Annotated in this window: 66 protein-coding genes, 2 tRNA genes and 4 rRNA genes (2 of these 72 running past the window's edge); 21 read left to right on the plus strand and 51 right to left on the minus strand. The window is 52.0% G+C overall.

From position 1 onward, the window contains the following. The 7 genes from yhdP to csrD form a co-directional block, all read right to left on the minus strand. A protein-coding gene (gene yhdP, locus IYV58_RS24755; protein WP_004125823.1) for an AsmA2 domain-containing protein YhdP crosses the window boundary here: on the minus strand, positions 1-800 show its start. The gene continues 2,998 nt to the left of window position 1, outside the view; 800 of the gene's 3,798 nt are visible here — the first part of the coding sequence; it begins with the start codon at positions 798-800; its stop codon lies beyond the left edge, outside the window. A gap of 78 nt (positions 801-878) precedes the next feature. Then, entirely contained in the window at positions 879-2,348 is a 1,470-nt protein-coding gene (rng, locus tag IYV58_RS24760) for a ribonuclease G (RefSeq protein ID WP_004125826.1), read from the minus strand. Positions 2,349-2,350: 2 nt separating this feature from the next. Beyond that, on the minus strand, positions 2,351-2,932 hold the full coding sequence (locus IYV58_RS24765; RefSeq protein WP_004125828.1) for a Maf family protein: 582 nt from the start codon (positions 2,930-2,932) through the stop codon (positions 2,351-2,353). Positions 2,933-2,939: 7 nt separating this feature from the next. Next, positions 2,940-3,428 (minus strand): rod shape-determining protein MreD, encoded by a 489-nt coding sequence (mreD, locus tag IYV58_RS24770; RefSeq protein WP_004125830.1) that lies wholly within the window; start codon positions 3,426-3,428, stop codon positions 2,940-2,942. Continuing rightward, positions 3,428-4,414: a rod shape-determining protein MreC gene (mreC, locus tag IYV58_RS24775; protein ID WP_004125831.1), complete on the minus strand. Its 987-nt coding sequence runs from the start codon at positions 4,412-4,414 to the stop codon at positions 3,428-3,430. The genes mreD and mreC overlap by 1 nt, the downstream gene beginning before the upstream one ends. Before the next feature lie 70 nt (positions 4,415-4,484). Continuing rightward, the gene (gene mreB / locus IYV58_RS24780) at positions 4,485-5,528 is read right to left on the minus strand and encodes a rod shape-determining protein MreB (protein ID WP_002918653.1); all 1,044 of its coding nucleotides are present in this window, start codon (positions 5,526-5,528) and stop codon (positions 4,485-4,487) included. Between the two features lie 305 nt (positions 5,529-5,833). Next, positions 5,834-7,774 (minus strand): RNase E specificity factor CsrD, encoded by a 1,941-nt coding sequence (gene csrD / locus IYV58_RS24785; RefSeq protein WP_004125832.1) that lies wholly within the window; start codon positions 7,772-7,774, stop codon positions 5,834-5,836. Between the two features lie 219 nt (positions 7,775-7,993). Between csrD and IYV58_RS24790 the strand changes: the two genes are divergently transcribed. The 11 genes from IYV58_RS24790 to fis all read left to right on the plus strand — a co-directional run bounded on the left by IYV58_RS24790 (position 7,994) and on the right by fis (position 18,054). Then, the gene (locus tag IYV58_RS24790) at positions 7,994-8,968 is read left to right on the plus strand and encodes an acrylyl-CoA reductase (NADPH) (RefSeq protein WP_004125839.1); all 975 of its coding nucleotides are present in this window, start codon (positions 7,994-7,996) and stop codon (positions 8,966-8,968) included. Between the two features lie 77 nt (positions 8,969-9,045). Beyond that, positions 9,046-10,047, plus strand: a complete 1,002-nt coding sequence (gene msrP / locus IYV58_RS24795; protein WP_004125841.1) for a protein-methionine-sulfoxide reductase catalytic subunit MsrP — start codon at positions 9,046-9,048, stop codon at positions 10,045-10,047. Then, positions 10,047-10,646: a protein-methionine-sulfoxide reductase heme-binding subunit MsrQ gene (gene msrQ, locus IYV58_RS24800; protein ID WP_004125842.1), complete on the plus strand. Its 600-nt coding sequence runs from the start codon at positions 10,047-10,049 to the stop codon at positions 10,644-10,646. The genes msrP and msrQ overlap by 1 nt, the downstream gene beginning before the upstream one ends. 393 nt (positions 10,647-11,039) lie before the next feature. Beyond that, positions 11,040-11,513, plus strand: a complete 474-nt coding sequence (accB, locus tag IYV58_RS24805; protein WP_004125844.1) for an acetyl-CoA carboxylase biotin carboxyl carrier protein — start codon at positions 11,040-11,042, stop codon at positions 11,511-11,513. Between the two features lie 10 nt (positions 11,514-11,523). Next, positions 11,524-12,873, plus strand: a complete 1,350-nt coding sequence (gene accC, locus IYV58_RS24810; protein WP_004125846.1) for an acetyl-CoA carboxylase biotin carboxylase subunit — start codon at positions 11,524-11,526, stop codon at positions 12,871-12,873. 110 nt (positions 12,874-12,983) lie between these two features. Continuing rightward, positions 12,984-13,226, plus strand: coding sequence for a YhdT family protein (locus IYV58_RS24815; RefSeq protein ID WP_004125848.1), 243 nt, complete (start codon positions 12,984-12,986; stop codon positions 13,224-13,226). Beyond that, positions 13,216-14,667, plus strand: coding sequence for a sodium/pantothenate symporter (panF, locus tag IYV58_RS24820; RefSeq protein ID WP_004125850.1), 1,452 nt, complete (start codon positions 13,216-13,218; stop codon positions 14,665-14,667). The genes IYV58_RS24815 and panF overlap by 11 nt, the downstream gene beginning before the upstream one ends. Before the next feature lie 11 nt (positions 14,668-14,678). Next, a complete protein-coding gene (prmA, locus tag IYV58_RS24825; RefSeq protein WP_049114902.1) occupies positions 14,679-15,560 on the plus strand; it encodes a 50S ribosomal protein L11 methyltransferase in 882 nt (293 codons plus the stop codon). Positions 15,561-15,698: 138 nt separating this feature from the next. Then, positions 15,699-16,439 carry a carbonic anhydrase gene (locus IYV58_RS24830; protein WP_004125853.1) on the plus strand — a complete coding sequence of 247 codons (741 nt, stop codon included), beginning with the start codon at positions 15,699-15,701 and terminating at the stop codon, positions 16,437-16,439. Between the two features lie 328 nt (positions 16,440-16,767). Next, positions 16,768-17,733, plus strand: coding sequence for a tRNA dihydrouridine synthase DusB (gene dusB, locus IYV58_RS24835; RefSeq protein ID WP_024360647.1), 966 nt, complete (start codon positions 16,768-16,770; stop codon positions 17,731-17,733). A 24-nt stretch (positions 17,734-17,757) separates the two neighbouring features. Continuing rightward, a complete protein-coding gene (gene fis, locus IYV58_RS24840) occupies positions 17,758-18,054 on the plus strand; it encodes a DNA-binding transcriptional regulator Fis (RefSeq protein ID WP_000462905.1) in 297 nt (98 codons plus the stop codon). 64 nt (positions 18,055-18,118) lie between these two features. On the opposite strand, the gene envR is transcribed toward fis, so the two are convergent. Then, entirely contained in the window at positions 18,119-18,769 is a 651-nt protein-coding gene (gene envR / locus IYV58_RS24845) for an acrEF/envCD operon transcriptional regulator (RefSeq protein ID WP_004125855.1), read from the minus strand. Between the two features lie 378 nt (positions 18,770-19,147). On the opposite strand from envR, the gene IYV58_RS24850 reads away from it, so the two are divergent. From IYV58_RS24850 to IYV58_RS24860, 3 genes are all read left to right on the plus strand, one after another. After that, positions 19,148-20,287, plus strand: coding sequence for an efflux RND transporter periplasmic adaptor subunit (locus IYV58_RS24850; RefSeq protein ID WP_087829066.1), 1,140 nt, complete (start codon positions 19,148-19,150; stop codon positions 20,285-20,287). Positions 20,288-20,300: 13 nt separating this feature from the next. Further along, a complete protein-coding gene (locus IYV58_RS24855; protein WP_195729310.1) occupies positions 20,301-23,411 on the plus strand; it encodes an efflux RND transporter permease subunit in 3,111 nt (1,036 codons plus the stop codon). Between the two features lie 282 nt (positions 23,412-23,693). Next, positions 23,694-23,915, plus strand: a complete 222-nt coding sequence (locus tag IYV58_RS24860) for a putative periplasmic lipoprotein (protein WP_004125860.1) — start codon at positions 23,694-23,696, stop codon at positions 23,913-23,915. A 226-nt stretch (positions 23,916-24,141) separates the two neighbouring features. Here IYV58_RS24860 and rrf (IYV58_RS24865) read toward each other — a convergent pair. The 6 genes from rrf (IYV58_RS24865) to IYV58_RS24890 form a co-directional block, all read right to left on the minus strand. Beyond that, positions 24,142-24,257: ribosomal RNA gene (gene rrf / locus IYV58_RS24865) — 5S ribosomal RNA — on the minus strand. A gap of 38 nt (positions 24,258-24,295) precedes the next feature. After that, a tRNA-Thr gene (locus IYV58_RS24870) sits at positions 24,296-24,371 on the minus strand. Between the two features lie 14 nt (positions 24,372-24,385). Next, a 5S ribosomal RNA gene (rrf, locus tag IYV58_RS24875) occupies positions 24,386-24,501 on the minus strand. 201 nt (positions 24,502-24,702) lie between these two features. Beyond that, positions 24,703-27,609 (minus strand): 23S ribosomal RNA (locus IYV58_RS24880). 190 nt (positions 27,610-27,799) lie between these two features. Beyond that, positions 27,800-27,875: transfer RNA gene (locus IYV58_RS24885), tRNA-Glu, on the minus strand. 85 nt (positions 27,876-27,960) lie between these two features. Next, a 16S ribosomal RNA gene (locus IYV58_RS24890) occupies positions 27,961-29,500 on the minus strand. Together the 16S, 23S and 5S rRNA genes with 2 tRNA genes alongside form the textbook arrangement of a ribosomal RNA operon. Before the next feature lie 471 nt (positions 29,501-29,971). Here IYV58_RS24890 and IYV58_RS24895 point away from each other — a divergent pair. Beyond that, positions 29,972-30,526 (plus strand): gamma carbonic anhydrase family protein, encoded by a 555-nt coding sequence (locus IYV58_RS24895; RefSeq protein WP_172880503.1) that lies wholly within the window; start codon positions 29,972-29,974, stop codon positions 30,524-30,526. Here IYV58_RS24895 and IYV58_RS24900 read toward each other — a convergent pair. Genes IYV58_RS24900 through dprA form a run of 6 tightly spaced genes read right to left on the minus strand, consistent with a single transcriptional unit; the run spans position 30,502 to position 34,294 of the window. Further along, positions 30,502-30,759, minus strand: coding sequence for a DUF1488 family protein (locus IYV58_RS24900; protein WP_004125863.1), 258 nt, complete (start codon positions 30,757-30,759; stop codon positions 30,502-30,504). The two genes, IYV58_RS24895 and IYV58_RS24900, sit on opposite strands and share 25 nt — an antisense overlap. Next, positions 30,756-31,574, minus strand: a complete 819-nt coding sequence (gene aroE, locus IYV58_RS24905) for a shikimate dehydrogenase (protein ID WP_004125865.1) — start codon at positions 31,572-31,574, stop codon at positions 30,756-30,758. The genes IYV58_RS24900 and aroE overlap by 4 nt, the downstream gene beginning before the upstream one ends. A gap of 3 nt (positions 31,575-31,577) precedes the next feature. Beyond that, positions 31,578-32,150 carry an L-threonylcarbamoyladenylate synthase type 1 TsaC gene (gene tsaC / locus IYV58_RS24910; protein WP_004125868.1) on the minus strand — a complete coding sequence of 191 codons (573 nt, stop codon included), beginning with the start codon at positions 32,148-32,150 and terminating at the stop codon, positions 31,578-31,580. Positions 32,151-32,154: 4 nt separating this feature from the next. Beyond that, positions 32,155-32,697, minus strand: coding sequence for a DNA topoisomerase family protein (locus tag IYV58_RS24915; RefSeq protein ID WP_004125871.1), 543 nt, complete (start codon positions 32,695-32,697; stop codon positions 32,155-32,157). A 27-nt stretch (positions 32,698-32,724) separates the two neighbouring features. Then, positions 32,725-33,198 carry a DUF494 family protein Smg gene (gene smg / locus IYV58_RS24920; protein ID WP_004125874.1) on the minus strand — a complete coding sequence of 158 codons (474 nt, stop codon included), beginning with the start codon at positions 33,196-33,198 and terminating at the stop codon, positions 32,725-32,727. Next, positions 33,170-34,294 carry a DNA-protecting protein DprA gene (gene dprA / locus IYV58_RS24925; RefSeq protein ID WP_049113987.1) on the minus strand — a complete coding sequence of 375 codons (1,125 nt, stop codon included), beginning with the start codon at positions 34,292-34,294 and terminating at the stop codon, positions 33,170-33,172. The genes smg and dprA overlap by 29 nt, the downstream gene beginning before the upstream one ends. Before the next feature lie 129 nt (positions 34,295-34,423). Between dprA and def the strand changes: the two genes are divergently transcribed. From def to mscL, 5 genes are all read left to right on the plus strand, one after another. Then, positions 34,424-34,933 (plus strand): peptide deformylase, encoded by a 510-nt coding sequence (gene def, locus IYV58_RS24930; RefSeq protein ID WP_049113989.1) that lies wholly within the window; start codon positions 34,424-34,426, stop codon positions 34,931-34,933. Positions 34,934-34,947: 14 nt separating this feature from the next. Continuing rightward, positions 34,948-35,895 carry a methionyl-tRNA formyltransferase gene (gene fmt, locus IYV58_RS24935; RefSeq protein WP_049113991.1) on the plus strand — a complete coding sequence of 316 codons (948 nt, stop codon included), beginning with the start codon at positions 34,948-34,950 and terminating at the stop codon, positions 35,893-35,895. Between the two features lie 52 nt (positions 35,896-35,947). After that, the gene (gene rsmB, locus IYV58_RS24940) at positions 35,948-37,237 is read left to right on the plus strand and encodes a 16S rRNA (cytosine(967)-C(5))-methyltransferase RsmB (protein WP_142467990.1); all 1,290 of its coding nucleotides are present in this window, start codon (positions 35,948-35,950) and stop codon (positions 37,235-37,237) included. A gap of 21 nt (positions 37,238-37,258) precedes the next feature. After that, positions 37,259-38,635, plus strand: coding sequence for a Trk system potassium transporter TrkA (trkA, locus tag IYV58_RS24945; RefSeq protein WP_004125888.1), 1,377 nt, complete (start codon positions 37,259-37,261; stop codon positions 38,633-38,635). 140 nt (positions 38,636-38,775) lie between these two features. Further along, entirely contained in the window at positions 38,776-39,189 is a 414-nt protein-coding gene (gene mscL, locus IYV58_RS24950; protein ID WP_004125889.1) for a large-conductance mechanosensitive channel protein MscL, read from the plus strand. On the opposite strand, the gene IYV58_RS24955 is transcribed toward mscL, so the two are convergent. The 31 genes from IYV58_RS24955 to rpsJ all read right to left on the minus strand — a co-directional run bounded on the left by IYV58_RS24955 (position 39,143) and on the right by rpsJ (position 54,021). After that, positions 39,143-39,403 carry an alternative ribosome-rescue factor A gene (locus tag IYV58_RS24955; protein ID WP_004125891.1) on the minus strand — a complete coding sequence of 87 codons (261 nt, stop codon included), beginning with the start codon at positions 39,401-39,403 and terminating at the stop codon, positions 39,143-39,145. The two genes, mscL and IYV58_RS24955, sit on opposite strands and share 47 nt — an antisense overlap. 58 nt (positions 39,404-39,461) lie before the next feature. After that, positions 39,462-39,887, minus strand: a complete 426-nt coding sequence (gene zntR, locus IYV58_RS24960) for a Zn(2+)-responsive transcriptional regulator (protein WP_004125893.1) — start codon at positions 39,885-39,887, stop codon at positions 39,462-39,464. Between the two features lie 2 nt (positions 39,888-39,889). Then, on the minus strand, positions 39,890-40,258 hold the full coding sequence (locus IYV58_RS24965) for a DnaJ family domain-containing protein (RefSeq protein WP_004125895.1): 369 nt from the start codon (positions 40,256-40,258) through the stop codon (positions 39,890-39,892). A gap of 107 nt (positions 40,259-40,365) precedes the next feature. Continuing rightward, positions 40,366-40,752, minus strand: a complete 387-nt coding sequence (gene rplQ, locus IYV58_RS24970) for a 50S ribosomal protein L17 (RefSeq protein WP_001216372.1) — start codon at positions 40,750-40,752, stop codon at positions 40,366-40,368. 40 nt (positions 40,753-40,792) lie between these two features. Next, positions 40,793-41,782 (minus strand): DNA-directed RNA polymerase subunit alpha, encoded by a 990-nt coding sequence (locus tag IYV58_RS24975; RefSeq protein WP_002919219.1) that lies wholly within the window; start codon positions 41,780-41,782, stop codon positions 40,793-40,795. A gap of 25 nt (positions 41,783-41,807) precedes the next feature. Beyond that, complete coding sequence (rpsD, locus tag IYV58_RS24980; protein ID WP_004125897.1) at positions 41,808-42,428, minus strand: 30S ribosomal protein S4; 621 nt, start codon at positions 42,426-42,428, stop codon at positions 41,808-41,810. Between the two features lie 33 nt (positions 42,429-42,461). Continuing rightward, entirely contained in the window at positions 42,462-42,851 is a 390-nt protein-coding gene (gene rpsK, locus IYV58_RS24985) for a 30S ribosomal protein S11 (RefSeq protein ID WP_004138423.1), read from the minus strand. A gap of 16 nt (positions 42,852-42,867) precedes the next feature. Next, on the minus strand, positions 42,868-43,224 hold the full coding sequence (gene rpsM, locus IYV58_RS24990) for a 30S ribosomal protein S13 (RefSeq protein WP_004106333.1): 357 nt from the start codon (positions 43,222-43,224) through the stop codon (positions 42,868-42,870). 146 nt (positions 43,225-43,370) lie between these two features. After that, on the minus strand, positions 43,371-43,487 hold the full coding sequence (gene rpmJ, locus IYV58_RS24995; RefSeq protein WP_000868187.1) for a 50S ribosomal protein L36: 117 nt from the start codon (positions 43,485-43,487) through the stop codon (positions 43,371-43,373). 31 nt (positions 43,488-43,518) lie between these two features. After that, entirely contained in the window at positions 43,519-44,850 is a 1,332-nt protein-coding gene (secY, locus tag IYV58_RS25000; protein ID WP_004106334.1) for a preprotein translocase subunit SecY, read from the minus strand. A 7-nt stretch (positions 44,851-44,857) separates the two neighbouring features. Then, positions 44,858-45,292: a 50S ribosomal protein L15 gene (rplO, locus tag IYV58_RS25005; RefSeq protein WP_004106336.1), complete on the minus strand. Its 435-nt coding sequence runs from the start codon at positions 45,290-45,292 to the stop codon at positions 44,858-44,860. 3 nt (positions 45,293-45,295) lie between these two features. Continuing rightward, complete coding sequence (gene rpmD, locus IYV58_RS25010; RefSeq protein WP_001140434.1) at positions 45,296-45,475, minus strand: 50S ribosomal protein L30; 180 nt, start codon at positions 45,473-45,475, stop codon at positions 45,296-45,298. A gap of 3 nt (positions 45,476-45,478) precedes the next feature. After that, complete coding sequence (gene rpsE, locus IYV58_RS25015; protein ID WP_004106339.1) at positions 45,479-45,982, minus strand: 30S ribosomal protein S5; 504 nt, start codon at positions 45,980-45,982, stop codon at positions 45,479-45,481. Positions 45,983-45,996: 14 nt separating this feature from the next. Beyond that, positions 45,997-46,350: a 50S ribosomal protein L18 gene (gene rplR, locus IYV58_RS25020; protein ID WP_000358960.1), complete on the minus strand. Its 354-nt coding sequence runs from the start codon at positions 46,348-46,350 to the stop codon at positions 45,997-45,999. A 9-nt stretch (positions 46,351-46,359) separates the two neighbouring features. After that, positions 46,360-46,893, minus strand: coding sequence for a 50S ribosomal protein L6 (gene rplF, locus IYV58_RS25025; protein ID WP_004106341.1), 534 nt, complete (start codon positions 46,891-46,893; stop codon positions 46,360-46,362). Positions 46,894-46,905: 12 nt separating this feature from the next. Then, a complete protein-coding gene (gene rpsH / locus IYV58_RS25030; RefSeq protein ID WP_004106343.1) occupies positions 46,906-47,298 on the minus strand; it encodes a 30S ribosomal protein S8 in 393 nt (130 codons plus the stop codon). A 33-nt stretch (positions 47,299-47,331) separates the two neighbouring features. Further along, positions 47,332-47,637: a 30S ribosomal protein S14 gene (gene rpsN / locus IYV58_RS25035; protein WP_002919667.1), complete on the minus strand. Its 306-nt coding sequence runs from the start codon at positions 47,635-47,637 to the stop codon at positions 47,332-47,334. A gap of 14 nt (positions 47,638-47,651) precedes the next feature. Then, a complete protein-coding gene (gene rplE / locus IYV58_RS25040) occupies positions 47,652-48,191 on the minus strand; it encodes a 50S ribosomal protein L5 (RefSeq protein WP_001096202.1) in 540 nt (179 codons plus the stop codon). Positions 48,192-48,205: 14 nt separating this feature from the next. Further along, complete coding sequence (rplX, locus tag IYV58_RS25045; RefSeq protein WP_004106345.1) at positions 48,206-48,520, minus strand: 50S ribosomal protein L24; 315 nt, start codon at positions 48,518-48,520, stop codon at positions 48,206-48,208. Positions 48,521-48,530: 10 nt separating this feature from the next. Continuing rightward, a complete protein-coding gene (rplN, locus tag IYV58_RS25050; RefSeq protein ID WP_000613954.1) occupies positions 48,531-48,902 on the minus strand; it encodes a 50S ribosomal protein L14 in 372 nt (123 codons plus the stop codon). 165 nt (positions 48,903-49,067) lie between these two features. After that, entirely contained in the window at positions 49,068-49,322 is a 255-nt protein-coding gene (gene rpsQ / locus IYV58_RS25055) for a 30S ribosomal protein S17 (protein WP_004106347.1), read from the minus strand. Further along, positions 49,322-49,513: a 50S ribosomal protein L29 gene (rpmC, locus tag IYV58_RS25060; protein WP_002919754.1), complete on the minus strand. Its 192-nt coding sequence runs from the start codon at positions 49,511-49,513 to the stop codon at positions 49,322-49,324. The genes rpsQ and rpmC overlap by 1 nt, the downstream gene beginning before the upstream one ends. Next, on the minus strand, positions 49,513-49,923 hold the full coding sequence (rplP, locus tag IYV58_RS25065) for a 50S ribosomal protein L16 (RefSeq protein WP_002919759.1): 411 nt from the start codon (positions 49,921-49,923) through the stop codon (positions 49,513-49,515). The genes rpmC and rplP overlap by 1 nt, the downstream gene beginning before the upstream one ends. A gap of 12 nt (positions 49,924-49,935) precedes the next feature. Then, positions 49,936-50,634, minus strand: coding sequence for a 30S ribosomal protein S3 (gene rpsC, locus IYV58_RS25070; protein WP_004106350.1), 699 nt, complete (start codon positions 50,632-50,634; stop codon positions 49,936-49,938). Positions 50,635-50,651: 17 nt separating this feature from the next. Next, positions 50,652-50,984, minus strand: a complete 333-nt coding sequence (gene rplV, locus IYV58_RS25075) for a 50S ribosomal protein L22 (protein WP_002919773.1) — start codon at positions 50,982-50,984, stop codon at positions 50,652-50,654. A gap of 14 nt (positions 50,985-50,998) precedes the next feature. Then, entirely contained in the window at positions 50,999-51,277 is a 279-nt protein-coding gene (rpsS, locus tag IYV58_RS25080; protein WP_001138115.1) for a 30S ribosomal protein S19, read from the minus strand. Between the two features lie 16 nt (positions 51,278-51,293). Next, complete coding sequence (rplB, locus tag IYV58_RS25085) at positions 51,294-52,115, minus strand: 50S ribosomal protein L2 (RefSeq protein ID WP_000301869.1); 822 nt, start codon at positions 52,113-52,115, stop codon at positions 51,294-51,296. A 17-nt stretch (positions 52,116-52,132) separates the two neighbouring features. After that, on the minus strand, positions 52,133-52,435 hold the full coding sequence (gene rplW / locus IYV58_RS25090) for a 50S ribosomal protein L23 (protein ID WP_000617546.1): 303 nt from the start codon (positions 52,433-52,435) through the stop codon (positions 52,133-52,135). Continuing rightward, positions 52,432-53,037 carry a 50S ribosomal protein L4 gene (rplD, locus tag IYV58_RS25095; RefSeq protein ID WP_003031119.1) on the minus strand — a complete coding sequence of 202 codons (606 nt, stop codon included), beginning with the start codon at positions 53,035-53,037 and terminating at the stop codon, positions 52,432-52,434. Before rplD ends, rplW begins: the two co-directional genes overlap by 4 nt. Positions 53,038-53,047: 10 nt before the next feature. Next, positions 53,048-53,677 carry a 50S ribosomal protein L3 gene (gene rplC, locus IYV58_RS25100; protein ID WP_004106354.1) on the minus strand — a complete coding sequence of 210 codons (630 nt, stop codon included), beginning with the start codon at positions 53,675-53,677 and terminating at the stop codon, positions 53,048-53,050. Positions 53,678-53,709: 32 nt separating this feature from the next. After that, positions 53,710-54,021, minus strand: a complete 312-nt coding sequence (gene rpsJ / locus IYV58_RS25105; protein ID WP_001181005.1) for a 30S ribosomal protein S10 — start codon at positions 54,019-54,021, stop codon at positions 53,710-53,712. A 380-nt stretch (positions 54,022-54,401) separates the two neighbouring features. On the opposite strand from rpsJ, the gene IYV58_RS25110 reads away from it, so the two are divergent. After that, positions 54,402-54,426 carry the 5' end (the start) of a prepilin peptidase gene (locus IYV58_RS25110; protein WP_087829092.1) on the plus strand. The gene runs 452 nt beyond the window's last position, so the window shows 25 of its 477 coding nt (coding positions 1-25); its start codon is at positions 54,402-54,404; its stop codon lies off the right edge, out of view.

The raw sequence follows: 54,426 nt of genomic DNA on the forward strand, positions 1-54,426 counted from the left end.
CCGCCTTTTTTCAGCCATACATCCCCGCTGGCGACGTCGCCTTTGTCGATGGTCATCCAGCCTTCAAGGCTAAACCGCGCGCTCTGCAGGGCGATGTTGTCCTGCATCCAGCGACCAAGCCATGGCTTAACGTCGATATCATCGGCCTGAAGCCAGACGCGCCCCTTATTGAGCAAGCCGTCTTCATCGCGCAGGTCCATGCGCACCTGCATCACGCCATGCTGGCCGGTCAGGCTGCTAAGGCTAAGCTGCCCCTCAGCGCGATGGCGATTTTTACCGTTCAGCCAGGTAAGCTGCGGGATGGAGAGCTCTGCCCGCTGGCCCGAGATCGTCAGGAAGCTCAGATGGCTATCGCGAAGAATAAAGTGGTCGAACTGGCGGAGAAAAAGATCGCTGATACGGTCGGTTTTCAGCCCTTCACCGCCGTTATTGGTTTGAATAGGAGTATTGGTATGAATCTGCAGCTGCCAGAAGGTCAGATCGCGAAACTGCCAGCGCATATGCAGCAGGCTTTGCCAGACGTCGAGCGCCAGAGTGACGCGCTTGACGGAAAGCTCACCGCCGTCATTCAGGCCGGCCTTAACATCGCGGACATCCAACGTTGGGCCAAAAGTCTGCCAGCTGGCGACAATGTTTGAGGCATCGACCGGCACGCCGGCCATCGCGGAGACTTTTTCCAGCACCTGCGGACGCCAGCTGTTCAACTGCGGCAGAACGAGACGCAGACCGCTCACCAGCAGTGCGACGACAACAATCAATGTTGCCGCGGTGAGCAGTAATATCCCGGGCAGTCGCCTCACGCATCTCTCCTTGTCAGCCTGTTACGCGTCATCCTTTCGCCCGCCTCTTTATCCCGACATCAGCAAGCAAACGGATGATTACATCATTACGACATCAAACTGCTCTTGATTATAGAGCGGTTCAATTTGTACTTTGACCTGCTTACCGACAAAGATCTCGACTTCTGCCAGCGCGTGCGACTCTTCCCCTTTCAGCGTTTCCGCTACCGCAGGAGAAGCATAGACCAGGAACCGGTCGGAATCGTAGGCGTGGTGCACGCGCACGATTTCGCGCATGATTTCATAGCACACCGTTTCCACCGTTTTCACCGTACCGCGCCCGTGGCAGGTAGGACACTCATTACATAGCACATGCTCCACGCTTTCACGAGTGCGCTTGCGGGTCATCTCTACTAGTCCAAGCTGGGAGAAGCCATTAATGCTGGTTTTAACCCGGTCTTTGCTCAGCGCCTGCTCAAGAGAGTGCAGCACCCGGCGACGGTGATCTTCATTGTTCATATCAATGAAATCAATGATGATAATCCCACCAAGATTGCGCAGCCGTAGCTGACGAGCAATCGCCTGGGTCGCCTCAATATTGGTATTAAAGATAGTATCGTCAAGATTACGGTGACCGACGAATGCGCCGGTGTTGATATCAACGGTGGTCATCGCTTCCGTTTGATCAATGATTAGATAACCGCCTGATTTCAGCTCAACTTTACGTTCCAGCGCGCGCTGAATTTCGTTTTCCACGTCGAAAAGATCGAAAATCGGCTGGCGGCCGCTGTAATGCTCCAGCTTGCTGGTCATCTCCGGAATATATTCGGCGGTAAACTCCAGCAGCGATTCGTAGGTCAGACGGGAGTCAACGCGAATACGGTCAAGATGCGCATCGGCGAAATCACGCAGCACGCGCTGCGCCAGCGCCAGTTCACCGTACATTTGATAACGCGTCTGCTGGCGCTTTTTGCGCTCCATCACTTTTGTCCAGACGCGCTTTAAATAGGCGGCATCTGCGGCCATCTCCTGCTCATGAACGCCTTCCGCCGCGGTACGGATAATGAATCCGCCCTGTTCATCGCAGTATTCAGACACCACTTTTTTCAGGCGTTCGCGTTCCGCTTCGCTTTCAATACGCTGAGAGACGCCGACATGCGAAGCCCCGGGCATAAAGACCAGATAGCGAGAAGGAATGGTGATATCGGTGGTCAGGCGGGCACCTTTGGTGCCGAGAGGATCTTTCACCACCTGCACCATTAAATCTTGTCCCTGACGCACCAGCTCGGAGATATCGCGGACGGCGAACTGCTTTTGCTCTTCGCCCGCCACGCACTCGGTATGCGGCATAATATCAGAAGCGTGCAGAAACGCGGCCTTATCCAGGCCAATATCTACAAAAGCCGCCTGCATTCCCGGCAGCACCCGACTGACACGACCCTTGTAGATATTGCCTACTATTCCGCGTCGCGCTTCACGCTCAATATGAATTTCCTGGAGAATACCGCCATCAATGTAAGCGACGCGCGTTTCTGATGGCGTTACGTTAACTAATAATTCAGCAGTCATCTTTATCCCTTTTCTTCACGCAGTGAGTTAAAGTTACTTAGCAACTCATACGTTTCCACCAGCGGTAAGCCAACGACGGCGTGATAGCTGCCATTTATCTTCCTGACGAAACAGCCACCCAACCCCTGAATACCGTATGCACCTGCTTTATCTAACGGTTCGCCGCTGGCGACATAATCGGCGATATCCTGTACTGAGAGCACGCGGAAAGTGACCTCCGTGACCACCAGGCAATCCAGCATCTGCTGCTTATCGGCCAGCGCCACGGCGGTCATCACCTGATGAGTTTTCCCGGAAAGCATGCGCAGCATCTCGGCGGCGTGCCCGGCATCGCGCGGTTTTTCCAGCACTTCACCGTTAAGGATGACAATGGTATCCGCGCCCAAAACGGGCAGATCGCGCGGTGCCAGCACGACGCCAGCCTGCGCCTTTTCGCGCGCCAGACGGACCACATACTGCTGTGCGCTCTCCTGTGGGCGGCGCAGTTCCTCAATACCGGGAACCACGCGCTCAAAAGCGAAGCCAAGCTGAGTCAGCAGTTCCTGCCGACGCGGAGAACCTGAAGCAAGATACAGAGTCGTCATATCAACCTTATTGCACCGCAAACTGCTGGCGCACTTTACGCATCAGCAGGAAAATCCATGGCCAGAGCACACCGTTTACTACACTACTCCAGAACACTTCCGGACGGAAAGAGACGTTGATCACTAAAAACTCTGCCCAGAAAACAATGATATCCACGGAGAGGGATAACATGACTACTACCAACGCCTGTTGCCAGAGCGCCAGATTGCGGAACAGCTGATATTTCAGCGCGACCAGATAAGCCACAATACTTAATGATAGTGCGCGAACGCCAAGCGTCGAGCCGCTGATGAGATCGAGGATCGCCCCCATCACAAAGCCTGTACCGACGTTAACCCTGTGGGGTAGCGCGAGGATCCAGTACAACAGGATAAGCAATACCCAGTTTGGCCGGTAAACGCTAATGTCCGCCGGCCAGGGCATTATTTGCAGCAATAGTGCGATAAGAAACGAGAGCCAGATAACCCAGCGTCCCTGGCTACGATAACTTGCCACTATTGCCCCCCCGCTGGCTGAGACTGCTGTGGCATACCGGTTGCCGGAGCCGGCATCTGCGGCCCCATAGCATCCGGAGCAGGCAGAACCTGCGGCATCATCTGCATCAGGCGTTCATTCGCTACGCGATGAACCTCTTCCGGCGTCATCGGATTCGCGCCGTTGCGATCGGCTCCCCATAGCAGCAGCAGGTAACGCAGGCGCTGCAGACCGGCTGTCGGACGCGCCTGAATCACCGTATACGCACGCTGCGTATCCAGCTTAACGGACGAAACCACCCCCACCGGATACCCTTCAGGGAAGCGACCACCGAGGCCCGAAGTCACCAGGACATCGCCAACGCGAATATCGGTATTGGCCGGCAGATGTTCCAGCTGCAAATCATCGGTACAGCCATTGCCTGCGGCAATCACGCGAATATCGTTACGCAGTACCTGAATCGGTAACGCATGCGTGGCATCGCAAATCAGCAGCACGCGGCTGGTCAGTTTCGCCACCGCGACCACCTGACCAACAACGCCTTTATCGCTGATCACCGGCTGGCCTTCATAAACGCCGTTAACGCTGCCTTTATCGATAACGACCTGATCGCTATAGGGGTCATTAACCGTTGAGATGACCTGAGTCACCATTTTTTGCTCGTCCTGACGCAGCGGAGAGCCCAGCAGTTCACGCAGACGCGCGTTCTCCTGCTTGTACTGGCCCAGCATCAGTAGGTCGCTGTTCTTCAACAACAGTTCCTGGCGCAGCGCGCGGTTTTCCAGTTCGAGCTGGTCGCGGGTGGCCAGCGTTTGCGAAACGCTATCCAGCAATTCCCTTGGACCATTTGAGACAAAGTAGAAAGGGCTGACGGCTGTATCCATGTACGTTCGAATTTGGCTGAACGTACCCAGGCGGCTGTCGGCGATTATCACGCCAAGCGCCACCAAAACCGCCAGAATAAGGCGAATCTGTAGCGACGGGCCACGGCTAAAAATTGGCTTCATAGGCTATGCGTATTCTCGTGTCAGTTAAGATCGGGGTAGCCGTAAGCCAGCTACCCGGATCTCAGGCTGACTACTCTTCGCTGAACAAGTCGCCGCCGTGCATATCGATCATTTCCAGTGCCTTACCGCCGCCACGAGCGACGCAGGTCAGTGGATCTTCTGCAACTACGACAGGTATTCCTGTCTCTTCCATTAACAGACGGTCAAGGTTGCGCAACAGTGCGCCACCGCCAGTCAGAACCATTCCGCGTTCGGAGATATCGGAAGCCAGTTCCGGCGGGCACTGCTCCAGCGCGACCATCACCGCGCTGACGATGCCGGTCAACGGCTCCTGCAGCGCTTCGAGGATTTCGTTAGAGTTCAGCGTAAAGCCGCGCGGCACGCCTTCAGCAAGGTTACGCCCGCGAACTTCGATTTCGCGAACTTCATCACCCGGATAAGCGGAACCGATCTCGTGTTTAATACGTTCTGCGGTCGCTTCGCCGATTAGGGAGCCATAGTTACGACGGACATAATTAATGACGGCTTCGTCAAAACGGTCGCCGCCGATACGTACGGAGGAGGAGTAAACCACACCGTTCAGCGAGATGACCGCCACTTCAGTGGTACCGCCGCCGATATCCACAACCATCGAACCCGTTGCTTCGGAGACCGGCAGACCTGCGCCGATCGCAGCCGCCATCGGCTCTTCAATCAGGAAGACTTCACGGGCGCCAGCGCCCTGTGCGGATTCGCGAATCGCGCGACGTTCAACCTGGGTCGCGCCGACCGGTACGCAGACCAGCACGCGCGGGCTCGGACGCATAAAGCTATTGCTGTGCACCTGTTTAATAAAGTGCTGGAGCATTTTTTCGGTAACGAAGAAGTCGGCGATAACGCCGTCTTTCATTGGGCGAATAGCTGCAATGTTGCCCGGTGTACGCCCAAGCATCTGCTTCGCTTCATGACCCACAGCGGCGACGCTTTTCGGCGATCCGGCACGATCCTGACGAATGGCCACAACGGAAGGCTCATTCAATACGATGCCTTGTCCTTTTACATAAATCAGGGTATTCGCGGTACCCAGGTCAATGGACAGGTCATTGGAAAACATGCCACGAAATTTTTTTAACATACTAAGGGATAATCCTGAAAGCTGGGGCGGAAAACAAAATCCGCTTACTTTACCAACCACGCGCAGCAGCGACAAGGCGCAAAAATCATCTGCTGCGGTGAAAATTAGTGCAGTTCGTTACCTTTGTTACAAATTTGACTGAGTCCGTCCGACGCAGAAATCTTCAGCAGCGCTCCGCGCTTGAATCTGCAACCTGTCAAAGGTCATTCACTGGCATTTACATTGCGACAATCCGGCAGGTAGACAAGCACACCCCCATCACTATGGCGCGCATTATTCTACGTGAAATCACGCTAAACGGCAGATCAAACAGAGTATCTTTGCGAATATTTTTTCACATTTGTGTCAAGTGGCTGTGAGGCGGCAAAAAATTCCCCCTGTCCACCGGTAACACCGCATTGAGACAGCACCTGCCACTCGCTTCGGCTGAGCACGCCGGTAGCGAAAACCTGAACCGGCATTCCTTTACAGGCCTCAACCAGGCTCTGGACCAGCAGCTGATTTTCACTGCGTTTTTCTATATTGCGCGATAACCCCGAATGCAGCTTAATCACTTCAACGTCGAGCTGCTTGATCCAGCTGGTTCCAACCAGCGTCAGACCAGCCTGAACCACGGCAATCCGAATACCTAAAGCGTTAACCAACCGCATAACCGGCTGCAGGCGGCCGATATATTGACAAACATCCGCCTCTGCAAGTTCAAAAATAATACGTCGACGGTGTGATTTTTCGCATTGCATCAAAGTATCGCGCAGCCAGCGCTGGAATCGAGGGCGGATTAAGGACTCAACCGTCACCTGCAGCGCGAGGTTTTCTTCCGGCCAGAAGCCTAAAAACGGCAGCAGTCGAGTAATTTGCAGGCGGTCATACTCTTCCGCCAGGCCAAACTGCAGCACCATCGGCATATATTCCGCCGCGATCACCTCTTCCTTACCATCATAAAGACGGCACATAAGTTCGCGATGATGTACGCGACCATCACGAGTCACCGCAGGTTTCTGGTAAAGTCGCGGCCCGCCGCGGCTGAGCATCTGCTCGATAAGCGTACGCCAGCGCACGTTGCCACGCCCTTTCTCCGGCAGAGAGTCATCATAAACAGCCCAGCTATTGCTGCCCTGCAGCACCGCATTGCGCGTCGCCGCTTCCGCATGTTCCATCACCTGAGCCGCCGTTTGCCCGCTACGGAAAGCGCAGATCCCGATATGCATCATATCGTCACGATCGAGAATGCGCGTCGGCGGCAGGGCGTCCATGGCTTTCAATAGCAAGCCGGCAATGCTGTCCGCCTCTTTTAACGTGCGATGCGGAAGCAGGACGGCAAAATCGCTGCGATGGTAGCGAGCCAGCAAAGCGCCAGGGTAGCGCATAATGAAAGTGGAAAGCATGTTGATCAGCGTAAAGTAATGCTCTTCGGTCGCCGCGCGCCCCCAGTTATCACGCAGCAGGTCGAAATCCGGCAGGCGGATCATCATAACGATGCCGTATGACCCCACCTTCTCCTGATCTTCAAGCAGCGTCGACAGCTGATTATCAAAAAATAATCGGTTACTCAGACCGGTTTTTGAATCCTGTGCGACATAGGAACGAATCAGGGTATCCATGCGGCTTCGCTGATCGCTGGCGAACTGAAGTTCGGATAGCAGCATATCCAGTGCGCTACTGGTGTTTGCTGGCCACTCGTGCACCGACCCTCGCACCTGCGGTCCACGTTCGCCATTAAGAATACGCGCAGTGCGAAGCTCCAGAAGTTCCTGGCCCGCCAGCTGGCGACGGATCCAGCGCACGGAGAAAAAGATAATCAGCACCATAAAACCAATGGCGATGGAAAGCGGCGCGGTGACGTGCAGTGAACGGAAGTAATCGGCCATGGGATCCAGGTACACCAGATGGATAGCCATACCTGGGTGCTTGAGCGACGGGACCGTGATGTCGCGAAACTGATTGCTGCTGCCTAAAGGGCGATAATTATCGGTACGAGAATGGCTATAGACCGGCTTGCCATTGAGCTGAAAATCAACGCGCACCGCTTCGACCGGCGTCATCAGCTCATCCATCTGCGGTTCAATCTGGTCAAAGGACATAGAGACCAGACGGTTATCCAGCATCGTCGCCACCGCCTGAACGCGGTTAGTCATTTTTAGCTGAATGCCGTTATAAAAACTCAGCGACGCGCCAATCAGCGTGACAAAGATCGTCAGACCGGTGAGCAACGTGACAAAAGCTGAGAATTTCGTCGTTAATCGCATCCCTGTGTTAACTCCGCGTGTGAATGACTACCCGATAAACATCCGGGCTCCTGTGCTGACGCCTAAGCTAAAGTAAGCACTAACTTTCTAAAGAGCGACGCATACTATCAAAGCTGGCGCATCTGGCAATTTATTGCGTTACGTCGGTGTAATAATGCCGTTAGCGAGTATAGTCTGCAGAAAAAATTTTCCAATCATCCAACCTATGAGGACCGGCGTATGCAGGCTTTAATCTTAGAACAGCAGGATGGCAAAACTCTCTCTTCGGTGCAAACCATTGACGCCAGCCAGCTGCCACAGGGCGATGTGACAGTGGATATCCAATGGTCCAGCCTGAACTATAAAGATGCGCTGGCTATCACCGGTAAAGGAAAAATTATCCGCAACTTTCCGATGATTCCTGGCATCGATTTTGCCGGTTTTGTCCATAGCAGCGAAGATCCTCGCTTCCACGCCGGCCAGCAGGTGCTGCTGACAGGATGGGGCGTGGGTGAAAACCACTGGGGCGGCCTGGCGGAGCGCGCTCGCGTTAAAGGCGACTGGCTGGTGGCGATGCCGCAAGGCCTGGATGGACGTAAAGCCATGGTCATTGGTACTGCAGGTTTCACCGCGATGCTGTGCGTGATGGCGCTGGAAGACGCCGGGATCCGACCTGAAGACGGCGAAGTGGTGGTCACCGGGGCCAGCGGCGGCGTCGGCAGCACCGCGGTCGCTTTGCTGCATCATCTCGGGTACACGGTGGCGGCAGTTTCCGGGCGCGAAAGCACGCATGAATACCTTAAAAACCTCGGCGCGCAGCGCATTCTTAGCCGCGATGAGTTCGCCGAAACCCGGCCGCTGGAAAAACAGCTGTGGGCAGGTGCCGTTGACACCGTTGGCGATAAAGTACTGGCAAAAGTGCTGGCGCAGATGAACTACGGCGGCTGCGTCGCCGCCTGCGGTCTGGCAGGTGGCTTTGCTCTGCCCACTACCGTGATGCCCTTTATTCTGCGTAACGTGCGCCTGCAGGGCGTTGACTCGGTAATGACCCCTCCCGCGCGCCGGGCCGAGGCCTGGCAGCGGCTGGTTCGCGATCTCCCGGAATCTTTCTACGCGCAAAGCGCAACGGAAATCGCCCTCGCGGAGGCCCCTGCGTTTGCCGATAAGATCATGAGCAATAAAATTCAGGGCCGCACGCTGGTCAAAATCGCCTAATCTGCAATTTTTCGTGACATATTCGCAATAACGCTGCGCCTCCGCCATGCTAAGAAAAACGCATGACGGAGGATGCCATGAAACCCAAAAAACTGACGGAAGCCGACGTGACGGCAGAATCCGTTTTTATGCTGCAACGTCGCCAGATCCTGAAAATGCTGGGAATTAGCGCGACCGCCCTTTCCCTCTCGCCCTCCGCGCAAGCTGACCTGCTGGACTGGTTTAAAGGCAACGACCGCCCGCCAGCGCCGGCGGGTAAAGCGCTGACGTTCGATAAACCGGCGCAATGGCAAAACAATCTCACGTTAACGCCGGAAGATAAGGTATCAGGCTACAACAATTTTTATGAGTTCGGCCTGGACAAAGCCGATCCGGCGGCAAATGCCGGAAGCCTGCGCACCGACCCCTGGACGCTAACGATCGGCGGTGAAGTGGCAAAACCCCTCACGCTCGATCATGACGACCTGACCAGCCGCTTCCCGCTGGAGGAGAGAATTTACCGCATGCGCTGCGTCGAAGCCTGGTCGATGGTGATTCCGTGGGTCGGCTTCCCGCTACATAAACTGCTGTCGCTGGTCGAACCCACCAGCAATGCACGCTATGTCGCGTTTAAAACGCTTTATGCGCCTGAGCAGATGCCGGGCCAGAAGGATCGTTTTATCGGCGGCGGGCTGGCGTATCCCTATGTCGAAGGGCTGCGGCTCGATGAAGCCATGCATCCTCTGACGCTGCTCAGCGTCGGCGTGTATGGTAAAGCGCTGCCTCCGCAAAACGGCGCGCCGGTTCGACTCACCGTTCCCTGGAAGTACGGTTTCAAAGGGATAAAGTCGATCGTCAGTATTGAACTGACCCGTGAACGTCCTCCCACCACCTGGAACCTCGCCGGGCCTGAAGAGTATGGTTTCTACGCCAACGTCAACCCGCATGTCGATCATCCCCGCTGGTCGCAGGCAACCGAGCGTTTTATCGGTGCAGGCGGCGTACTCGACGTCAAGCGCCAGCCAACGTTGCTATTCAACGGTTATGCCGAGGAAGTGGCCTCGCTATACCGGGGCCTGAACCTGCGGGAGAATTACTAGTGCGCCTGACTGTAAAACAGATAACCTGGCTGAAAGCGCTTCTCCATCTTGCCGGCTTTTTGCCTTTTGTCTGGCTGTTCTGGGCTGGGCATCAGGGGTATTTCAGCGCCGATCCGGCAAAGGATATCCAGCACTTTACCGGTAGGATGGCTCTTAAATTCCTGCTGGCTACCTTGCTTGTTTCGCCGCTGGCGCGCTACGCTAAACAGCCATTATTGATACGCACCCGGCGCTTACTCGGTTTATGGTGCTTTGCCTGGGCAACGCTGCATTTGACCAGCTATACGCTGCTCGAACTTGGGATTAACAATCTGGCGCTATTGGGTACAGAAGTGCTCACCCGACCCTATCTGACGCTGGGGTTAATCAGTTGGCTGATTCTGCTGGCGCTGGCGGCGACGTCAACGCAAGCGATGCAGCGAAAATGGGGTCGTCGCTGGCAAACATTGCATAACTTCGTCTATGTTGTCGCGATCCTCGCCCCCATCCACTACCTGTGGTCGGTGAAGATTTTATCCCCGCAACCGGTAATTTATGCGCTGTTGGCGGTCCTACTTTTAGCATGGCGATACAAGAAGTTCCGCCAGTGGTGGCGCTAATTCCGGATATGTGCAGTTTCCCGCAGTTCTTTTATCAACCGCCACTCTTTTCACGATAGCGGTTGATAATCTTCCCTGATAAGACCAGTATTTAGCTGCCAATTGCTACGAAATCGTTATAATGTGCGACTTTGGTTTTCCTGACGGGCTTTTTGAGTCCCGAAAAGGTGACAATCGCGCATCGAAGGTATATTTTGTTTTTTACCCGAGAATGGCAGAAGATAGCCGCATATTGGCCGATAAGTTTCGCTTTTTGCTTTCGAGCATCGGAGGCTTAACCTGTCGGCTTCTGAAGAAGCGCGGCGTCTTGCAACAGCAGTAATTCATATGCTTTACAGACGGTGCTAACACGCCTGTCACAATCACACTAAACAAAGAGTACGGAACCCACTCATGGATATTCGTAAGATTAAAAAACTGATCGAGCTGGTTGAAGAATCAGGCATCTCCGAACTGGAAATTTCTGAAGGCGAAGAGTCTGTACGCATCAGCCGTGCCGCGCCAAACGCAGGTTTCCCGGTGATGCAACAGGCTTATGCCGCACCGATGATGCAGCAACAGCCAGCTCTGTCTAACGCAGTCGCCTCTGCGGCAACGCCAGCAATGGAAGCCCCTGCGGCAGCGGAAATCAGTGGCCACATCGTACGTTCCCCAATGGTTGGTACTTTCTACCGCACCCCGAGCCCGGACGCGAAAGCCTTCATCGAAATCGGTCAGAAAGTTAACGCGGGCGATACCCTGTGCATCGTTGAAGCCATGAAAATGATGAACCAGATCGAAGCCGATAAATCTGGCGTGGTGAAAGCCATTCTGGTCGAAAGTGGTCAACCGGTAGAATTTGACGAGCCACTGGTCGTCATCGAATAACGAGGCGAACATGCTGGATAAAATTGTTATCGCCAACCGCGGCGAGATTGCATTGCGTATCCTGCGTGCCTGTAAAGAACTGGGCATCAAGACCGTTGCTGTGCACTCAACGGCGGATCGCGATTTAAAACACGTATTGTTAGCGGATGAGACGGTCTGTATCGGGCCGGCACCGTCCGTAAAAAGCTACCTTAATATCCCGGCGATTATCAGCGCTGCTGAAATCACCGGCGCGGTGGCTATTCACCCGGGTTATGGATTTTTGTCCGAAAACGCAAACTTCGCTGAGCAGGTTGAGCGTTCCGGCTTTATCTTTATCGGTCCGAAAGCTGACACCATCCGCCTGATGGGCGACAAAGTGTCGGCTATCACCGCGATGAAGAAAGCGGGCGTTCCGACCGTACCGGGTTCTGACGGTCCGCTGGGCGAAGATATGGACGTTAACCGCGCTCATGCAAAACGCATTGGCTACCCGGTGATTATCAAAGCCTCCGGCGGCGGCGGCGGTCGCGGTATGCGCGTCGTGCGCAGCGATGCTGAGCTGGCTCAATCCATCTCCATGACCAAAGCGGAAGCGAAAGCCGCTTTCAACAACGACATGGTGTATATGGAGAAATACCTGGAGAATCCTCGTCATATCGAGATCCAGGTACTGGCTGACGGCCAGGGTAACGCTATCTATCTGGCTGAGCGTGACTGCTCCATGCAGCGTCGTCACCAGAAAGTTGTCGAAGAGGCGCCAGCGCCGGGCATTACGCCGGAACTGCGTCGCTATATCGGCGAACGTTGCTCCAAAGCGTGCGTCGATATCGGCTATCGCGGCGCGGGTACTTTTGAGTTTCTGTTCGAAAACGGCGAGTTCTATTTCATCGAAATGAACACCCGTATTCAGGTTGAACATCCGGTAACCGAAATGATCACCGGCGTCGACCTGATTAAAGAACAGCTGCGTATCGCAGCAGGGCAGCCGCTGTCCATCAAGCAGGAAGAAGTTGTGGTTAAAGGCCATGCGGTGGAATGCCGTATCAACGCCGAAGACCCGAATACCTTCCTGCCGAGCCCGGGTAAAATTACCCGCTTCCACGCGCCGGGCGGTTTTGGCGTGCGCTGGGAGTCTCATATCTACGCTGGCTACACCGTGCCTCCGTACTATGACTCAATGATCGGTAAGCTGATCTGCTATGGCGAAAACCGTGATGTCGCGATTGCCCGCATGAAAAATGCGCTGCAGGAGCTGATTATCGACGGCATCAAAACCAACGTTGATCTGCAGATCCGCATCATGAACGACGAGCATTTCCAGAATGGTGGCACCAATATTCACTATCTGGAGAAAAAACTCGGATTGCAGGAGAAGTAGTTCTCCCATCGCTGCAAAAGGCCGGATAATCCGGCCTTTTTTCTTTTTCTCTCCTCTCCTCTTTTCCATGCGGTACAATCCCCGCTTTCTTCATCCTCAGGGGACAAAAAATGGACAAACGCTTTGTTCAGGCCCATAAAGAGGCGCGCTGGGCGCTGTGGCTAACCCTTCTCTACCTTGCGGCCTGGCTGGCTGCCGCCTATCTGCCAGGCGTCGGTATTGGCCTAACCGGCCTGCCGCACTGGTTCGAAATGGCCTGCCTGCTGGTACCGCTGGTGTTTATTCTGCTGTGCTGGGCGATGGTAAAAGTTATCTATCGCGATATTCCTCTGGAGGATGACGATGCAGCTTGAAGTCATACTGCCGCTTATCGCCTACCTGCTGGTGGTGTTTGCTCTCTCCATCTATGCAATGCGTAAGCGCACAACGGGTTCCTTCCTGAACGAATATTTCCTCGGCAGCCGCTCGATGGGCGGCATTGTATTAGCCATGACGCTTACCGCTACCTATATCAGCGCAAGTTCGTTTATAGGCGGCCCCGGCGCAGCCTATAAATATGGCCTCGGCTGGGTGCTACTGGCGATGATCCAACTTCCGGCGATTTGGCTTTCTCTGGGGATTTTGGGTAAGAAATTCGCCATTCTGGCGCGCCGCTATAATGCAGTAACCCTTAACGATATGCTCTTTGCCCGCTACCAAAGCCGCCTGCTGGTCTGGCTCGCGAGCCTGAGCCTTCTGGTGGCGTTTGTCGGGGCAATGACGGTGCAGTTCATCGGCGGAGCGCGATTGCTGGAAACCGCGGCGGGTATTCCCTACGAAACCGGTCTGCTGATTTTTGGCGTTAGTATCGCGCTCTATACCGCGTTCGGCGGTTTTCGTGCCAGCGTCCTCAACGACACGCTCCAGGGAATGGTGATGCTGGTCGGCACTATTGTCCTGCTGGTTGGCGTCGTTCATGCGGCTGGCGGGCTACATAATGCGGTAGAAACCCTGCAAACCATCGATCCTAAACTGGTTTCACCGCAGGGGGCTGATGACATTCTTTCCCCCACCTTTATGACCTCCTTCTGGGTGCTGGTCTGCTTCGGGGTGATTGGCCTCCCGCACACCGCCGTTCGCTGCATCTCCTATAAAGATAGCAAAGCGGTGCACCGGGGAATTATCATTGGCACCGTCGTGGTGGCGATCCTGATGTTTGGGATGCATCTTGCGGGTGCGTTAGGCCGGGCGGTGATCCCGAATCTGACGGTGCCGGATCTGGTTATCCCGACGCTCATGGTGAAAGTATTGCCGCCCTTTGCCGCAGGGATCTTCCTCGCTGCGCCGATGGCCGCCATTATGTCGACGATCAACGCCCAACTGCTGCAAAGTTCCGCTACGATCATTAAAGATCTCTATCTGAATCTGCGCCCCGAGCAGATAACAAATGAAGCCCGGTTGAAGCGGATGTCGGCAACGATCACCTTGTTGCTGGGCGCTTTACTGCTGCTGGCAGCCTGGCGTCCCCCTGAGATGATTATCTGGCTCAACCTGCTGGCATTCGGCGGCCTGGAGGCTGTGTTCTTATGGCCGCTGGTGCTGGGCCTGTACTGGGAACGAGCGAACGCGAAAGGGGCGTTGAGCGCGATGATCGTCGGCGGCTTACTCTATGCCATACTCGCCACTTTTAATCTTCAGTACCTGGGTTTCCATCCGATAGTGCCCTCGTTGCTGTTAAGCTTATTGGCTTTCCTGGTCGGAAACCGGTTCGGTACCTCCGCACCGCAAGCCGCCGTATTGACTACTGATAAATAAAGAGTTTTGCTATGCCATGGATCCAACTGAAACTGAATACTACCGGCGCGAACGCGGAAGAGCTGAGTGATGCGCTGATGGAAGCGGGTTCCGTTTCCATTACTTTCCAGGATACTCACGATACGCCGGTATTCGAGCCTCTACCGGGTGAAACCCGTCTGTGGGGCGATACGGACGTTATCGGTCTGTTTGACGCCGAAACCGATATGGAAGAGGTGGTCGCCATTCTGCAGCAGCATCCGCTGCTGGGCGCCGATTTCGTGCATAAAATCGAACAACTGGAAGATAAAGACTGGGAGCGCGAGTGGATGGATAACTTCCACCCTATGTGCTTTGGTCAACGGCTGTGGATTTGCCCGAGTTGGCGCGATGTTCCGGATGAAAACGCCGTGAACGTGATGCTCGACCCGGGCCTGGCGTTTGGTACCGGAACGCACCCCACTACCGCGATGTGCCTGCAGTGGCTAGATGGACTCGATCTCGCGGGTAAAACGATTATCGATTTTGGCTGCGGCTCCGGCATTCTGGCCATCGCGGCATTGAAGCTGGGCGCGGCGAAAGCTATCGGTATTGATATCGATCCGCAGGCCATTCAGGCCAGCCGCGATAATGCCGAACGTAACGGGGTCTCTGAACGCCTGGAACTCTATCTGCCCAAGGATCAGCCAGAGGCGATGACAGCCGATGTGGTGGTCGCCAACATTCTGGCTGGCCCATTACGCGAGCTGGCCCCTCTTATCAGCGTGCTGCCGGTTACAGGCGGTCTGCTGGGGCTTTCCGGTATCCTTGCCAGCCAGGCGGAAAGCGTTTGTGAAGCCTACGCCGAGCTCTTTGAGCTCGATCCCGTCGTGGAGAAAGAGGAGTGGTGCCGGATTACCGGTTATAAAAAGTAATCTCTCCTTGTGGCCTCATCGCAGGCCACAACTTTTCGCGTTTTCTGTACATAATCTTGCGCTCAATAAGAATAAGATGATGAGGTAACGTATTGTAGTTACCAATAAAATCATCATTCTATTCATCGGACGAATTATATGAAATTATCTTTGGGCAAGGCGGCATTGTTGGCGTTAAGCATGATGCCCGTTACGGTTTTCGCTTCCCACTGGAGCTATGAAGGCGAAGGTTCGCCGGAACACTGGGGGGCGCTCAATGAGGAGTACAAAATCTGCCAGAACGGCATGAACCAATCCCCTATCAACATCGATGCCACGTTCAAAACCCACCTTTCACCGCTGGACACACACTACATCGATGGGCCAATCACGCTTATTAATAATGGCCACACCATACAGGCGGGGCTAAAGACCACGACAGCGGATACCATTACGATTGACGGTACGCCATTTATCCTCCAGCAGTTCCATTTCCATGCCCCGAGCGAAAACACGGTCCACGGCAAGCACTATGCGATGGAGATGCATCTGGTTCATAAAAGCGCTAAAGGCGCCGTTGCCGTAGTGGCGGTGATGTTCGACCAGGGCGCGGAAAATAGCGAGCTGAACAAGCTATGGGCCACTATGCCCGAGCAGGCTGAGCAGACGGCTAAAATTGTCACGCAAATGGATCTCAACGCCCTGCTTCCCGTAGATAACACCTACTGGCGCTTTAGCGGCTCTCTGACCACTCCGCCTTGTTCAGAAGGGGTGACCTGGATTGTGCTTAAGCATCCCCTGACCCTTTCTTCAGCGCAGCTGGCAAAATTCAGCCACGCTATGCATCACGATAACAATCGTCCGGTACAGCCGCTGAACGGTCGCGTGGTCATAGAGTAAACATCAGAGATGCTTCACGATCATGTTCTGAAATGAGAGTTAACTCACATAAAGCTAAGGTAATTTGCTGATTTCTTCAGCAGATTATCTTGCCCGCGCCCGGCTCCGGGAAGAAAAAATGAGAAGTTAGACAAAATTATATGTGTAGATAAATTCATCACATATTTTTAATGCAATGATTTATAAAGCTAATTATTCATTGGCGCTAATCTTCACGGCGATTCTTTGATCCACCGCAGAGGATTGCTCAAAGTTTGGCCTTTCATCTCGTGCAAAAAATGCGTAATATACGCCGCCTTGCAGTCACAGTATGGTCATTTCTTAACTCATGCGCATCGGACACTACCAGCTCAGAAATCGACTCATCGCAGCGCCTATGGCTGGCATTACTGACAGACCATTCCGGACGTTGTGTTACGAGATGGGAGCAGGGTTGACCGTATCCGAGATGATGTCCTCCAACCCGCAGGTTTGGGAGAGCGACAAGTCCCGCTTACGGATGGTGCACGTTGATGAGCCCGGTATTCGTACCGTGCAAATCGCCGGGAGCGTACCGGAAGAGATGGCTGCAGCCGCCCGTATTAACGTGGAAAGCGGCGCCCAGATTATTGATATCAATATGGGGTGTCCGGCTAAAAAAGTGAATCGTAAGCTTGCAGGTTCAGCCCTCTTGCAGTACCCCGACCAGGTGAAGTCCATCCTGACGGCGGTCGTCAAAGCAGTGGACGTTCCCGTAACTCTCAAGATTCGCACCGGTTGGGAACCGGAACACCGTAACTGTGTAGAAATTGCCCAACTGGCTGAAGAATGTGGCATTCAGGCTCTGACTATTCACGGACGCACGCGCGCCTGCTTGTTTAACGGAGATGCTGAGTACGACAGTATTCGGGCAGTTAAGCAGAAAGTTTCCATTCCGGTTATCGCGAATGGCGACATTACTGACCCGCTTAAAGCCAGAGCTGTGCTCGACTATACGGGGGCAGATGCCCTTATGATAGGCCGTGCCGCTCAGGGAAGACCCTGGATCTTTCGGGAAATCCAGCACTATCTGGACACTGGAGAGCTGCTGCCCCCGCTGCCGTTGGCAGAGGTTAAGCGCTTGCTTTGTGCACACGTTCGGGAACTGCATGGCTTTTATGGCCAGGCAAAAGGGTACCGAATCGCACGCAAACACGTATCCTGGTATCTGCAGGAACACGCTCCAGATGACCAGTTTCGGCGCACATTCAACGCCATAGAAGATTCCAGCGAACAGCTGGAGGCGTTGGAGGCATACTTCGAAAATTTTGCGTAATAGAAATAAAGAGCTGACAGAACTATGTTCGAACAACGCGTAAATTCTGACGTACTGACCGTTTCTACCGTTAACTCTCAGGATCAGGTAACTCAAAAGCCCCTGCGTGACTCGGTTAAACAGGCACTGAAGAACTATTTTGCTCAACTGAATGGTCAGGATGTTAATGACCTGTATGAGCTGGTACTGGCTGAAGTAGAACAGCCCCTGTTGGACATGGTGATGCAATACACCCGCGGTAACCAGACCCGTGCTGCCCTGATGATGGGCATCAACCGTGGTACTCTGCGTAAAAAATTGAAAAAATACGGCATGAACTGATACTAATCAGTTAAGTGTTTGATATAAAAGGCGCTCTTCGGCATGGGGAAGCGCCTTTTTTATTTCATTGATTATAATGGCTAACTGTCGCCAGCTGTCGGGTAGCCCCACAAAGGATCGACATAATATTATCAACCAAAGCGGGCGCCTGGCGATACAGATCAAATTGCCCGGGTTCCACCAGCCAGTTTTTAATAATACCCGTAAACGCGCTGTGTAAGACAATTAATGAAATTTCAACATTAGTTTCCGCTGGTAATAAACCGTTACGAATACAGAGCTGCAAAACCCCGCGAATAATCGGGTAACTAAATCCAATTCTCTTACGAATCTCAGCTTCCGGCATCATGTCGCTGGAAAACTCGCATTTCTGATACAGAATTTGCATCAACGCACGTTGACGGGGGTTATTGGCGATATATTGTAAGCCAATAATAAATTTCTCTCGGAGCGTACTGAGCGGATCCTGGCTCTCTTTTTGGGGAAATTCATGCTGAAGCAGGTCACGTAGCGGCAGCTGCTGTTGCCACATTTCATTAAATAGCTCCGCTTTGCTCGCAAAGTGCCAGTACACCGCTCCGCGCGTGACACCAGCAGCATCAGCAATATCGGCCAAGGTGGTGCTGGTCACGCCGCGTAGGGCAAACTGCTGAATGGCAGACTCAATCAGAAGCTGCCGGGTCTTTAGCGCATCTTCTTTCGTTCTTCTAGGCATACGGTGCTCCACTCAACGCCAGATTGAGAGTGTGGGAAATAGCTGAATAGGTATAAACCTAGCATCTGACAATCAATATTGTTTAGCAAAAACACAGATAAGTTAAATCTCAAACCAAAATAAAATAAATACACACAACAAATAATTAATTCTAATTCATTCATGAATTAAATATCAATGTAAGCAAATTTTAATTTCAGATCATTATAAAAACATTACCCCTGATATTTTGTTTTTACGTGCCTTGCTGATGGCTAAAAAATAACTATTTCTTACATCCATCGTTTTTTATTTGTAGGATAACAAACCGCATTTTAATTCATTATTTCTTGCACAGATTCGTGGCCAGGTCAGGCTCATAATCTATAAGGAACAGCAATGACACCTCATGTCAGGGTTACACTTTTATCCAGCCTTATCATCTCGGCTATCTTGCTCAGCGGTTGCGATAATTCAGGCGATGAGCAACCGCATGCGCAGACACCTCAGGTCTCCGTCTATGTGGTACACAGCGCGCCGCTGTCCGTCACCACGGAGCTACCCGGCCGCACATCAGCCTACCGCGTCGCGGAAGTCCGCCCGCAGGTGAACGGAATTATCCTGCAGCGTAACTTTGTCGAGGGTAGCGATGTCAGCGCAGGACAGTCGCTTTATCAAATCGATCCGGCGACCTATCAGGCGGCTTACAACAGTACAAAGGGTGATGAAGCGAAAGCAGAGGCGGCAGCCGCCATCGCCCATTTAACGGTAAAACGCTACGCGCCTCTTCTCGGCACAAAATATATCAGCCAGCAAGAATACGATCAGGCGGTGGCGACAGCACGCCAGGCTGATGCCGATGTTATCGCTGCAAAAGCGGCCGTTGAAAGCGCGCGTATTAATCTGGCCTACACCAAAGTGACCTCTCCCATCAGCGGCCGTATCGGCAAATCCAGCGTGACCGAAGGCGCCCTGGTGACAAACGGTCAGGCCGACGCGATGGCGACGGTACAGCAGCTCGATCCTATTTATGTGGACGTTACCGAATCCAGTAATGATTTCATGCGCCTGAAACAGGAAAGTCTGCAGCACGGCAATGACACCAAAAACGTGCAGCTGATTATGGAAAATGGTGAGCCGTATACGCTTCAGGGCACTTTGCAGTTCTCTGATGTCACCGTGGATGAGAGTACCGGCTCCATTACGCTTCGTGCCATCTTCCCTAACCCACAGCACGCTCTGCTGCCAGGTATGTTTGTTCGCGCCCGCATTGATGAGGGAGTTTCGCCGAATGCCATTCTCGTGCCCCAGCAGGGAGTCACCCGGACGCCGCGCGGCGATGCCAGCGTGATGATCGTTAATGACAAAAACCAGGTGGAAACGCGAGCCGTCACCGCCTCACAGGCGATTGGCGATAAGTGGTTAATCACGAGCGGTCTGAAAGCCGGTGAAAAGGTTATCGTCAGCGGTCTGCAGAAAGTACGTCCCGGCGTCACCGTGAAGGCCGAAGAGGATACCGCGACGTCCGTCGCGCAATAAGGTACGAACCCCTATGTCTAAGTTTTTTATTCATCGACCGGTCTTCGCCTGGGTGCTGGCGATCATCATGATGATTGCCGGTGGCCTCGCAATTATGCAGCTACCGATTGCACAATACCCGACTATCGCGCCGCCAGCGGTGGCCATCTCCGCAACCTATCCAGGTGCGGACGCACAAACCGTTCAGGATACGGTGACTCAGGTTATCGAACAGAACATGAACGGTATCGATAATCTGATGTACATGTCCTCAACCAGCGATTCTGCAGGCGGCGTGACCATCACCCTGACCTTTACGTCGGGTACGGATCCGGATATTGCGCAAGTTCAGGTGCAGAATAAACTCCAACTGGCGACGCCGCTTCTGCCTCAGGAAGTGCAGCAGCAAGGGATTAGCGTCGAGAAATCAAGCAGTAGTTTCTTGATGGTTGCTGGATTCATCTCGGATAACCCCAGTACCACTCAGGATGATATCTCTGACTATGTAGCATCGAACGTCAAAGATACCATTAGCCGCCTTAACGGCGTAGGCGATGTACAGCTCTTCGGCGCGCAGTATGCCATGCGCGTCTGGCTGGACGGTAATCTCCTGAATAAGTACAACCTCACGCCTGTCGACGTCATTAACCAGCTACAGATACAGAACGATCAGATCGCAGCAGGCCAGCTTGGTGGTACGCCGGCTCTTAAAGGCCAGCAGCTAAATGCATCCATTATTGCTCAGACGCGGCTGAAGGATCCGGCAGAGTTTGGCAAAGTGACTTTGCGCGTGAACGCGGATGGCTCAGTGGTGCATCTGAAAGATGTGGCACGTATTGAGCTGGGAGGTGAAAACTACAACGTTGTCGCAAAAATCAATGGAAAACCGGCTTCAGGCCTGGGAATTAAGCTCGCTACCGGCGCCAATGCCCTCGATACCGCCGCCGCGATTAAAGCGAAGCTTGCCGAGCTGCAGCCGTACTTTCCACAGGGGATGAAGGTCGTCTATCCCTACGACACTACGCCGTTTGTGAAAATCTCTATTCATGAGGTTGTGAAGACGCTTTTTGAAGCGATTATCCTCGTCTTCCTGGTGATGTATCTGTTCTTACAGAATATCCGGGCCACGCTGATCCCCACCATTGCGGTTCCGGTCGTCCTGCTCGGCACCTTTGCCGTCCTGGCAACGTTTGGTTACTCCATCAATACGCTAACGATGTTTGGCATGGTGCTGGCAATAGGCCTCCTGGTTGACGATGCTATCGTGGTGGTGGAAAACGTCGAACGCGTCATGGTTGAAGAGAAGCTTCCGCCAAAAGAGGCGACGGAAAAATCGATGGCGCAAATACAGGGGGCGCTGGTTGGCATTGCCATGGTGCTTTCGGCGGTGTTTGTCCCGATGGCCTTCTTTGGTGGTTCTACGGGAGCGATTTATCGGCAATTCTCTATCACCCTCGTCTCCGCCATGGCGCTGTCCGTACTGGTTGCGCTGATCCTGACCCCCGCGCTTTGCGCTACATTATTGAAACCAACATCAGCCGATCATCATGAGAAAAAAGGGTTTTTTGGTTGGTTTAACGCGAAATTCGATCGTAGCGTAAACCACTACACTAACAGCGTTAGCGGGATCCTGCGCTGTACCGGACGCTATCTCATCATCTACTTGCTGATCGTTGTGGGTATGGCCGTGCTCTTTGTGCGTCTGCCCACCTCCTTCTTGCCGGATGAGGATCAAGGGGTATTTATGACCATGATCCAACTGCCTTCAGGCGCAACGCAGGAGCGCACGCAAAAAGTGCTCGATACGGTTACCGATTACTACCTGCATAAAGAGAAGGCGAACGTTGAAAGCGTCTTTACCGTTAACGGCTTTAGCTTTAGCGGTCAGGGTCAAAACTCCGGTATGGCGTTTGTCAGCCTGAAGCCATGGGAAGCACGTAGTGGTTCCGAAAATGGCGTTGAGGCCATCATCAAACGAGCAACCGCCGCCTTCAGCCAGATTAAAGATGCCATGGTCTTCCCTTTCAACCTACCGGCCATCATCGAGCTGGGTACGGCCACGGGTTTTGACTTTGAGCTTATCGATCAGGGTAACCTCGGCCATAGCGCGCTAACCCAGGCTCGTAATCAGCTCCTTGGTATGGTGAGAGAGCATCCGGATCAGCTGGTACGCGTTCGTCCAAACGGGCTTGAAGATACACCACAATTCAAGCTGAATGTCGATCAGGAGAAAGCTCAGGCTCTGGGGATTTCGCTATCCGATATCAATGAGACTATTTCCGCGGCGCTGGGGGGATATTACGTCAACGACTTTATTGACCATGGACGAGTGAAAAAAGTCTACGTTCAGGCCGATGCTAAATTCCGTATGCTGCCGAGCGATATCAATAATATGTACGTCCGCAGCGCGAATGGCGAAATGGTCCCATTCTCCGCTTTTGTGACTTCGCGCTGGGTTTATGGCTCCCCGCGCCTTGAGCGCTACAACGGTCTGCCCTCTATGGAAATGCTTGGCGAAGCGGCGCCCGGAAAAAGTACCGGTGATGCGATGATTTTAATGGAACAGTTGGCCAGCAAGCTTCCTGCTGGGATCGGCTACGACTGGACGGGAATGTCTTATCAAGAACGTTTATCCGGTAATCAGGCGCCAGCCTTATATGCCATTTCTCTTATTGTTGTCTTTTTGTGTCTCGCGGCGCTTTATGAAAGCTGGTCTATTCCCTTCTCCGTCATGCTCGTCGTTCCATTAGGGGTGGTTGGAGCACTACTGGCAGCGTCGTTACGCGGGCTAAATAATGACGTTTATTTCCAGGTGGGTTTATTAACAACTATCGGCCTGTCTGCGAAAAACGCTATTCTTATCGTTGAGTTTGCGAAAGACCTGATGGATAAAGAAGGCAAAGGAATTATTGAAGCCACACTTGAAGCATCGCGTATGCGTTTACGCCCTATCCTGATGACTTCGCTGGCCTTTATCCTGGGGGTTCTGCCTCTGGTAATTAGCCATGGAGCTGGCAGCGGCGCCCAAAACGCGGTTGGTACCGGTGTTATGGGCGGAATGCTGATGGCAACATTGCTGGCTATCTTCTTCGTCCCGGTCTTCTTCGTGGTGGTAAGACGCCGTTTTACGAAACACGCAGAGTAAATATTCTTTTCTAAAGGCACCTTTCTGGTGCCTTTTTTCGTCTGCGTATCGGTAACCTATCCTAATGATATTAAATGTATTTATTACTATTTAATAATTACCGCAGTTTCCCATACACATTATTTACCTATAGTCTTCTGACTTTCTTCACGATATTTACGTTACTCATAAATTGAGATTATTTACTCTAGCGGCGCCCTGTATTGCTGATGATAAAATAAACCGTTCCGTAGGTGTATGGGTTCTCCAATACAGCGAAGCGGATTATTTAGAGGTAACATCATGAATAAATTTATTATAGTGGCATTGCTGGCGACTCTGCTCGCTGGCTGTGCGCACGACTCTCCGTGCGTGCCGGTCTATGATTCTGAAGGTAGATTAGTCCACACTAATACCTGTATGAAAGGAACGACCCAGGATAACTGGGAAACTGCTGGCGCGATTGCCGGTGGCGCAGCCGCGATAGCTGGCCTGACGCTCGGTATTGTGGCATTGACGCGTTAATTCCTTTCTCTTCTCTACCATGGCAGGTACCGGAGTAATATCCGGTACCGCTTTCCCCGAAGGTAAGCCCCACCATGCTTAAACTACATTGCCCGCTGCTGAAGCTCGGGCAAAGCTCCCTCGAATAACATCGAGCGGATGAAACGTCATTGCCGGATATAATTTTTTCGTAGACGCAAAAACGCAAAAAGCCCATCCTGACGGATGGGCTTTTCACTTATTTGATGCCTGGCAATGCCCTACTCTCACATGGGGAGACCCCACACTACCATCGGCGCTACGGCGTTTCACTTCTGAGTTCGGCATGGGGTCAGGTGGGACCACCGCGCTATCGTTGCCAGGCAAATTCTTTTAAAATCGCCGAACTTTAACCTAAAAACTGGTGCTGATACCCAGAGTCGAACTGGGGACCTCACCCTTACCAAGGGTGCGCTCTACCAACTGAGCCATATCAGCACACTTAATTTGATGCCTGGCAGTTCCCTACTCTCACATGGGGAGACCCCACACTACCATCGGCGCTACGGCGTTTCACTTCTGAGTTCGGCATGGGGTCAGGTGGGACCACCGCGCTATCGCCGCCAGGCAAATTCTTTGTGCTCAGTACGCAATTCTTTATCGCATCTGCCGCGTTGCCCGCGCTCGCAAAGTCAGTCACATACCTCAGTATGCTCCTTCCTTTCCTTCGCTTGTCGCCTTGCTGCTGCGCAAATTATTGCGTACTCAACTCTGAATCAATGCTGAAATTGTTGTCTTCTCAAATCCGCCAAAACATCTTCGGCGTTGTAAGGTTAAGCCTCACGGTTCATTAGTACCGGTTAGCTCAACGCATCGCTGCGCTTACACACCCGGCCTATCAACGTCGTCGTCTTCAACGTTCCTTCAGGACTCTCAAGGAGTCAGGGAGAACTCATCTCGGGGCAAGTTTCGTACTTAGATGCTTTCAGCACTTATCTCTTCCGCATTTAGCTACCGGGCAATGCCATTGGCATGACAACCCGAACACCAGTGATGCGTCCACTCCGGTCCTCTCGTACTAGGAGCAGCCCCCCTCAATTCTCCAGCGCCCACGGCAGATAGGGACCGAACTGTCTCACGACGTTCTAAACCCAGCTCGCGTACCACTTTAAATGGCGAACAGCCATACCCTTGGGACCTACTTCAGCCCCAGGATGTGATGAGCCGACATCGAGGTGCCAAACACCGCCGTCGATATGAACTCTTGGGCGGTATCAGCCTGTTATCCCCGGAGTACCTTTTATCCGTTGAGCGATGGCCCTTCCATTCAGAACCACCGGATCACTATGACCTGCTTTCGCACCTGCTCGCGCCGTCACGCTCGCAGTCAAGCCAGCTTATGCCATTGCACTAACCTCCTGATGTCCGACCAGGATTAGCTGACCTTCGTGCTCCTCCGTTACTCTTTAGGAGGAGACCGCCCCAGTCAAACTACCCACCAGACACTGTCCGCAACCCGGATTACGGGCCCACGTTAGAACACCAGCCATTAAAGGGTGGTATTTCAAGGATGGCTCCATGCAGACTGGCGTCCACACTTCAAAGCCTCCCACCTATCCTACACATCAAGGACCAGTGTTCAGTGTCAAGCTATAGTAAAGGTTCACGGGGTCTTTCCGTCTTGCCGCGGGTACACTGCATCTTCACAGCGAGTTCAATTTCACTGAGTCTCGGGTGGAGACAGCCTGGCCATCATTACGCCATTCGTGCAGGTCGGAACTTACCCGACAAGGAATTTCGCTACCTTAGGACCGTTATAGTTACGGCCGCCGTTTACCGGGGCTTCGATCAAGAGCTTCTCCTTACGGATAACCCCATCAATTAACCTTCCGGCACCGGGCAGGCGTCACACCGTATACGTCCACTTTCGTGTTTGCACAGTGCTGTGTTTTTAATAAACAGTTGCAGCCAGCTGGTATCTTCGACTGATTTCAGCTCCATGGGTAAACCACTTCACCTACATATCAGCGTGCCTTCTCCCGAAGTTACGGCACCATTTTGCCTAGTTCCTTCACCCGAGTTCTCTCAAGCGCCTTGGTATTCTCTACCTGACCACCTGTGTCGGTTTGGGGTACGATTTGATGTTACCTGATGCTTAGAGGCTTTTCCTGGAAGCAGGGCATTTGTCACTTCAGCACCGTAGTGCCTCGTCATCACGCCTCAGTGTTAAAGTGAACCGGATTTACCTGGAACACACACCTACACGCTTAAACCGGGACAACCGTCGCCCGGCCAACATAGCCTTCTCCGTCCCCCCTTCGCAGTAACACCAAGTACAGGAATATTAACCTGTTTCCCATCGACTACGCCTTTCGGCCTCGCCTTAGGGGTCGACTCACCCTGCCCCGATTAACGTTGGACAGGAACCCTTGGTCTTCCGGCGTGCGGGTTTTTCACCCGCATTATCGTTACTTATGTCAGCATTCGCACTTCTGATACCTCCAGCAACCCTCACAGGCCACCTTCAACGGCTTACAGAACGCTCCCCTACCCAACAACGCATAAGCGTCGCTGCCGCAGCTTCGGTGCATGGTTTAGCCCCGTTACATCTTCCGCGCAGGCCGACTCGACCAGTGAGCTATTACGCTTTCTTTAAATGATGGCTGCTTCTAAGCCAACATCCTGGCTGTCTGGGCCTTCCCACATCGTTTCCCACTTAACCATGACTTTGGGACCTTAGCTGGCGGTCTGGGTTGTTTCCCTCTTCACGACGGACGTTAGCACCCGCCGTGTGTCTCCCGTGATAACATTCTTCGGTATTCGTAGTTTGCATCGGGTTGGTAAGTCGGGATGACCCCCTAGCCGAAACAGTGCTCTACCCCCGAAGATGAGTTCACGAGGCGCTACCTAAATAGCTTTCGGGGAGAACCAGCTATCTCCCGGTTTGATTGGCCTTTCACCCCCAGCCACAAGTCATCCGCTAATTTTTCAACATTAGTCGGTTCGGTCCTCCAGTTAGTGTTACCCAACCTTCAACCTGCCCATGGCTAGATCACCGGGTTTCGGGTCTATACCCTGCAACTTAACGCCCAGTTAAGACTCGGTTTCCCTGCGGCTCCCCTATACGGTTAACCTTGCTACAGAATATAAGTCGCTGACCCATTATACAAAAGGTACGCAGTCACCCAACAAGTGGGCTCCTACTGCTTGTACGTACACGGTTTCAGGTTCTTTTTCACTCCCCTCGCCGGGGTTCTTTTCGCCTTTCCCTCACGGTACTGGTTCACTATCGGTCAGTCAGGAGTATTTAGCCTTGGAGGATGGTCCCCCCATATTCAGACAGGATACCACGTGTCCCGCCCTACTCTTCGAGTTCACAACCTGTGTGTTTTAGTGTACGGGAGTATCACCCTGTACCCTGCGACTTTCCAGACGCTTCCACTAACACACAAGCTGATTCAGACTCCGGGCTGCTCCCCGTTCGCTCGCCGCTACTGGGGGAATCTCGGTTGATTTCTTTTCCTCGGGGTACTTAGATGTTTCAGTTCCCCCGGTTCGCCTCGTTTGACTATGTATTCATCAAACGATAGTGCAACGAATTGCACTGGGTTTCCCCATTCGGACATCGCCGGCTGTAACGGTTCATATCACCTTACCGACGCTTTTCGCAGATTAGCACGTCCTTCATCGCCTCTGACTGCCAGGGCATCCACCGTGTACGCTTAGTCGCTTAACCTCACAACCCGAAGATGTTTCGTAAAACATCGTCGTGTCGCGAAAATTTGAGAGACTCGAACACACATAACATGTGTGTCGTTTCAATTTTCAGCTTGATCCAGATTTTTAAAGAGCAAATATCTCAAACGTCACCCGAAGATGAGTTTTGAGATATTAAGGCAGGTGACTTTCACTCACGAACCAGCAAGTGGCGTCCCCTAGGGGATTCGAACCCCTGTTACCGCCGTGAAAGGGCGGTGTCCTGGGCCTCTAGACGAAGGGGACACTGAAGTCTCAATCGCAAGACGCCTTGCTATTTACTTTTCATCAGACAATCTGTGTGGACACTACAAAGGCAGGTTCTTTAAGGTAAGGAGGTGATCCAACCGCAGGTTCCCCTACGGTTACCTTGTTACGACTTCACCCCAGTCATGAATCACAAAGTGGTAAGCGCCCTCCCGAAGGTTAAGCTACCTACTTCTTTTGCAACCCACTCCCATGGTGTGACGGGCGGTGTGTACAAGGCCCGGGAACGTATTCACCGTGGCATTCTGATCCACGATTACTAGCGATTCCGACTTCATGGAGTCGAGTTGCAGACTCCAATCCGGACTACGACATACTTTATGAGGTCCGCTTGCTCTCGCGAGGTCGCTTCTCTTTGTATATGCCATTGTAGCACGTGTGTAGCCCTACTCGTAAGGGCCATGATGACTTGACGTCATCCCCACCTTCCTCCAGTTTATCACTGGCAGTCTCCTTTGAGTTCCCGACCGAATCGCTGGCAACAAAGGATAAGGGTTGCGCTCGTTGCGGGACTTAACCCAACATTTCACAACACGAGCTGACGACAGCCATGCAGCACCTGTCTCAGAGTTCCCGAAGGCACCAAAGCATCTCTGCTAAGTTCTCTGGATGTCAAGAGTAGGTAAGGTTCTTCGCGTTGCATCGAATTAAACCACATGCTCCACCGCTTGTGCGGGCCCCCGTCAATTCATTTGAGTTTTAACCTTGCGGCCGTACTCCCCAGGCGGTCGACTTAACGCGTTAGCTCCGGAAGCCACTCCTCAAGGGAACAACCTCCAAGTCGACATCGTTTACAGCGTGGACTACCAGGGTATCTAATCCTGTTTGCTCCCCACGCTTTCGCACCTGAGCGTCAGTCTTTGTCCAGGGGGCCGCCTTCGCCACCGGTATTCCTCCAGATCTCTACGCATTTCACCGCTACACCTGGAATTCTACCCCCCTCTACAAGACTCCAGCCTGCCAGTTTCGAATGCAGTTCCCAGGTTGAGCCCGGGGATTTCACATCCGACTTGACAGACCGCCTGCGTGCGCTTTACGCCCAGTAATTCCGATTAACGCTTGCACCCTCCGTATTACCGCGGCTGCTGGCACGGAGTTAGCCGGTGCTTCTTCTGCGGGTAACGTCAATCGACAAGGTTATTAACCTTATCGCCTTCCTCCCCGCTGAAAGTACTTTACAACCCGAAGGCCTTCTTCATACACGCGGCATGGCTGCATCAGGCTTGCGCCCATTGTGCAATATTCCCCACTGCTGCCTCCCGTAGGAGTCTGGACCGTGTCTCAGTTCCAGTGTGGCTGGTCATCCTCTCAGACCAGCTAGGGATCGTCGCCTAGGTGAGCCGTTACCCCACCTACTAGCTAATCCCATCTGGGCACATCTGATGGCAAGAGGCCCGAAGGTCCCCCTCTTTGGTCTTGCGACGTTATGCGGTATTAGCTACCGTTTCCAGTAGTTATCCCCCTCCATCAGGCAGTTTCCCAGACATTACTCACCCGTCCGCCACTCGTCACCCGAGAGCAAGCTCTCTGTGCTACCGTTCGACTTGCATGTGTTAGGCCTGCCGCCAGCGTTCAATCTGAGCCATGATCAAACTCTTCAATTTAAGTTTGATGCTCGTGAATTAAACTTCGTAATGAATTACGTATGTTCACTCAGAGACTTGGTATTCATTTTTCGTCTTGCGACGTTAAGAATCCATGTCACTTTGAGTGCCCACACAGATTGTCTGATAAATTGTTAAAGAGCAGTGCAACGCGGCTTTCGCTCACCGTTGCGAGGTGGCGTATATTACGCTTTCCTCTTTCAGAGTCAACCCGTTATTTCAGGATTTTTTCTCTTCAACCGACCGGGCTGTTTGTGAAGTGATTCACATCTGCCGTGTCAGTGGGAGCGCATTATAGGGATCCCATTTTTTTGCACAAGCCTTTTTTCGATCTTTTTTTCCAAATGATGGTTTTTCAGCCGCTTCGCGGTGTTCTTGCTCAATCCGCTCACTTTTTACCACAATAAAGGGTTGCAGACGGCCAAAAAAGCAACCAAAGTCTCTGCACTCCCTTCATTTATTGAGGTAACCATGACCACCAGTTTGCGTCGTTATAAAAATTTATTCCCTAAAACGGGCCTGCGCGTGATGATCGACAGCAGCAGCGTGGTGATCGGTGATGTCAGAATGGCTGATGACGTCAGTATCTGGCCTCTGGTCGCGATTCGCGGTGATGTGAATTACGTCGAAATAGGCGCTCGCACCAATATTCAGGACGGTAGCGTCTTACATGTCACACATAAGTCTCCTTCCAAACCGCAAGGCAATCCATTAATCATTGGCGATGATGTTACCGTCGGCCATAAGGTGATGCTACACGGCTGCACTATTGGTAATCGGGTACTGGTGGGGATGGGTTCGATTTTGTTGGATGGCGTGATTGTTGAAGACGACATAATGATTGGCGCAGGTAGTCTGGTTCCTCAGAACAAACGTCTCAAGAGTGGCTATCTTTACTTTGGCAACCCGGTAAAACAGATACGCCCCCTGACGGAGGCGGAAATCGCGGGGCTCATATATTCAGCGAATAACTATGTAAAGTGGAAAGGTGATTATCTCGATCAGGAAAGCCAGATCCAACCCTGAGCATCTTCCTGCTGGTCGAGAATGAGAACCTGGGCTTCATCTTCCAGATCCCAGCGATGTTCACGAAAAGCGGCCAGCCATTGCGCAGGGTCTTCACCGCCAAAACGCTTCTTGAGACCGGTTAGCGTTAAGGCGCAGGTTAGCTGCATGCCGTTAACTAATGCCGGAAAAGCGATACATTGATGCGCTTCATCCCATACCTCTCTGTCTGGAAACTGAATAGCCTGGTTCATGCATTCAGTTCCTTCTGCAAAGCCGCAATGACTGGCGTAATTTCTGGCAGTACGCCATGCCATAACAGCACCGCATGGGCAGCCTGCGCCACCAGCATTCCCAGCCCATCAGCGCATTTGGTGGCACCATGTTGCCGGCATAGTGTTAAAAATGGCGTACAGCCTTTCTGGTAAAACATGTCATAACAACAGACACGGGGATTTATTAATGTAACAGGGATCGCGGGAACATCGCCGTCAATACCGCTGGACGTCGCATTAATAATGAGATCAAATTCCTGGCCGCCTAATGCTTCTATATCCAAAGCGTGGACGCTGCCGGTATGAGCAAAAAGCGTAGCCAGTTCATGGGCGCGAGAATAGGTACGATTAACAATAGTCACGGCGCAATCCAGCGACAAGAGAGGAAGCAATACGCCGCGTGAAGCCCCACCTGCGCCAATGAGCAACACCCGGAATCCAGGTTTAATAAAACCAAGCCGTTGCAGATCGCTCAGTAGTCCAATACCATCGGTATTGTCCCCAAGCAGGCGGCCATCCTCCAACCGTTTAAGCGTATTGACCGCACCAGCCAGCGCTGCACGTTCGGTTAACTCATCCGCTCGCGCGAAGGCCTCTTCTTTAAAAGGCACGGTGACGTTCGCTCCCTTACCGCCTTCATTAAAGAAGGTATCGAGCGTGGTAACAAAATCATCGAGCGGAGCCAGGATACGGCCATAGGGATGCGTAATGTGCAGCTGCTGCGCAAAAAGCCGATGAATTGATGGCGACTTGCTATGGGCAATCGGGTGTCCGAAGACGGCATAAGTTTCCATGAGTTACCCCTGGCGGAAGAGTTCGCCCGTCAAGGCATCACGTATTTCAGATGGGTTTTGACGCCCTCCCGTTGCCCCATCGACTACCGGGAAATCCGCGCCAAACTGCGTATAAACCTCAGCCGTCGTGCGACAAGGTGGCAGACCAGATAAATTTGCGCTGGTAGAAACAAGCGGTTTCCCGTAAGCCTTACACAGTTCGACCACCAGCGGATGATCCGTGACTCGTACTGCCAATGAATTAAAGCGCCCGGTCAACCAACGCGGCGTTGAAGCGCAGGCCGGGAAGACAAATGTTACCGGCCCAGGCCAACACGAAAAAATAGCCGCTAGCTGCTCATCGCTCAATTGCGTATCGTCAATATACGGCTTGAGTTGCTCAAAGTTCGCAGCAATCAGAATCAGCCCCTTTTCAACGGGACGCCGCTTAAGTGCGAGCAGACTCATGACGGCTTTTTCGCTATCGGGATCGCAACCGACGCCAAAAACGGCTTCTGTTGGATAGGCAATGACATGTTCATTATTCAGAAGCGCCACAGCGCGTACGATGGCTTCTGAGGGCAGGTTATTATTCACAGATTTATTCCGCCGATATCGGCTTTCCACATTGTTTGCTGGCACAAAAGCGCTTAACGCCCTGCGCCGTTTTCTTTTCGATTAGCAACGGGTAATGACACTCAGGACACTCGCCCGCCACTGGCCTGAAGTTAATGACGAACTGGCAATCGGGGTAACGATCGCAGGAATGGAAGTTTTTTCCATAACGTGAACGGCGCTGAACCAGATGCCCTTGCCCGCATTGCGGGCAGGCTATTGCAGTTTCATCCGGCTTATCGATAAGTTCAGTATGTTCGCAATCAGGATAGCTGCTACAACCGATAAACATACCAAAACGCCCCTGGCGTAGCACCAGCACTGCGCCGCAAGACGGACACGTTTGCCCCTCCAGAACTTTAACAATATGCCCGTCCGCCTGATTTTTCAGGGGCCGGACATAGTCACAGTCAGGATAATGCGAGCAGCCGAGAAAAGGCCCGTGCTTCCCGGAGCGTATTACCAGTTCAGCCCCACACTGCGGGCAAGGTTCGTTTTTACGCACCGAAAACAGCGCTGTTTTGGTCATAACAATTCTAATGTCGCAGCAAAAAAGTTAGTGCAGCATACCTTCATTTACTTCAAAGAGTAATTCTTCCATTTGCTGGTAGGCATTTTCGCAACCGGGAATATTGAACAGCACCATCAGAATCACCCATTTGAGATCCTCCAGATCGAATTCTGCCGTATCCAGCGCCAGCACGCGCTCTATCACCATTTCCCGTGTTTCGAGGTTCAACACCTGAATTTGCTCAAGGAACAGTAAGAATCCCCGGCAACTCGCGTCAAGACGCTGACACTCCTCGTCAGTATATACTCGTAACGAGAGTGGGTCAGAAGCTAGCTGCATAGGTGCAACAAGCCCCTCCTGGTAATCAGCCAGTTTTTCGAGCCACATTAGGGCGTTATAGATATCTTCTCGTTCAAAACCGGCATCGGTCAGATCCCGAGTTAGCTTGTCCTGATCCACGCGCATTTCTGCTTCGTTATGGATGTAAGTTTCAAACAGATACATCAGTACGTCGAACATGGCTTGCCCTCCTTAATCGGACATAGCCGCCGGGTACAGCTGCGATCCAGCCTGCTAACTCCAGTTCTAGTAGCTGGGCTACGGTTACTGGCACAGATTGGCCGGCACGTTCAGCGACAACGTCAACAGGTGTTACCTCATCTCCTACGTTAGCCAGGAGCTCTGGAAATGGCAATGCTACAGAAGGCCGATCACCGCAATTATTTACGTCATTTGGCTCGGGAAGAATATTCGGTAGCTCATCTCGCCAGTATTCGACGATATCTTCAGGGGCTGTTACGGGAATCGCGCCCTGCTTGATAAGCCAATGAGGGCCTTCTGAACCCGGGCTGCCAATCGGCCCTGGCAGAGCAAAGACATCCCTTCCCTGCTCCAGCGCATAACGAACCGTCACTAATGAGCCACTTTTCAGCGCAGCTTCAATAACCAACACACCGGCGCTTAGGCCACTGATAATCCGGTTACGGCGGGGAAAATTGGCCGGAAGGGGCGGAGTGAACAGCGGAAACTCAGAAATGACGGCTCCGCCACCGTTAATTATCTGCTCCGCTAACGCCTGATGGCGACGAGGATAGATCTCTCCTAAGCCATTCCCTAAAACAGCCACCGTTTTACCTTTCCCTTCCAGCGCACCACGATGAGCAATACCATCAATGCCAAGGGCCAGACCGCTCGTGATCGTAATGTCATACCGCGCTAAAGCTTCGCTAAATAGTTTTCCCCAACGAGCGCCATACCAAGAGTGTGACCGACTCCCAATGACGGACAGCTGCCGGCTACTGAGTAGCGCAGGATCTCCACATACTAAAAGGGCGCATGGAAAGTCGACAATCGCCCGCAATTGAGGTGGGAAAAGCGGATCTTCGGCAGTCAGTAAATAGCAATTGGGTTGCTCCAGCCATTGTAGCGTGGCATCGATTTCGCATTGGTTAACGCCGAGGAAATGCTTCGATTGCGCCAGATTCAAACCACGGGCACGCAACTCTTCTCGCTCTAGCGTCGGAGATGAACATAGCTGGCGTGCAGCACTGATAGCACCTTCGCCATACAGGCTGCTCACTCTCATCAAACGTAACCAAATTTCCCTCGGCGTCATCCCTGTTCCCCTGCCACAAGCGACTTTAACAATCTTTGCGATTGGTCAGTGAGACTGTCAATTGCAGGGGGTTTTGTCTAGAATAGAGGTAATGATCTTTCCAACTCCTGAACACAACTCTGGATAACTATGTCAGTTTTGCAAGTGTTACATATTCCGGACGAGCGCCTTCGCAAAGTCGCAAAACCGGTAGAAGAAGTAAATGCAGAAATTCAGCGTATCGTCGATGATATGTTTGAGACGATGTACGCTGAAGAAGGTATCGGTCTGGCCGCAACGCAGGTAGATATTCATCAGCGCATTATCGTTATTGACGTATCAGAAAATCGTGAAGAGCAGCTGGTATTAATTAACCCTGAGCTGCTGGAAAAGAGCGGAGAAACAGGCATTGAAGAGGGTTGCCTTTCTATTCCTGAACAGCGTGCTTTAGTACCGCGTGCAGAAAAGGTGAAAATCCGCGCGCTCGATCGCGACGGTAAACCTTATGAGCTTGAAGCTGACGGTCTGCTGGCAATCTGTATTCAGCATGAGATGGATCACCTCGTCGGTAAGCTGTTCATCGACTACCTGTCGCCGCTCAAGCAACAACGCATTCGTCAGAAAGTTGAGAAACTTGATCGCCTGAATGCCCGAGCTTAAGGACGAGAATTAACGTGTCAGATTCACTACGTATTATTTTTGCGGGCACACCTGACTTTGCAGCGCGTCATCTCGACGCGCTGCTCTCCTCTGGACATAACGTTGTTGGCGTGTTCACCCAACCGGACCGTCCGGCTGGTCGCGGTAAAAAACTCATGCCCAGCCCGGTAAAGGTTCTGGCGGAAGAGAAAGGCATACCGGTATTCCAGCCAGTTTCGTTACGTCCGCAGGAAAACCAGCAACTCGTCTCTGACCTGCGCGCAGATGTTATGGTCGTCGTGGCCTATGGCCTCCTTCTGCCAAAAGCCGTACTTGATATTCCACGCCTGGGCTGCATTAACGTTCACGGCTCGCTGCTTCCGCGCTGGCGCGGTGCGGCCCCGATTCAACGTTCGCTGTGGGCTGGCGATGCCGAGACGGGTGTAACCATCATGCAGATGGATGTTGGTCTCGATACGGGTGATATGCTGTATAAGCTTGCGTGCCCGATCACCGCAGAAGACACCAGCGGGACGCTGTACGACAAGCTGGCTAACCTTGGCCCTCAGGGGCTTATCGAAACCCTTAAGCAGCTTGCCACAGGTACCGCAAAACCGGTTGTACAGGATGAAGCGCTGGTTACCCATGCGCAAAAACTCAGCAAAGAAGAAGCGCATATCAACTGGTCTCTTTCCGCTGCTCAGTTAGAACGCTGCATTCGCGCCTTTAACCCGTGGCCAATGAGCTGGATAGAAATTGATGGCCAACCGGTAAAAGTCTGGCAGGCGTCGGTTATCAATGTGGCCACAACCGCCGAGCCAGGAACCATTCTTGAAGCGACCAAACGGGGAATTCAGGTCGCGACCGGGGACGGGGTCCTGAATTTACTGTCGCTACAGCCGGCCGGGAAAAAAGCCATGAGTGCTCAGGATCTATTAAACTCGCGCCGGGAATGGTTTGTACCTGGCAGCCGTCTGGTCTGACGCTCCCTTCTTAATACGCCCGGTGTTACCGGGCATTTTTATTTTTGTACTTATGAAAAAACAACTCAATTTACGCAGTCTGGCAGCACAGGCCGTTGAACAGGTTCTCGAACGAGGGCAATCCTTAAGCAACGTTCTGCCCCCGCTGCAACAAAAAGTCTCGGATAAAGATAAAGCGCTGCTTCAGGAGCTATGCTTTGGCGTGCTACGTACACTTTCACAGTTAGATTGGCTGATAGGCAAGCTCATGTCCCGACCGATGACGGGTAAGCAGCGCGTTGTGCACTATCTGATTATGGTGGGCTTTTATCAACTGTTATACACACGCATCCCGCCTCATGCAGCCTTGGCGGAAACCGTTGAAGGCGCCGTTGCTATTAAGCGTCCACAGCTCAAAGGGTTGATAAATGGTGTCTTGCGCCAGTTTCAGCGTCAGCAGGAAGAGCTGTTAGCTGAATTTTCTCGTAGCGAGATCCGCTTTTTACATCCTTCCTGGTTATTGAAACGTCTGCAGAAAGCCTATCCAGCACAGTGGGAATCCATTGTAGAAGCGAACAACCAGCGCCCGCCGATGTGGTTGCGCGTAAACCGCGTCCACCATTCGCGCGACAGCTGGCTGGAATTACTGGAGGCGGCGGGAATGAAAGGCTTTACTCATCCCGCTTACCCTGACGCCGTGCGCCTGGAAACACCGGTACCGGTCCACGCATTACCCGGGTTTGAGGCTGGTTGGGTGACCGTGCAGGATGCCTCTGCTCAGGGCTGCATGACATTCCTTGATCCGCAAAACGACGAGCAAATTCTGGATCTGTGCGCTGCCCCGGGTGGTAAAACCACCCATATTCTCGAAGCGGCGCCCGAAGCACAAGTTCTGGCTGTCGACGTTGATGAGCAGCGACTCTCCCGCGTCTACGACAACCTGAAGCGTCTGGGCATGAAGGCAACCGTCAAGCAAGGCGATGGCCGTTATCCAGCCCAATGGTGTGGCGAGCAACAGTTCGATCGTATTCTGCTGGATGCCCCTTGTTCCGCCACCGGTGTTATTCGCCGTCACCCGGATATTAAATGGCTGCGCCGGGATCGCGATATCGCGGAACTGGCCCAGCTCCAGGCTGAAATTTTGGATGCCGTATGGCCGCACCTGAAATCCGGCGGCACTCTGGTTTACGCGACATGTTCAGTATTGCCAGAAGAGAACAGCCAGCAAATAAAAGCCTTCCTGCAACGTACAGCTGATGCGGTTCTCAGCGAAACCGGCGACGCTGATTTACCGGGCCAGCAAAATTTGCCTGGCGCCGAGCAAGGTGACGGCTTCTTTTACGCTAAGCTAATCAAAAAGTAATGAGATAACGAGTCGCGACTGATGAAAATTATCATATTGGGCGCAGGGCAGGTCGGCGGAACTCTGGCAGAAAACCTTGTCGGAGAGAACAACGATATTACGCTGGTAGACACGAATGGCGACCGCCTTCGCAGTCTTCAGGACAAATTTGATCTCAGAGTGGTTCAGGGCCACGGCTCGCATCCTCGCGTGCTGCGTGAGGCCGGTGCGGATGATGCCGACATGCTGGTTGCAGTGACCAGCTCAGATGAAACGAACATGGTGGCCTGTCAGGTCGCCTATTCGCTGTTTAATACGCCAAATCGTATTGCCCGCATCCGTTCCCCGGATTATGTACGCGATGCTGATAAACTTTTCCATTCAGAAGCGGTTCCTATTGACCACCTCATCGCTCCAGAGCAGCTGGTAATTGACAGTATTCACCGTCTGATCGAGTACCCAGGCGCGCTGCAGGTTGTCAATTTTGCTGAAGGCAAAGTCAGCCTTGCTGTCGTTAAAGCTTATTATGGCGGTCCTTTGGTGGGAAACGCGCTTTCAACTATGCGCGAGCATATGCCGCATATTGATACACGCGTAGCAGCTATTTTTCGCCACGATCGTCCTATCAGGCCACAAGGATCAACAATCGTAGAAGCCGGTGATGAGGTGTTTTTCATCGCAGCATCACAGCATATTCGTGCAGTGATGAGCGAACTTCAGCGTCTTGAAAAACCGTACAAGCGCATCATGTTAGTTGGCGGGGGAAACATTGGGGCCGGGCTCGCCCATAAGCTGGAGAAAGATTACAGCGTCAAGCTTATTGAACGTAATCAACAGCGCGCCGCAGAGCTCGCAGAAAAGTTGCAAAATACAATTGTCTTTTACGGTGATGCATCAGATCAAGAATTGCTGGCGGAAGAACACATCGATCAAGTCGATCTTTTTATTGCCGTCACCAACGATGATGAAGCTAACATTATGTCTGCCATGCTCGCAAAACGCATGGGCGCCAAAAAAGTAATGGTACTGATCCAGCGCCGGGCCTATGTTGATCTTGTTCAGGGGAGCGTGATCGACATTGCAATATCACCGCAGCAGGCAACAATTTCTGCTCTGCTCAGCCATGTGCGTAAAGCCGATATTGTTGGCGTTTCCTCTCTGCGCCGCGGTGTCGCGGAGGCCATTGAAGCTGTAGCGCACGGAGATGAAAGCACTTCGCGGGTCGTTGGTCGCGCTATCGATGAGATTAAACTCCCCCCCGGAACAATTATTGGCGCAGTAGTACGCGGTAATGATGTCATGATCGCGAATAATAATCTGCGTATTGAGCAAGGGGATCATGTCGTTATGTTCCTGACGGACAAAAAATTCATCTCTGATGTCGAGAGACTATTCCAGCCAAGTCCTTTCTTCCTGTAGCTCTTAGGCGTCGACAAGACGCCTTTCTTTTATCCCTTATATATCAAAGGATAATATTTTTCTGCAATTATTCCCCAGTAATGGAAAATAAGAATACATTTGTTAAACTTATCTGTGTTAGCTGGCTCAAGGAGAATAAAATGAGTTTTTTAAAAGAATTTCGCGAATTTGCGATGCGCGGGAACGTGGTTGATTTGGCAGTCGGTGTCATCATTGGTGCAGCATTTGGTAAAATCGTATCGTCGTTAGTTGCCGATATTATTATGCCGCCACTAGGTTTACTCATTGGCGGAATCGACTTTAAACAGTTTGCTGTCACGCTACGAGACGCCCAGGGAGACATCCCAGCGGTCGTAATGCATTATGGCGTATTCATCCAGAACGTCTTCGATTTTATTATCGTGGCGTTTGCCATTTTTATGGCAATCAAACTGATGAATAAATTGAATAGAAAAAAAGAAGAGATACCGGCAGCACCACCGGCCCCGACCAAAGAAGAAGTCCTGCTTAGCGAAATTCGTGACCTGTTGAAAGAACAAAACAATCGTTCTTAAGAAGCGTCAAAAGCAGAAGGCCAGTGGTAAAAAAGTTATTTACTTTCTTGCCACTGGCCTCCCGACCATTCCGTCCTGCATGTTTTTCTTTTCTTTGGTAGCTCCCTTTCCCTTTCTTGTTCTTCTCAACTCGCTGCCTGAATAATGGGTCATGAAGTAATGCCTCAATGGCGTTATCTTTAATTTGCCCTTTAGTATGCTGATAGCGGCTCATAAACTCTCCAGATTAGTAAAAGAAATCGGCCTGAGTGTAGACGCGACTGATGCAAAAATCAACGTGCTGTATTTTGGTTGCTGGCACCCTGCTCAAGCGCTTCAAGAATTGAACAATAGACGCTGCTGTGCGCTGTTCCGCAGCAAGCATCATTGAGGCGCTGCAAAGAACGACGCATGGTTTGTAGCTCTTTAATCCGGGATTCCACTTCGCTTAAACGAGCCTGCACAATACCTTTAGATTCCTGGCAGGTGTGATGTTCAGGATCGATGCGGATCGAAAGAAGTTCGCGGATCGATTCCAGCGTGAAACCGAGCTGCCTGGCATAGCGGATAAAACGCAGCCTCTGTAAGTCGTTGTCCGTATAGAGGCGAAATCCACCTTCCGTACGCACATTGTGATCCATCATCTGCTGCTTTTCGTAGTAGCGGATGGTGTCGGGAGTAACATCAGCCAATTTTGCCAGTTCACCAATACGGTACATGATTACTCCTCTTTAATTTTATGTAGCAACTTATCAGCGTAATCTCCGCGCAGGAAGTCAGTGTTCAGGCCCGCCTGTCGCAGCTTTAATTCGAGTAGCGCCAAACGACGGCTCAGCTCCGCATAGCGCGGATCGCTCTCCTGTACACCTTTTAGTAAGTCAGTGAGCATTACCGCTTCTTTACGATGTTCAAGTTCTGGAGGTAAACAACCCGCATTTTTGAGTAATCGATAACCTGCGCGTAGCTCAGCTGGCACATGCGAGTCGTCATCCAGAGACAGGGGTTCCCCGCTTCCCGGAAGATTATCTAACTCACCTTTGCGCTGCGCATCAAGAATATGACGTTCTGCCCACTGATCCAGTAACCACATCATAAGGCTCCGGCGATGAACATAAATAATGCAGATATTGTAAACAAGCAGGAATAGGGAGGATATAAAAAAACCCGCCGGAGCGGGTTTTTTTACGTTACTACAGATTACTCTGCAGCAGCTTCTGCTTTCGATTCAGAGCGATCAACCAGCTCGATGTATGCCATCGGCGCGTTGTCGCCTGCACGGAAGCCACACTTCAGAATACGAGTGTAACCACCGGCGCGGCTCGCGAAACGCGGGCCCAGCTCGTTAAACAGTTTTGCCACGATCTCGTTATCACGAGTGCGGGCGAATGCCAGACGACGATTAGCAACGCTATCAGTCTTGGCAAGAGTAATCAGCGGCTCAACTACGCGACGCAGTTCTTTCGCTTTCGGCAGGGTCGTCTTGATGATTTCATGACGAACCAGCGAACCAGCCATGTTACGGAACATAGCCTGGCGATGGCTGCTGTTGCGGTTCAGTTGACGACCACTCTTACGATGGCGCATGACCTTATCCTTCTCAGTAAAACCTTAACCTGTGATCCGGTTACTCGTCAGCAATGCTTGCCGGTGGCCAGTTTTCCAGGCGCATGCCCAGAGACAAACCACGTGAAGCCAGCACGTCTTTAATCTCGGTAAGAGATTTTTTACCCAGGTTCGGCGTTTTCAGCAACTCAACCTCGGTACGCTGTACCAGATCACCGATATAGTGGATAGCTTCTGCCTTAAGGCAGTTAGCAGAGCGGACAGTCAATTCGAGATCGTCAACAGGGCGCAGCAGGATCGGATCGAATTCTGGTTTCTCTTCTTTCACTTCCGGCTGACGTACATCACGTAAATCAACGAAAGCTTCCAGTTGTTCTGCCAGGATGGTTGCCGCACGACGAATCGCCTCTTCAGGATCGATTGTGCCGTTGGTTTCCATTTCGATGACCAGCTTGTCCAGGTCGGTACGCTGTTCTACACGCGCTGCTTCAACATTGTAGGCAATACGCTCTACCGGGCTGTAGCATGCGTCGACCAGCAGACGGCCGATTGGGCGCTCATCTTCTTCCGAATGAATTCGGGCAGAAGCCGGCACATAACCGCGACCGCGCTGAACTTTGATACGCATGCTAATAGCAGCGTTCTCATCGGTCAGGTGGCAGATCACATGTTGCGGCTTGACGATTTCGACATCACCGTCATGGGTAATGTCGGCTGCGGTCACAGGGCCAATGCCAGATTTGTTCAAAGTAAGGATAACTTCATCTTTACCCTGAACTCTCACCGCCAGCCCTTTCAGGTTGAGCAGGATTTCAAGGATATCTTCCTGAACGCCTTCTTTGGTGCTGTACTCATGAAGTACACCATCAATCTCAACCTCGGTCACCGCGCAACCCGGCATCGATGAGAGCAGAATACGGCGCAGTGCGTTACCCAGAGTATGGCCAAAGCCACGCTCTAAAGGTTCAAGGGTCACCTTGGCGTGCGTCGAACTCACTTGCTCGATATCGACCAGGCGCGGTTTTAGAAACTCTGTCACAGAACCCTGCATTGTGTCCTCTCTTTGGTACTAAGCTTTACTTGGAGTAAAGCTCGACGATCAGGTGTTCGTTAATGTCCGCAGACAGATCAGAACGTTCCGGCTGACGCTTGAACGTACCTTCCATCTTGCCAGCATCAACTTCCAGCCAGGTTGGCTTTTCACGCTGCTCAGCCAGCTCCAGAGCGGCTTTCACGCGAGATTGCTTTTTCGCTTTCTCACGAATGCTGACAACGTCATTCGCTTTAACCTGATAAGAAGCGATGTTAACAACACGACCGTTTACCATGATAGCTTTGTGGCTAACCAGCTGACGTGATTCAGCACGAGTCGCGCCGAAGCCCATACGGTATACAACGTTGTCCAGACGACCTTCCAGCAGAGTCAACAGGTTTTCACCGGTGTTGCCTTTCAGACGCGCTGCTTCTTTATAGTAGTTACGGAACTGACGCTCCAGCACACCGTACATACGGCGAACTTTTTGCTTTTCACGCAACTGCACACCATAGTCAGACAGACGCGGTTTACGCGCACCGTGCTGGCCAGGAGCTTGTTCAATTTTACACTTGGTATCGATCGCGCGAACGCCAGACTTAAGGAACAGGTCTGTGCCCTCACGACGGCTCAGCTTGAGCTTAGGACCCAAATATCTTGCCATTTTCTTTCTCCAACAATCCTAGAAACGAACGCGTTATACGCGACGTTTTTTCGGCGGACGACAACCGTTATGAGGGATCGGAGTCACATCAGTAATATTCGTGATGCGGAAACCAGCGGCGTTCAGTGCACGAATAGTAGATTCGCGACCTGGACCCGGACCTTTGACCATAACTTCCAGATTCTTGATGCCGTATTCTTTTACGGCTTCAGCGCAACGCTCTGCTGCAACCTGAGCTGCGAACGGAGTGGATTTGCGAGAACCACGGAAACCGGAACCACCGGCTGTTGCCCAACCCAGCGCGTTACCCTGACGATCGGTAATGGTAACGATGGTGTTGTTAAAAGAAGCATGGACATGAGCCACGCCATCAGAGACTTGTTTTCTTACACGCTTACGTGCACGAACTGGTGCCTTTGCCATTATTCAATCACCCCGACTATTTCTTGATCGGTTTACGCGGACCCTTACGGGTACGTGCGTTGGTCTTAGTACGCTGACCGCGAACCGGAAGACCACGACGATGGCGTAAACCACGATAGCAACCAAGGTCCATCAGACGCTTGATGCTCAGGGTGATTTCACGGCGCAGATCACCTTCAACGACAAATTTACCAACCGCTTCACGCAGGGATTCAATTTGTTCTTCAGACAGCTCACTGATCTTAACATTTTCAGCGATACCCGTGTCAGCACAGATGGCTTTAGAGCGGGTCTTGCCGATACCGAAAATGGCAGTTAATGCGATTACGGTATGTTTGTGATCAGGAATGTTAATGCCTGCTATACGGGCCACTATGCACTCCTACTATTTAATATGTACGCACCATGCTGAAAAGCCCGTTTTCAGGATACTCAAATGGAAACGTACAGACATACAAAAGATTGGCTGGCTAATCTAGCCAGCTCAACCCAACTTTGCAAGAAAAATATGCGAATAAATCAGCCTTGGCGCTGTTTATGCTTCGGCTCGGCACTGCAAATCACGCGGATGACGCCATCACGCTTAACGATTTTGCAGTTACGGCATAATTTCTTGACGGAAGCACGAACTTTCATTTTTACTCTCCGTAACTTCTCGAGCGACCTGTTAGCGGCCGTAGCCTTTCAGGTTCGCCTTCTTCAATGCAGACTCGTACTGACTCGACATCATCAGAGTTTGCACTTGAGCCATAAAGTCCATAATCACGACAACAACGATAAGCAGTGAGGTCCCACCAAAGTAGAACGGTACTTTCATTGCATCACGCATGAACTCCGGGATCAGGCAGATAAAAGTGATGTATAACGCACCGACTAAAGTCAGGCGAGTCATTACTTTATCGATATACTTCGCCGTTTGCTCTCCCGGACGAATTCCTGGTACAAATGCACCGGACTTCTTCAGGTTATCTGCTGTTTCACGCGGGTTGAAAACCAACGCCGTATAGAAGAAACAGAAGAAGATGATTGCAGACGCATAGAGTAACACATAAAGCGGTTGCCCAGGCTGCAAATACAGCGAAATTGTTGTCAGCCAGTTCCAACCAGTACCGCCCCCGAACCATGATGTAATGGTTGCCGGGAACAGAATAATACTGGAAGCGAAGATTGCCGGGATTACCCCTGCCATATTCACTTTCAGCGGTAAATGTGTGCTCTGTGCAGCATAGACACGACGACCCTGTTGACGCTTAGCGTAGTTTACCACAATGCGGCGTTGGCCACGCTCAACAAAGACAACAAAGAAAGTCACTGCAAATACTAATACTGCAACCAACAGCAACAGGAGGAAGTGCAGGTCGCCTTGACGCGCTTGCTCGATAGTATGGGCGATGGCCGGCGGGAGACCCGCAACGATACCGGCGAAGATAATGATCGAGATACCGTTTCCGATACCGCGTTCAGTAATCTGTTCACCGAGCCACATCAGGAACATCGTTCCTGAGACCAGACTAACAACAGCGGTGAAATAGAATGCAAAGCCTGGATTAATCACCAGGCCCTGCATACCAGGCATATTCGGCAGACCGGTAGCAATACCAATCGACTGGAATATCGCCAGCACCAGAGTACCGTAGCGGGTGTACTGGCTGATCTTACGACGACCAGACTCCCCTTCTTTCTTCAGCTCTGCTAACGGCTGATAAACAACCGTTAACAGCTGGACAATGATCGATGCCGAAATATACGGCATGATACCCAACGCAAAGATAGAAGCACGGCTGAGAGCACCACCAGAGAACATGTTGAACATTTCAATGATGGTGCCTCGCTGTTGCTCAAGCAGTTTGGCAAGTACAGCGGCATCAATACCAGGGATCGGAATAAAAGAGCCAATACGGAACACAATCAACGCACCGATTACAAACAACAGTCTGCGCTTCAGTTCGCCAATCCCACCTTTGGCACTTTGAAAATCTAATCCCGGTTGCTTAGCCATCTGCTACTTATTCCTCAATTTTACCGCCAGCAGCTTCGATAGCAGCACGAGCACCTTTAGTCACGCGCAGGCCACGAACAGTTACCGGACGAGATACCTCACCAGACAGGATCACTTTCGCGAATTCGATCTGGATACCGATAATGTTAGCCGCTTTCAGCGTGTTCAGGTCGATAACATCGCCTTCTACGTGAGCCAGATCAGACAGACGAACTTCTGCAGTGATCATCGCTTTACGAGAAGTGAAGCCGAATTTCGGCAGACGACGGTACAGAGGCATCTGACCACCTTCGAAACCGCGACGTACGCCACCGCCAGAACGAGAGTTCTGACCTTTGTGACCACGACCACCGGTTTTACCGAGGCCAGAACCGATACCACGACCCAGGCGTTTACCCGCCTTTTTGGAGCCTTCGGCCGGAGACAGAGTATTTAAACGCATCTCTTACTCCTCAACTTTAACCATGAAGGAAACCGCGTTGACCATACCACGAACAGCAGGAGTATCCTCGCGCTCTACGGTGTGACCAATACGACGCAGACCCAGGCCAAGCAGCGTTGCCTTGTGTTTCGGCAAACGACCGATTGCACTGCGGGTTTGAGTAATTTTAATAGTCTTTGCCATGGTTTATTTCCCCAGAATTTCTTCAACGGATTTACCACGCTTGGCAGCGACCATTTCTGGAGAATTCATATTTTCCAGGCCATCAATAGTTGCACGAACCACGTTGATCGGGTTGGTGGAACCATATGCTTTGGCCAGAACGTTATGAACTCCAGCAACTTCCAGAACGGCGCGCATTGCACCACCGGCAATGATACCGGTACCTTCGGAAGCTGGCTGCATGAATACACGAGAACCCGTGTGAACACCTTTAACCGGGTGCTGCAGGGTGCCGTGGTTCAGCGCGACATTAATCATATTGCGACGGGCTTTTTCCATCGCTTTCTGGATCGCTGCTGGAACTTCACGCGCTTTACCGTAACCAAAACCAACGCGACCGTTACCGTCACCAACTACAGTCAGAGCTGTGAAGGAGAAAATACGACCACCTTTAACGGTTTTAGATACGCGGTTAACCGCGATCAGCTTTTCCTGCAGTTCGCCAGCTTGTTTTTCGATGTGAGCCATCTTACACCTCTACCTTAGAACTGAAGGCCAGCTTCACGGGCAGCATCTGCCAGTGCCTGGACACGACCATGATATTGGAACCCGGAACGGTCAAAGGAAACATCTTTGATGCCTTTTTCCAGAGCGCGTTCAGCAACAGCTTTACCCACAGCTGCTGCCGCGTCTTTGTTACCGGTGTACTTCAGTTGTTCAGCGATAGCTTTTTCTACAGTAGAAGCAGCTACCAGAACTTCAGAACCGTTCGGTGCAATTACCTGTGCGTAAATATGACGCGGGGTACGATGTACCACCAGGCGAGTTGCACCCAGCTCCTGGAGCTTGCGGCGTGCGCGGGTCGCACGACGGATACGAGCAGATTTCTTATCCATAGTGTTACCTTACTTCTTCTTAGCCTCTTTGGTACGCACGACTTCGTCGGCGTAACGAACACCCTTGCCTTTATAAGGCTCAGGACGACGGTAGGCGCGCAGATCTGCTGCAACCTGACCGATCACCTGCTTATCAGCGCCTTTCAGCACGATTTCAGTTTGAGTCGGACATTCTGCAGTGATACCGGCCGGCAGTTTATGCTCAACAGGATGAGAGAAACCTAAAGCCAGGTTTACTACATCCCCTTTGACCGCTGCACGATAGCCTACACCAACCAGCTGAAGCTTTTTAGTGAAGCCTTCGGTAACACCAACAACCATTGAGTTCAGCAGGGCACGCGCGGTACCAGCCTGAGCCCATCCATCCACGAAACCATCACGCGGACCGAAGGTCAGAGCATTATCTGCATGTTTAACTTCAACAGCATTGTTGAGGGTACGAGTCAGCTCGCCGTTTTTACCTTTGATCGTAATAACCTGACCGTTGATTTTTACATCAACGCCGGCAGGAACAACGACCGGTGCTTTAGCAACACGAGACATTTTTTCCTCCGATTAGGCTACGTAGCAGATAATTTCGCCACCAAGACCAGCCTGGCGCGCTGCACGATCGGTCATAACACCTTTAGAGGTAGAAATAACCGCGATACCCAGACCCGCCATAACTTTCGGCAGCTCATCTTTACGTTTGTAGATGCGCAGACCTGGGCGGCTGACACGCTGAATGCTTTCTACAACAGCTTTACCCTGGAAATACTTAAGAGTCAGTTCCAGTTCCGGCTTGATGTCGCCTTCAACTTTAAAATCTTCAATAAAGCCTTCTTCCTTCAGCACGTTGGCAATTGCCACTTTCAGCTTGGAGGAAGGCATGGTGACCGCAGCTTTATTCGCGGCCTGACCGTTACGGATACGGGTCAGCATATCCGCGATCGGATCTTGCATGCTCATCTGTCTTTACTCCCGTGATTCAATTGGTGACAATTACCAGCTAGCCTTTTTCAGACCCGGGATTTCACCGCGCATTGCGGCTTCACGGACCTTGATACGGCTCAACCCGAACTTCCGCAGGAAACCATGCGGACGACCTGTTTGACGGCAGCGATTACGCTGACGAGACGGGCTGGAATCACGCGGCAGAGTCTGCAGCTTGAGAACAGCGTTCCAACGATCTTCGTCGGTTGCGTTCACATCAGAGATGATAGCTTTCAGTTCAGCGCGTTTAGCGAAGAATTTATCAGCTAAAGCCACGCGCTTTACTTCGCGTGCTTTCATTGATTGCTTAGCCATTAAGTAACCCTACCTTACTTGCGGAACGGGAAGTCAAAGGCAGCCAGCAGAGCGCGGCCTTCTTCATCAGATTTCGCAGTAGTGGTAATGGTAATATCCAAACCACGAACGCGGTCGACTTTATCGTAGTCGATTTCTGGGAAGATGATCTGCTCACGGACACCCATGCTGTAGTTGCCACGACCGTCGAAAGACTTAGCGGACAAGCCACGGAAGTCACGGATACGCGGTACAGCAATAGTGATCAGGCGCTCAAAGAACTCCCACATGCGTTCGCCACGCAGAGTTACTTTACAGCCGATCGGATAGCCCTGACGGATTTTGAAGCCTGCAACTGATTTGCGTGCTTTGGTGATCAGCGGTTTTTGACCGGAGATTGCTGTCAGATCTGCTGCTGCGTTATCCAGCAGTTTCTTGTCAGCGATCGCTTCACCAACACCCATGTTCAGGGTGATCTTCTCGACCCGAGGGACTTGCATGACAGAATTGTAGTTAAACTCAGTCATGAGTTTTTTAACTACTTCGTCTTTGTAGTAATCATGCAGTTTCGCCATCGTACTACTCCAAATTACTTGATAGTTTCGCTGTTAGACTTGAAGAAACGGACTTTTTTGCCGTCTTCGAATCTAAAGCCTACACGGTCAGCCTTGCCGGTTGCCGCATTGAAGATCGCAACGTTAGAAACCTGAATAGCAGCTTCTTTTTCAACGATGCCGCCTGGTTGGTTCAGAGCCGGAACCGGCTTCTGGTGTTTCTTAACCAGGTTGATACCTTCAACAATGAGCTTGCCGGAAGACAAGACATTCTTAACTTTACCGCGTTTACCTTTATCTTTACCGGTTAACACGATAACTTCGTCATCACGACGGATTTTCGCTGCCATGATTCGCTCCTTAGAGTACTTCTGGGGCCAGAGAGATAATTTTCATGAACTTCTCGTTACGAAGTTCACGAGTTACCGGCCCAAAAATACGCGTACCGATGGGCTGCTCGCTGTTATTGTTTAAAATAACGCATGCATTACCATCGAAGCGAATGACAGAACCGTCCGGGCGACGAACACCCTTCTTGGTGCGCACCACTACCGCCTTCAGCACATCACCTTTTTTGACCTTACCACGCGGAATTGCTTCCTTGATGGTGATCTTGATGATGTCGCCTACGCCTGCGTAGCGACGGTGCGAGCCACCCAGAACCTTGATACACATTACGCGACGTGCACCGGAGTTGTCGGCGACGTTCAGCATAGTCTGTTCTTGGATCATTTTAGTGCTCCGCTAATGTCAACTACTACTGAGACCCAAAAATAGGGTCGTTAAAAAAGCCCCATATCGAGGGCGCGGCATTATAACACCGCAAATCAGATATGGGTAGAAAAAATAAACGGCTCATCGCTGAGCCGTTTATCCGTATCGAGAATGCGTACTGTATTACAGAACCGCTTTCTCTACAACGCGAACCAGCGTCCAGGACTTAGTCTTGGACAGCGGACGGCATTCGCGGATTTCAACCACGTCGCCGATACCGCATTCGTTGTTCTCGTCATGTACGTGCAGTTTGGTCGTACGCTTGATGAATTTGCCGTATACCGGGTGTTTCACCATACGTTCGATAGCAACAACAATGGATTTCTCCATTTTGTCGCTAACCACGCGACCTTGCAGAGTACGGATTTTATCGGTCATTACGCACCCGCCTTCTGAGTCAGTAAAGTCTTAACGCGTGCAACATCACGACGCACTTGCTTCAGCAGATGAGTCTGTTGCAGCTGGCCACTTGCAGCCTGCATACGCAGGTTGAACTGCTCACGCAGCAGGTTCAGCAGCTCAGCGTTCAGCTCTTCAACGCTTTTTTCACGCAGCTCTTTTGCTTTCATTACATCACCGTCTTAGTTACAAAGGTGGTTTTGATCGGCAGTTTCGCTGCTGCCAGGCCGAATGCTTCACGGGCCAGCTCTTCCGGTACGCCGTCCATTTCATAAAGGACTTTACCCGGCTGAATCAAGGCAACCCAGTACTCCACGTTACCTTTACCTTTACCCATACGAACTTCCAGCGGCTTCTCGGTGATCGGTTTGTCCGGGAATACACGGATCCAGATCTTACCTTGACGCTTAACTGCACGGGTCATAGCACGACGTGCTGCTTCGATCTGACGTGCAGTCAGACGACCACGGCCAACAGCTTTCAGACCGAAAGTGCCGAAGCTAACATCCGTACCCTGCGCCAGACCACGGTTGCGGCCTTTGTGCACTTTACGGAATTTTGTACGCTTTGGTTGTAACATCAGCGACGCTCCTTATTTACGGCCTTTACGCTGCTGCTTTTTAGGTTGAGCAGCCGGTTCCGGTTGTTCAACAGCAGCCATACCACCCAGGATCTCACCTTTGAAGATCCATACCTTAACGCCGATTACACCGTAAGTGGTGTGCGCTTCAGAGGTGTTGTAGTCGATGTCAGCACGCAGAGTGTGCAGCGGAACGCGACCTTCACGGTACCATTCGGTACGTGCGATTTCCGCGCCGCCAAGACGGCCGCTAACTTCAACTTTGATACCTTTAGCGCCCAGACGCATTGCGTTCTGTACAGCACGCTTCATCGCACGACGGAACATAACGCGACGTTCCAGCTGAGAAGTGATGCTGTCAGCAACCAATTTAGCGTCCAGTTCAGGCTTACGAACTTCGGCAATATTGATCTGTGCAGGCACGCCAGCGAGATCCGCGACGACCTTGCGCAGTTTTTCTACGTCTTCGCCTTTCTTACCGATAACGATACCCGGGCGAGCAGTGTGAATGGTCACACGAATGCTTTTAGCCGGACGCTCGATAACGATACGAGATACAGACGCTTTCGCCAGTTCCTTAGTCAGGTACTGACGTACTTTAAAATCGCTGTCCAGGTTGTCAGCGAATTCTTTGGTGTTCGCAAACCAAGTTGAGTTCCATGGTTTTACAATACCCAGGCGAATACCATTAGGATGTACTTTCTGACCCATTGCTAGTCTCCAGAGTCTCAGCGATCGGACACAACCACAGTAATGTGGCTGGTGCGCTTCAGGATGCGATCTGCACGACCTTTAGCACGCGGCATAATGCGCTTCATGCTCGGGCCTTCGTCTACGAAAATTTTCGCAACTTTCAGATCATCAATGTCAGCGCCATCGTTGTGTTCAGCGTTAGCAATGGCAGATTCCAGTACCTTCTTGACCAGTACAGCAGCTTTCTTATTGGTGTAGGTCAGAATATCCAGGGCCTGCGACACTTTCTTACCGCGAATCAGGTCAGCAACAAGGCGAACCTTCTGAGCAGAAGAACGAGCATGGCGATGTTGAGCTAAAGTTTCCATCTCTTCCTCCTACCTTATTTCTTCTTCGCTTTTTTATCAGCAGCGTGGCCGCGATAAGTACGAGTCGGTGCGAATTCACCCAGTTTGTGACCAACCATTTCGTCGGAAACAAAAACTGGAACGTGCTGACGACCATTATGGACAGCGATGGTCAAACCGATCATGTTAGGAAAGATCGTTGAACGACGGGACCAAGTGCGCAGGGGCTTCTTGTCTCCGCTTTCCACCGCTTTCTCTACCTTCTTCAGCAAGTGCAGGTCAATAAAAGGACCTTTCTTGAGAGAACGTGGCATGGCTTATCCTCTAAAATTATTTGCTACGGCGACGTACGATGAATTTATCAGTACGCTTGTTGCTGCGGGTCTTCTTACCTTTGGTCTGAACGCCCCACGGAGTTACCGGGTGCTTACCAAAGTTACGACCTTCACCACCACCATGTGGGTGGTCGACTGGGTTCATCGCAGTACCGCGAACGGTAGGACGAACACCACGCCAGCGTGCAGCACCTGCTTTACCCAGAACGCGCAGCATATGCTCAGCATTGCCAACTTCGCCCAGAGTAGCGCGGCAGTCTGCTTCGACTTTACGCATTTCACCAGAGCGCAGACGCAGGGTGACATAAGCACCATCGCGAGCAACGATCTGAACGTAAGTACCAGCGGAACGCGCCAGCTGACCGCCTTTACCTGGTTTCATTTCTACGTTATGAACGGTAGAACCAACCGGGATATTGCGCATCGGCAGGGTGTTGCCTGCTTTGATTGCAGCATCAACGCCAGATTGAATCTGGTCGCCAGCTTTCAGGCCTTTAGGGGCCAGAATGTAACGGCGCTCACCATCTTTGTACAGAACCAGCGCGATGTTCGCGGAGCGGTTCGGATCGTACTCAAGACGTTCAACAACTGCCGGGATACCATCTTTGTTGCGTTTGAAGTCAACAATACGGTAGGCCTGTTTGTGACCACCACCGATATGACGGGTGGTGATACGGCCATTGTTGTTACGACCACCGGATTTGCTGTTTTTTTCAACCAGCGGAGCAAAAGGTTTGCCCTTGTGCAGCTCTGGGTTGACCACTTTAACAACGTGGCGACGACCCGGAGATGTCGGTTTACATTTAACAACTGCCATTGTATTACTCCTCCGACTTACTCAGCGCCGCCGACGAAGTCCAGATTCTGGCCTTCCTTCAGGGTGACGTAAGCTTTTTTCCAGTCGCTACGACGACCGATACGCTGTCCGTGACGTTTAACTTTCCCTTTAACTACCAGGGTGTTAACGACTTCGACTTCGACTTCAAACAGTTTCTGCACAGCAGCTTTGATCTCTGCTTTGGTCGCGTCTTTAGCAACTTTGAGAACGATGGTATTGGTTTTTTCCATCGCAGTAGACGCTTTTTCAGAAACGTGCGGTGCGCGCAGCACCTTCAGCAGACGTTCTTCACGAATCATGCCAGCATCTCCTCAACTTGCTTAACAGCATCAGCAGTCATTACGACTTTGTCGAAGGCGATCAGGCTAACCGGGTCGATACCAGTTGCATCACGTACGTCAACCTTGTGCAGGTTGCGCGCAGCAAGGAACAGGTTCTCGTCCAGCTCACCGGTGATGATCAGCACATCTTCCAGAGCCATGTCTTTCAGTTTCTGTGCCAGCAGCTTAGTTTTAGGCGCTTCTACAGAGAAAGATTCGACAACGATCAGACGATCCTGACGTACCAGTTCGGACAGAATGCTTTTCAGCGCGCCGCGGTACATCTTTTTGTTAACTTTTTGACTGTGGTCCTGCGGACGCGCAGCGAAGGTCACGCCACCTGAACGCCAGATCGGGCTCTTGATAGAACCTGAACGCGCACGGCCGGTACCTTTCTGGCGCCACGGCTTTTTGCCTGAACCAGTTACTTCAGCACGAGTCTTCTGAGCACGAGTACCCTGACGAGCACCAGCTGCATAAGCAACTACAACCTGGTGAACCAGCGCTTCGTTGAAATCACGACCGAAGGTAGTTTCGGAAACAGTCAGCGCGCTCTGCGCGTCTTTCAATACTAATTCCATTGCTATCCCCTTACGCCTTCACAGCTGGTTTAACGATCAGGTCGCTACCGGTTGCACCCGGGACCGCGCCTTTAACCAGCAGCAGGTTGCGCTCAGCGTCAACACGTACTACGTCCAGGCTCTGAACGGTGACACGTTCGTTACCCAGCTGACCTGCCATTTTCTTGCCTTTGAACACTTTGCCCGGAGTCTGGTTCTGACCGATAGAACCCGGAACGCGGTGAGACAAGGAGTTACCGTGAGTTGCGTCCTGGGTACGGAAGTTCCAGCGCTTAACGGTACCAGCAAAACCTTTACCTTTAGAGGTACCGGTTACGTCAACTTTTTTAACGTCAGCAAACAGCTCAACGCTAATGTCCTGACCTACGGTGAACTCTTCGCCGTCAGCCAGACGGAATTCCCACAGACCACGGCCAGCTTCAACGCCAGCTTTAGCGAAGTGACCCGCTTCCGGTTTAGTTACACGGTTAGCTTTTTTAGCACCAGTGGTAACCTGAACGGCACGGTAGCCATCGTTAGCCAGATCTTTAACCTGAGTAACGCGGTTTGCTTCAACTTCGATTACGGTTACTGGGATAGATACGCCATCTTCAGTGAAGATGCGGGTCATGCCCACTTTTTTACCGACTAAACCAATCATTGTTTCAACCTCTCAATCGCTCGATGACCTGATTAACCCAGGCTGATCTGCACGTCTACACCGGCAGCCAGATCCAGACGCATCAGAGCATCAACGGTTTTTTCAGTTGGCTCAACGATGTCAACCAGACGCTTATGAGTGCGGATTTCGTACTGATCGCGCGCATCTTTGTTGACGTGCGGAGAAATCAGAACGGTAAAGCGCTCTTTGCGGGTCGGCAGCGGGATCGGACCACGGACTTGCGCACCAGTGCGCTTAGCAGTCTCGACGATTTCCGCGGTTGATTGATCGATCAGACGATGATCAAACGCTTTAAGGCGGATACGGATTCTTTGGTTCTGCATGAGACCAGAGCTCCAATTATTTTATAGACGAAATGGTTACTCCTCATACCCATTACGATTGATGGGAGAGTGTAACCGTTCTTACATAGTTCCCCAATTGGGAACATTGTTTGGTAGCGTGTTGCTGCTACCGGGGTTCATATCGAACCGGCCGTCAACTTTGACAGGCCCGCGCATTATACGCAAATTCAGATACAACGCAAGGGCTGCGTACAAAATCATCACCTGTTTCCGGGAGCACGCATCCGCGTTTACTGCAATACCATGAAAGACCAGCAAAAACTCTGGATTAGGGTATCCACTCCTGTTTATTGCCTTTTGCCAGAAACCCCGTATCAGCATCACACTCGGTCACTGAGGCCACAACGCGGGAACAATCGATGACAGTAGCGACCTTTGCATTCT

The sequence above is a fragment of the Klebsiella sp. BDA134-6 genome (genome assembly GCF_015601345.1).
Classification (GTDB): Bacteria; Pseudomonadota; Gammaproteobacteria; order Enterobacterales; family Enterobacteriaceae; genus Klebsiella; species Klebsiella grimontii.

Excerpts from the sequence above, each read along its gene's own strand:
- rpsD (WP_004125897.1), bottom strand. The coding sequence starts at position 42,428 with ATGGCAAGATATTTGGGTCCTAAGCTCAAGCTGAGCCGTCGTGAGGGC.
- csrD (WP_004125832.1), bottom strand. The coding sequence starts at position 7,774 with ATGCGATTAACGACGAAATTCTCAGCTTTTGTCACGTTGCTCACCGGT.
- rplP (WP_002919759.1), bottom strand. The coding sequence starts at position 49,923 with ATGTTACAACCAAAGCGTACAAAATTCCGTAAAGTGCACAAAGGCCGC.
- rplO (WP_004106336.1), bottom strand. The coding sequence starts at position 45,292 with ATGCGTTTAAATACTCTGTCTCCGGCCGAAGGCTCCAAAAAGGCGGGT.
- IYV58_RS24915 (WP_004125871.1), bottom strand. The coding sequence starts at position 32,697 with ATGACCAAAACAGCGCTGTTTTCGGTGCGTAAAAACGAACCTTGCCCG.
- accC (WP_004125846.1), top strand. The coding sequence starts at position 11,524 with ATGCTGGATAAAATTGTTATCGCCAACCGCGGCGAGATTGCATTGCGT.
- IYV58_RS24900 (WP_004125863.1), bottom strand. The coding sequence starts at position 30,759 with ATGAACCAGGCTATTCAGTTTCCAGACAGAGAGGTATGGGATGAAGCG.
- rpsN (WP_002919667.1), bottom strand. The coding sequence starts at position 47,637 with ATGGCTAAGCAATCAATGAAAGCACGCGAAGTAAAGCGCGTGGCTTTA.
- dprA (WP_049113987.1), bottom strand. The coding sequence starts at position 34,294 with ATGACGCCGAGGGAAATTTGGTTACGTTTGATGAGAGTGAGCAGCCTG.
- rpsQ (WP_004106347.1), bottom strand. The coding sequence starts at position 49,322 with ATGACCGATAAAATCCGTACTCTGCAAGGTCGCGTGGTTAGCGACAAA.
- rplQ (WP_001216372.1), bottom strand. The coding sequence starts at position 40,752 with ATGCGCCATCGTAAGAGTGGTCGTCAACTGAACCGCAACAGCAGCCAT.
- IYV58_RS24790 (WP_004125839.1), top strand. The coding sequence starts at position 7,994 with ATGCAGGCTTTAATCTTAGAACAGCAGGATGGCAAAACTCTCTCTTCG.
- rpsK (WP_004138423.1), bottom strand. The coding sequence starts at position 42,851 with ATGGCAAAGGCACCAGTTCGTGCACGTAAGCGTGTAAGAAAACAAGTC.
- rpmJ (WP_000868187.1), bottom strand. The coding sequence starts at position 43,487 with ATGAAAGTTCGTGCTTCCGTCAAGAAATTATGCCGTAACTGCAAAATC.
- rpmC (WP_002919754.1), bottom strand. The coding sequence starts at position 49,513 with ATGAAAGCAAAAGAGCTGCGTGAAAAAAGCGTTGAAGAGCTGAACGCT.
- IYV58_RS24855 (WP_195729310.1), top strand. The coding sequence starts at position 20,301 with ATGTCTAAGTTTTTTATTCATCGACCGGTCTTCGCCTGGGTGCTGGCG.
- rpsS (WP_001138115.1), bottom strand. The coding sequence starts at position 51,277 with ATGCCACGTTCTCTCAAGAAAGGTCCTTTTATTGACCTGCACTTGCTG.
- rplW (WP_000617546.1), bottom strand. The coding sequence starts at position 52,435 with ATGATTCGTGAAGAACGTCTGCTGAAGGTGCTGCGCGCACCGCACGTT.
- rplC (WP_004106354.1), bottom strand. The coding sequence starts at position 53,677 with ATGATTGGTTTAGTCGGTAAAAAAGTGGGCATGACCCGCATCTTCACT.
- mreC (WP_004125831.1), bottom strand. The coding sequence starts at position 4,414 with ATGAAGCCAATTTTTAGCCGTGGCCCGTCGCTACAGATTCGCCTTATT.
- rpsE (WP_004106339.1), bottom strand. The coding sequence starts at position 45,982 with ATGGCTCACATCGAAAAACAAGCTGGCGAACTGCAGGAAAAGCTGATC.
- mreB (WP_002918653.1), bottom strand. The coding sequence starts at position 5,528 with ATGTTAAAAAAATTTCGTGGCATGTTTTCCAATGACCTGTCCATTGAC.
- panF (WP_004125850.1), top strand. The coding sequence starts at position 13,216 with ATGCAGCTTGAAGTCATACTGCCGCTTATCGCCTACCTGCTGGTGGTG.
- def (WP_049113989.1), top strand. The coding sequence starts at position 34,424 with ATGTCAGTTTTGCAAGTGTTACATATTCCGGACGAGCGCCTTCGCAAA.
- rpsH (WP_004106343.1), bottom strand. The coding sequence starts at position 47,298 with ATGAGCATGCAAGATCCGATCGCGGATATGCTGACCCGTATCCGTAAC.
- rng (WP_004125826.1), bottom strand. The coding sequence starts at position 2,348 with ATGACTGCTGAATTATTAGTTAACGTAACGCCATCAGAAACGCGCGTC.
- mscL (WP_004125889.1), top strand. The coding sequence starts at position 38,776 with ATGAGTTTTTTAAAAGAATTTCGCGAATTTGCGATGCGCGGGAACGTG.
- rplX (WP_004106345.1), bottom strand. The coding sequence starts at position 48,520 with ATGGCAGCGAAAATCCGTCGTGATGACGAAGTTATCGTGTTAACCGGT.
- IYV58_RS24965 (WP_004125895.1), bottom strand. The coding sequence starts at position 40,258 with ATGTGGTTACTGGATCAGTGGGCAGAACGTCATATTCTTGATGCGCAG.
- IYV58_RS24830 (WP_004125853.1), top strand. The coding sequence starts at position 15,699 with ATGAAATTATCTTTGGGCAAGGCGGCATTGTTGGCGTTAAGCATGATG.
- zntR (WP_004125893.1), bottom strand. The coding sequence starts at position 39,887 with ATGTACCGTATTGGTGAACTGGCAAAATTGGCTGATGTTACTCCCGAC.
- rplN (WP_000613954.1), bottom strand. The coding sequence starts at position 48,902 with ATGATCCAAGAACAGACTATGCTGAACGTCGCCGACAACTCCGGTGCA.
- rplV (WP_002919773.1), bottom strand. The coding sequence starts at position 50,984 with ATGGAAACTTTAGCTCAACATCGCCATGCTCGTTCTTCTGCTCAGAAG.
- IYV58_RS24895 (WP_172880503.1), top strand. The coding sequence starts at position 29,972 with ATGACCACCAGTTTGCGTCGTTATAAAAATTTATTCCCTAAAACGGGC.
- accB (WP_004125844.1), top strand. The coding sequence starts at position 11,040 with ATGGATATTCGTAAGATTAAAAAACTGATCGAGCTGGTTGAAGAATCA.
- rplR (WP_000358960.1), bottom strand. The coding sequence starts at position 46,350 with ATGGATAAGAAATCTGCTCGTATCCGTCGTGCGACCCGCGCACGCCGC.
- rplB (WP_000301869.1), bottom strand. The coding sequence starts at position 52,115 with ATGGCAGTTGTTAAATGTAAACCGACATCTCCGGGTCGTCGCCACGTT.
- rplD (WP_003031119.1), bottom strand. The coding sequence starts at position 53,037 with ATGGAATTAGTATTGAAAGACGCGCAGAGCGCGCTGACTGTTTCCGAA.
- envR (WP_004125855.1), bottom strand. The coding sequence starts at position 18,769 with ATGCCTAGAAGAACGAAAGAAGATGCGCTAAAGACCCGGCAGCTTCTG.
- rpsJ (WP_001181005.1), bottom strand. The coding sequence starts at position 54,021 with ATGCAGAACCAAAGAATCCGTATCCGCCTTAAAGCGTTTGATCATCGT.
- rpsC (WP_004106350.1), bottom strand. The coding sequence starts at position 50,634 with ATGGGTCAGAAAGTACATCCTAATGGTATTCGCCTGGGTATTGTAAAA.
- secY (WP_004106334.1), bottom strand. The coding sequence starts at position 44,850 with ATGGCTAAGCAACCGGGATTAGATTTTCAAAGTGCCAAAGGTGGGATT.
- rsmB (WP_142467990.1), top strand. The coding sequence starts at position 35,948 with ATGAAAAAACAACTCAATTTACGCAGTCTGGCAGCACAGGCCGTTGAA.
- aroE (WP_004125865.1), bottom strand. The coding sequence starts at position 31,574 with ATGGAAACTTATGCCGTCTTCGGACACCCGATTGCCCATAGCAAGTCG.
- IYV58_RS24765 (WP_004125828.1), bottom strand. The coding sequence starts at position 2,932 with ATGACGACTCTGTATCTTGCTTCAGGTTCTCCGCGTCGGCAGGAACTG.
- rplF (WP_004106341.1), bottom strand. The coding sequence starts at position 46,893 with ATGTCTCGTGTTGCTAAAGCACCGGTCGTTGTTCCTGCCGGCGTTGAT.
- fis (WP_000462905.1), top strand. The coding sequence starts at position 17,758 with ATGTTCGAACAACGCGTAAATTCTGACGTACTGACCGTTTCTACCGTT.
- prmA (WP_049114902.1), top strand. The coding sequence starts at position 14,679 with ATGCCATGGATCCAACTGAAACTGAATACTACCGGCGCGAACGCGGAA.
- rpmD (WP_001140434.1), bottom strand. The coding sequence starts at position 45,475 with ATGGCAAAGACTATTAAAATTACTCAAACCCGCAGTGCAATCGGTCGT.
- rplE (WP_001096202.1), bottom strand. The coding sequence starts at position 48,191 with ATGGCGAAACTGCATGATTACTACAAAGACGAAGTAGTTAAAAAACTC.
- smg (WP_004125874.1), bottom strand. The coding sequence starts at position 33,198 with ATGTTCGACGTACTGATGTATCTGTTTGAAACTTACATCCATAACGAA.
- IYV58_RS24955 (WP_004125891.1), bottom strand. The coding sequence starts at position 39,403 with ATGAGCCGCTATCAGCATACTAAAGGGCAAATTAAAGATAACGCCATT.
- trkA (WP_004125888.1), top strand. The coding sequence starts at position 37,259 with ATGAAAATTATCATATTGGGCGCAGGGCAGGTCGGCGGAACTCTGGCA.
- dusB (WP_024360647.1), top strand. The coding sequence starts at position 16,768 with ATGCGCATCGGACACTACCAGCTCAGAAATCGACTCATCGCAGCGCCT.
- IYV58_RS24815 (WP_004125848.1), top strand. The coding sequence starts at position 12,984 with ATGGACAAACGCTTTGTTCAGGCCCATAAAGAGGCGCGCTGGGCGCTG.
- IYV58_RS24975 (WP_002919219.1), bottom strand. The coding sequence starts at position 41,782 with ATGCAGGGTTCTGTGACAGAGTTTCTAAAACCGCGCCTGGTCGATATC.
- IYV58_RS24860 (WP_004125860.1), top strand. The coding sequence starts at position 23,694 with ATGAATAAATTTATTATAGTGGCATTGCTGGCGACTCTGCTCGCTGGC.
- msrP (WP_004125841.1), top strand. The coding sequence starts at position 9,046 with ATGAAACCCAAAAAACTGACGGAAGCCGACGTGACGGCAGAATCCGTT.
- IYV58_RS24850 (WP_087829066.1), top strand. The coding sequence starts at position 19,148 with ATGACACCTCATGTCAGGGTTACACTTTTATCCAGCCTTATCATCTCG.